This is a genomic window from Halobacteria archaeon AArc-dxtr1, assembly GCA_025517425.1.
GTDB lineage: Archaea > Halobacteriota > Halobacteria > Halobacteriales > Natrialbaceae > Halostagnicola.
In genome coordinates, this window is record JAOPJY010000001.1 from 227,331 (window position 1) to 282,503 (window position 55,173).

61 protein-coding genes and 1 tRNA gene (2 of these 62 running past the window's edge) are annotated in these 55,173 nt (G+C 65.9%); 36 read left to right on the forward strand and 26 right to left on the reverse strand.

Annotated elements, in window-relative coordinates; translation table 11 throughout:
- Positions 1-210, reverse strand: partial view of a biotin transporter BioY gene (locus OB905_01150; protein MCU4924593.1) — the beginning only. 375 nt of this gene lie to the left of the window's left edge; the window shows 210 of its 585 coding nt (coding positions 1-210); its start codon is at positions 208-210; its stop codon lies beyond the left edge, outside the window.
- Positions 211-267: 57 nt separating this feature from the next.
- Here OB905_01150 and OB905_01155 point away from each other — a divergent pair, with 57 nt between their 5' ends.
- From OB905_01155 to OB905_01170, 4 genes are all read left to right on the forward strand, one after another.
- Positions 268-1,035: a carbon-nitrogen hydrolase family protein gene (locus OB905_01155; protein ID MCU4924594.1), complete on the forward strand. Its 768-nt coding sequence runs from the start codon at positions 268-270 to the stop codon at positions 1,033-1,035.
- A gap of 103 nt (positions 1,036-1,138) precedes the next feature.
- Positions 1,139-1,747, forward strand: coding sequence for a DUF1508 domain-containing protein (locus OB905_01160; protein ID MCU4924595.1), 609 nt, complete (start codon positions 1,139-1,141; stop codon positions 1,745-1,747).
- Between the two features lie 66 nt (positions 1,748-1,813).
- Positions 1,814-2,449 (forward strand): SDR family oxidoreductase, encoded by a 636-nt coding sequence (locus tag OB905_01165; protein ID MCU4924596.1) that lies wholly within the window; start codon positions 1,814-1,816, stop codon positions 2,447-2,449.
- A 113-nt stretch (positions 2,450-2,562) separates the two neighbouring features.
- Positions 2,563-3,243 (forward strand): hypothetical protein, encoded by a 681-nt coding sequence (locus OB905_01170; GenBank protein ID MCU4924597.1) that lies wholly within the window; start codon positions 2,563-2,565, stop codon positions 3,241-3,243.
- 85 nt (positions 3,244-3,328) lie between these two features.
- Here OB905_01170 and OB905_01175 read toward each other — a convergent pair whose 3' ends face one another.
- On the reverse strand, positions 3,329-3,895 hold the full coding sequence (locus OB905_01175; protein ID MCU4924598.1) for a hypothetical protein: 567 nt from the start codon (positions 3,893-3,895) through the stop codon (positions 3,329-3,331).
- Complete coding sequence (locus tag OB905_01180; protein ID MCU4924599.1) at positions 3,895-4,803, reverse strand: RsmB/NOP family class I SAM-dependent RNA methyltransferase; 909 nt, start codon at positions 4,801-4,803, stop codon at positions 3,895-3,897. The genes OB905_01175 and OB905_01180 overlap by 1 nt, the downstream gene beginning before the upstream one ends.
- 119 nt (positions 4,804-4,922) lie before the next feature.
- Here OB905_01180 and OB905_01185 point away from each other — a divergent pair, with 119 nt between their 5' ends.
- The 8 genes from OB905_01185 to OB905_01220 all read left to right on the forward strand — a co-directional run bounded on the left by OB905_01185 (position 4,923) and on the right by OB905_01220 (position 13,421).
- Positions 4,923-5,372 (forward strand): hypothetical protein, encoded by a 450-nt coding sequence (locus OB905_01185; GenBank protein MCU4924600.1) that lies wholly within the window; start codon positions 4,923-4,925, stop codon positions 5,370-5,372.
- Positions 5,373-5,432: 60 nt separating this feature from the next.
- Positions 5,433-6,275: an aldo/keto reductase gene (locus OB905_01190; GenBank protein ID MCU4924601.1), complete on the forward strand. Its 843-nt coding sequence runs from the start codon at positions 5,433-5,435 to the stop codon at positions 6,273-6,275.
- A gap of 102 nt (positions 6,276-6,377) precedes the next feature.
- Complete coding sequence (locus OB905_01195; protein MCU4924602.1) at positions 6,378-7,124, forward strand: hypothetical protein; 747 nt, start codon at positions 6,378-6,380, stop codon at positions 7,122-7,124.
- 100 nt (positions 7,125-7,224) lie between these two features.
- Positions 7,225-8,307: a M48 family metalloprotease gene (locus OB905_01200; protein MCU4924603.1), complete on the forward strand. Its 1,083-nt coding sequence runs from the start codon at positions 7,225-7,227 to the stop codon at positions 8,305-8,307.
- Positions 8,304-9,929 (forward strand): DUF4129 domain-containing protein, encoded by a 1,626-nt coding sequence (locus tag OB905_01205; protein MCU4924604.1) that lies wholly within the window; start codon positions 8,304-8,306, stop codon positions 9,927-9,929. Before OB905_01200 ends, OB905_01205 begins: the two co-directional genes overlap by 4 nt.
- On the forward strand, positions 9,926-10,666 hold the full coding sequence (locus OB905_01210) for a hypothetical protein (GenBank protein MCU4924605.1): 741 nt from the start codon (positions 9,926-9,928) through the stop codon (positions 10,664-10,666). The genes OB905_01205 and OB905_01210 overlap by 4 nt, the downstream gene beginning before the upstream one ends.
- On the forward strand, positions 10,663-12,045 hold the full coding sequence (locus OB905_01215; GenBank protein ID MCU4924606.1) for a DUF58 domain-containing protein: 1,383 nt from the start codon (positions 10,663-10,665) through the stop codon (positions 12,043-12,045). Before OB905_01210 ends, OB905_01215 begins: the two co-directional genes overlap by 4 nt.
- Positions 12,042-13,421 carry a hypothetical protein gene (locus tag OB905_01220; protein MCU4924607.1) on the forward strand — a complete coding sequence of 460 codons (1,380 nt, stop codon included), beginning with the start codon at positions 12,042-12,044 and terminating at the stop codon, positions 13,419-13,421. The genes OB905_01215 and OB905_01220 overlap by 4 nt, the downstream gene beginning before the upstream one ends.
- A 51-nt stretch (positions 13,422-13,472) precedes the next feature.
- On the opposite strand, the gene OB905_01225 is transcribed toward OB905_01220, so the two are convergent.
- The 3 genes from OB905_01225 to OB905_01235 form a co-directional block, all read right to left on the reverse strand.
- Complete coding sequence (locus OB905_01225; GenBank protein MCU4924608.1) at positions 13,473-14,441, reverse strand: MoxR family ATPase; 969 nt, start codon at positions 14,439-14,441, stop codon at positions 13,473-13,475.
- A gap of 97 nt (positions 14,442-14,538) precedes the next feature.
- On the reverse strand, positions 14,539-15,510 hold the full coding sequence (locus OB905_01230) for a phosphoadenosine phosphosulfate reductase family protein (GenBank protein MCU4924609.1): 972 nt from the start codon (positions 15,508-15,510) through the stop codon (positions 14,539-14,541).
- A 184-nt stretch (positions 15,511-15,694) separates the two neighbouring features.
- Positions 15,695-16,801 (reverse strand): hypothetical protein, encoded by a 1,107-nt coding sequence (locus OB905_01235; GenBank protein ID MCU4924610.1) that lies wholly within the window; start codon positions 16,799-16,801, stop codon positions 15,695-15,697.
- Positions 16,802-17,024: 223 nt separating this feature from the next.
- Between OB905_01235 and OB905_01240 the strand changes: the two genes are divergently transcribed.
- Positions 17,025-18,236, forward strand: coding sequence for an MFS transporter (locus OB905_01240; GenBank protein MCU4924611.1), 1,212 nt, complete (start codon positions 17,025-17,027; stop codon positions 18,234-18,236).
- A 68-nt stretch (positions 18,237-18,304) separates the two neighbouring features.
- On the opposite strand, the gene OB905_01245 is transcribed toward OB905_01240, so the two are convergent.
- From OB905_01245 to OB905_01280, 8 genes are all read right to left on the reverse strand, one after another.
- A complete protein-coding gene (locus OB905_01245; GenBank protein MCU4924612.1) occupies positions 18,305-19,075 on the reverse strand; it encodes a methyltransferase domain-containing protein in 771 nt (256 codons plus the stop codon).
- Between the two features lie 10 nt (positions 19,076-19,085).
- Entirely contained in the window at positions 19,086-19,496 is a 411-nt protein-coding gene (locus OB905_01250) for a carboxymuconolactone decarboxylase family protein (protein MCU4924613.1), read from the reverse strand.
- A 158-nt stretch (positions 19,497-19,654) separates the two neighbouring features.
- Positions 19,655-20,461: a MarR family transcriptional regulator gene (locus tag OB905_01255; GenBank protein ID MCU4924614.1), complete on the reverse strand. Its 807-nt coding sequence runs from the start codon at positions 20,459-20,461 to the stop codon at positions 19,655-19,657.
- Between the two features lie 129 nt (positions 20,462-20,590).
- Positions 20,591-21,175, reverse strand: coding sequence for a hypothetical protein (locus tag OB905_01260; GenBank protein ID MCU4924615.1), 585 nt, complete (start codon positions 21,173-21,175; stop codon positions 20,591-20,593).
- 156 nt (positions 21,176-21,331) lie between these two features.
- Entirely contained in the window at positions 21,332-21,676 is a 345-nt protein-coding gene (locus OB905_01265; protein ID MCU4924616.1) for a glutaredoxin, read from the reverse strand.
- Between the two features lie 81 nt (positions 21,677-21,757).
- A complete protein-coding gene (locus OB905_01270) occupies positions 21,758-22,225 on the reverse strand; it encodes a YeeE/YedE family protein (protein ID MCU4924617.1) in 468 nt (155 codons plus the stop codon).
- An 88-nt stretch (positions 22,226-22,313) separates the two neighbouring features.
- Positions 22,314-22,871: a YeeE/YedE thiosulfate transporter family protein gene (locus OB905_01275; GenBank protein MCU4924618.1), complete on the reverse strand. Its 558-nt coding sequence runs from the start codon at positions 22,869-22,871 to the stop codon at positions 22,314-22,316.
- 73 nt (positions 22,872-22,944) lie between these two features.
- On the reverse strand, positions 22,945-23,742 hold the full coding sequence (locus OB905_01280) for a succinylglutamate desuccinylase/aspartoacylase family protein (protein ID MCU4924619.1): 798 nt from the start codon (positions 23,740-23,742) through the stop codon (positions 22,945-22,947).
- Positions 23,743-23,853: 111 nt separating this feature from the next.
- Between OB905_01280 and OB905_01285 the strand changes: the two genes are divergently transcribed.
- The 9 genes from OB905_01285 to OB905_01325 all read left to right on the forward strand — a co-directional run bounded on the left by OB905_01285 (position 23,854) and on the right by OB905_01325 (position 29,883).
- The gene (locus tag OB905_01285; GenBank protein MCU4924620.1) at positions 23,854-24,339 is read left to right on the forward strand and encodes a DUF309 domain-containing protein; all 486 of its coding nucleotides are present in this window, start codon (positions 23,854-23,856) and stop codon (positions 24,337-24,339) included.
- Positions 24,340-24,410: 71 nt separating this feature from the next.
- A tRNA-Leu gene (locus OB905_01290) sits at positions 24,411-24,493 on the forward strand.
- 284 nt (positions 24,494-24,777) lie between these two features.
- Positions 24,778-25,065, forward strand: a complete 288-nt coding sequence (locus OB905_01295) for a PadR family transcriptional regulator (GenBank protein MCU4924621.1) — start codon at positions 24,778-24,780, stop codon at positions 25,063-25,065.
- Between the two features lie 150 nt (positions 25,066-25,215).
- Positions 25,216-25,518 carry a hypothetical protein gene (locus OB905_01300; GenBank protein ID MCU4924622.1) on the forward strand — a complete coding sequence of 101 codons (303 nt, stop codon included), beginning with the start codon at positions 25,216-25,218 and terminating at the stop codon, positions 25,516-25,518.
- A 153-nt stretch (positions 25,519-25,671) separates the two neighbouring features.
- On the forward strand, positions 25,672-25,920 hold the full coding sequence (locus OB905_01305) for a hypothetical protein (GenBank protein ID MCU4924623.1): 249 nt from the start codon (positions 25,672-25,674) through the stop codon (positions 25,918-25,920).
- A gap of 83 nt (positions 25,921-26,003) precedes the next feature.
- Positions 26,004-27,104 (forward strand): DUF63 family protein, encoded by a 1,101-nt coding sequence (locus tag OB905_01310; GenBank protein MCU4924624.1) that lies wholly within the window; start codon positions 26,004-26,006, stop codon positions 27,102-27,104.
- An 86-nt stretch (positions 27,105-27,190) separates the two neighbouring features.
- Positions 27,191-28,069 carry an NOP58 family protein gene (locus OB905_01315; protein ID MCU4924625.1) on the forward strand — a complete coding sequence of 293 codons (879 nt, stop codon included), beginning with the start codon at positions 27,191-27,193 and terminating at the stop codon, positions 28,067-28,069.
- Complete coding sequence (locus tag OB905_01320; GenBank protein ID MCU4924626.1) at positions 28,062-28,700, forward strand: fibrillarin-like rRNA/tRNA 2'-O-methyltransferase; 639 nt, start codon at positions 28,062-28,064, stop codon at positions 28,698-28,700. Before OB905_01315 ends, OB905_01320 begins: the two co-directional genes overlap by 8 nt.
- 100 nt (positions 28,701-28,800) lie before the next feature.
- The gene (locus OB905_01325; protein MCU4924627.1) at positions 28,801-29,883 is read left to right on the forward strand and encodes a glutamate--cysteine ligase; all 1,083 of its coding nucleotides are present in this window, start codon (positions 28,801-28,803) and stop codon (positions 29,881-29,883) included.
- Between the two features lie 51 nt (positions 29,884-29,934).
- Here the strand turns inward: OB905_01325 and OB905_01330 are convergent, their stop codons facing one another.
- Positions 29,935-31,131 carry a M24 family metallopeptidase gene (locus tag OB905_01330; GenBank protein ID MCU4924628.1) on the reverse strand — a complete coding sequence of 399 codons (1,197 nt, stop codon included), beginning with the start codon at positions 31,129-31,131 and terminating at the stop codon, positions 29,935-29,937.
- A 147-nt stretch (positions 31,132-31,278) separates the two neighbouring features.
- Here OB905_01330 and OB905_01335 point away from each other — a divergent pair, with 147 nt between their 5' ends.
- Positions 31,279-32,160, forward strand: a complete 882-nt coding sequence (locus OB905_01335; protein MCU4924629.1) for a cytochrome oxidase assembly protein — start codon at positions 31,279-31,281, stop codon at positions 32,158-32,160.
- Between the two features lie 27 nt (positions 32,161-32,187).
- Here the strand turns inward: OB905_01335 and OB905_01340 are convergent, their stop codons facing one another.
- Positions 32,188-32,679, reverse strand: coding sequence for a metal-dependent hydrolase (locus OB905_01340; GenBank protein ID MCU4924630.1), 492 nt, complete (start codon positions 32,677-32,679; stop codon positions 32,188-32,190).
- A 326-nt stretch (positions 32,680-33,005) separates the two neighbouring features.
- Between OB905_01340 and OB905_01345 the strand changes: the two genes are divergently transcribed.
- The 3 genes from OB905_01345 to OB905_01355 all read left to right on the forward strand — a co-directional run bounded on the left by OB905_01345 (position 33,006) and on the right by OB905_01355 (position 35,106).
- Complete coding sequence (locus tag OB905_01345; protein ID MCU4924631.1) at positions 33,006-33,671, forward strand: helix-turn-helix domain-containing protein; 666 nt, start codon at positions 33,006-33,008, stop codon at positions 33,669-33,671.
- A 113-nt stretch (positions 33,672-33,784) separates the two neighbouring features.
- A complete protein-coding gene (locus OB905_01350) occupies positions 33,785-34,369 on the forward strand; it encodes a polymer-forming cytoskeletal protein (GenBank protein ID MCU4924632.1) in 585 nt (194 codons plus the stop codon).
- Between the two features lie 104 nt (positions 34,370-34,473).
- Positions 34,474-35,106, forward strand: a complete 633-nt coding sequence (locus tag OB905_01355; protein MCU4924633.1) for a uracil-DNA glycosylase — start codon at positions 34,474-34,476, stop codon at positions 35,104-35,106.
- Here OB905_01355 and dinB read toward each other — a convergent pair whose 3' ends face one another.
- Complete coding sequence (dinB, locus tag OB905_01360) at positions 35,107-36,465, reverse strand: DNA polymerase IV (GenBank protein ID MCU4924634.1); 1,359 nt, start codon at positions 36,463-36,465, stop codon at positions 35,107-35,109.
- 131 nt (positions 36,466-36,596) lie between these two features.
- Between dinB and OB905_01365 the strand changes: the two genes are divergently transcribed.
- A complete protein-coding gene (locus OB905_01365; GenBank protein ID MCU4924635.1) occupies positions 36,597-37,820 on the forward strand; it encodes a class 1 isoprenoid biosynthesis enzyme in 1,224 nt (407 codons plus the stop codon).
- Positions 37,821-37,958: 138 nt separating this feature from the next.
- Positions 37,959-38,789 (forward strand): creatininase family protein, encoded by an 831-nt coding sequence (locus tag OB905_01370; GenBank protein ID MCU4924636.1) that lies wholly within the window; start codon positions 37,959-37,961, stop codon positions 38,787-38,789.
- Positions 38,790-38,843: 54 nt separating this feature from the next.
- On the opposite strand, the gene OB905_01375 is transcribed toward OB905_01370, so the two are convergent.
- The 3 genes from OB905_01375 to OB905_01385 all read right to left on the reverse strand — a co-directional run bounded on the left by OB905_01375 (position 38,844) and on the right by OB905_01385 (position 41,295).
- Positions 38,844-39,863 (reverse strand): NAD(P)/FAD-dependent oxidoreductase, encoded by a 1,020-nt coding sequence (locus OB905_01375; GenBank protein ID MCU4924637.1) that lies wholly within the window; start codon positions 39,861-39,863, stop codon positions 38,844-38,846.
- A 68-nt stretch (positions 39,864-39,931) separates the two neighbouring features.
- Positions 39,932-40,261, reverse strand: a complete 330-nt coding sequence (locus OB905_01380) for a transcription factor S (GenBank protein ID MCU4924638.1) — start codon at positions 40,259-40,261, stop codon at positions 39,932-39,934.
- A gap of 68 nt (positions 40,262-40,329) precedes the next feature.
- Positions 40,330-41,295, reverse strand: coding sequence for a GHMP kinase (locus OB905_01385; protein ID MCU4924639.1), 966 nt, complete (start codon positions 41,293-41,295; stop codon positions 40,330-40,332).
- 175 nt (positions 41,296-41,470) lie between these two features.
- Here OB905_01385 and ilvD point away from each other — a divergent pair, with 175 nt between their 5' ends.
- Entirely contained in the window at positions 41,471-43,210 is a 1,740-nt protein-coding gene (gene ilvD / locus OB905_01390) for a dihydroxy-acid dehydratase (GenBank protein MCU4924640.1), read from the forward strand.
- 122 nt (positions 43,211-43,332) lie between these two features.
- On the forward strand, positions 43,333-43,488 hold the full coding sequence (locus OB905_01395; protein MCU4924641.1) for a hypothetical protein: 156 nt from the start codon (positions 43,333-43,335) through the stop codon (positions 43,486-43,488).
- Between the two features lie 115 nt (positions 43,489-43,603).
- Here the strand turns inward: OB905_01395 and OB905_01400 are convergent, their stop codons facing one another.
- From OB905_01400 to OB905_01410, 3 genes are all read right to left on the reverse strand, one after another.
- Complete coding sequence (locus OB905_01400; GenBank protein ID MCU4924642.1) at positions 43,604-44,899, reverse strand: cell surface protein; 1,296 nt, start codon at positions 44,897-44,899, stop codon at positions 43,604-43,606.
- 306 nt (positions 44,900-45,205) lie between these two features.
- Positions 45,206-45,637: an FAD synthase gene (locus OB905_01405; protein MCU4924643.1), complete on the reverse strand. Its 432-nt coding sequence runs from the start codon at positions 45,635-45,637 to the stop codon at positions 45,206-45,208.
- A complete protein-coding gene (locus OB905_01410; protein MCU4924644.1) occupies positions 45,634-46,128 on the reverse strand; it encodes a Mov34/MPN/PAD-1 family protein in 495 nt (164 codons plus the stop codon). The genes OB905_01405 and OB905_01410 overlap by 4 nt, the downstream gene beginning before the upstream one ends.
- A 140-nt stretch (positions 46,129-46,268) precedes the next feature.
- On the opposite strand from OB905_01410, the gene OB905_01415 reads away from it, so the two are divergent.
- Both OB905_01415 and OB905_01420 read left to right on the forward strand, forming a co-directional pair.
- Positions 46,269-48,173 (forward strand): OB-fold nucleic acid binding domain-containing protein, encoded by a 1,905-nt coding sequence (locus OB905_01415; GenBank protein MCU4924645.1) that lies wholly within the window; start codon positions 46,269-46,271, stop codon positions 48,171-48,173.
- A 104-nt stretch (positions 48,174-48,277) separates the two neighbouring features.
- Complete coding sequence (locus tag OB905_01420; protein MCU4924646.1) at positions 48,278-49,099, forward strand: hypothetical protein; 822 nt, start codon at positions 48,278-48,280, stop codon at positions 49,097-49,099.
- A gap of 137 nt (positions 49,100-49,236) precedes the next feature.
- Here the strand turns inward: OB905_01420 and OB905_01425 are convergent, their stop codons facing one another.
- Entirely contained in the window at positions 49,237-49,560 is a 324-nt protein-coding gene (locus tag OB905_01425; protein ID MCU4924647.1) for a hypothetical protein, read from the reverse strand.
- A gap of 178 nt (positions 49,561-49,738) precedes the next feature.
- Here OB905_01425 and OB905_01430 point away from each other — a divergent pair, with 178 nt between their 5' ends.
- Positions 49,739-50,689, forward strand: coding sequence for an A/G-specific adenine glycosylase (locus OB905_01430; GenBank protein MCU4924648.1), 951 nt, complete (start codon positions 49,739-49,741; stop codon positions 50,687-50,689).
- A 76-nt stretch (positions 50,690-50,765) separates the two neighbouring features.
- Entirely contained in the window at positions 50,766-51,356 is a 591-nt protein-coding gene (locus tag OB905_01435) for an NAD(P)H-dependent oxidoreductase (GenBank protein ID MCU4924649.1), read from the forward strand.
- Here the strand turns inward: OB905_01435 and OB905_01440 are convergent.
- Entirely contained in the window at positions 51,353-51,997 is a 645-nt protein-coding gene (locus OB905_01440) for a hypothetical protein (GenBank protein ID MCU4924650.1), read from the reverse strand. The two genes, OB905_01435 and OB905_01440, sit on opposite strands and share 4 nt — an antisense overlap.
- Before the next feature lie 336 nt (positions 51,998-52,333).
- Here OB905_01440 and OB905_01445 point away from each other — a divergent pair, with 336 nt between their 5' ends.
- Positions 52,334-52,936: a hypothetical protein gene (locus OB905_01445; protein ID MCU4924651.1), complete on the forward strand. Its 603-nt coding sequence runs from the start codon at positions 52,334-52,336 to the stop codon at positions 52,934-52,936.
- A gap of 108 nt (positions 52,937-53,044) precedes the next feature.
- The gene (locus tag OB905_01450) at positions 53,045-54,094 is read left to right on the forward strand and encodes a site-specific DNA-methyltransferase (GenBank protein MCU4924652.1); all 1,050 of its coding nucleotides are present in this window, start codon (positions 53,045-53,047) and stop codon (positions 54,092-54,094) included.
- Between the two features lie 74 nt (positions 54,095-54,168).
- Here the strand turns inward: OB905_01450 and OB905_01455 are convergent, their stop codons facing one another.
- Positions 54,169-55,173, reverse strand: partial view of a DUF1080 domain-containing protein gene (locus tag OB905_01455; GenBank protein ID MCU4924653.1) — the 3' portion only. The gene runs 627 nt beyond the window's last position; only the last 1,005 of its 1,632 coding nucleotides appear in the window; its start codon lies beyond the right edge, outside the window; its stop codon occupies positions 54,169-54,171.

Sequence of the window (55,173 nt, forward strand, 5' to 3'; positions counted from 1 at the left end):
GACCATCGCACCGGCACCCCACACCGGGCCGAGCAATATTCCAGCGAGGAAGACACCGAGCACCTGCAGCGTGACCGGCGCTGGCGACAGCGGATACGGGAACGAGACGAACGCGAACGCACCCATGAGCGCGGCAAACAGCGCCATTCGCGTGATGTTTACGATGCGATCCGGCTGGATTACGTCGACCGATTCGGTCCGCGTTTCCATACTGGGACGATTCCGTAAACCCGTAAAATCTATTCGGTTTACGAAACTCTCTCACGTATGGAACCGACTGTGGCGGTGTGCCAGCTGGAACTCACCGATCTGGCGACCGAGGCCAATCTCACACGCGTCCGGAAGTGCGTCGACTCCCTCGAGGACGACGTCGACCTCGCGGTGTTTCCCGAGTACACGCTCACTGGCTTCGTCGCCGACGAACCGCTCGAAACCACCGCACTCGCCCGAGAGAGTGCACCCATCAACAGCCTCCGATCGATCGCCGACCACCGGAATCTGGCGCTCGTCGTCGGCTTCGTTGAGGCCGCTGGCGACGAGTTCTACAACGCGACTGCGTACATCGGCCCGGATGGCGAACTGACTGTCTACAGAAAACGTCATCTCTGGGGAACTGAACGGAGCGTGCTTACTCCCGGCAGCGACCTGGTCACCGTCGAGACGCCGATCGGAACGGCCGGGTTGTTGACGTGCTACGATCTCAACTTCGTCGCCGACAGCGCGTCGCTCGCGTGCGAGGACGTTACGGCGCTGGTGGTCGTCGGGGCGTGGCCTGCTGCCTACAGCGAAAACTGGCGTCTCCTGCTTCGCGCTCGCGCACTCGATGGCGTTCGGTGGGCGATCGGGGCGAACCGAACGGGAACGAGCGAGACGGGTGACTCTCGCTCGAAGCGATACGGTGGCCGGTCGCTGATCGCCCGCCCCGACGGCGGAATCCACCACGCGCTCGATCGACAGGAACGGACGTTCATCACCGATCTCGATCCCACGATTCTCACCGCACAGCGCGAACTCACCGGCGTGTTTGACGAGTGACCTGGTTGTGGGTCAGATAGCTGCTTGCGGCCAGCGCCGTCTAGCCCAAAAACGGTTGCAGATGAGCGTACGAACTTTATCCTCGGCCGTTGATCGTTCACCGATGGTTGACGAACACGAGTTCGACGTTCGGGTGCCCCGCGAGGACGTGGCGGCCGCGCTCCGCCAGCTGGCAGCGGGCGTCGTCGACGGGCGAGTCCGACTGACAGCCGACGAGGGCGACGTGGAGGTAGCGATCCCCGAGGAGATCGGGTTGGAAGTCGAGTTCGAGGGCGACGACGACGAGCAGGAACTCGAGATCGAGTTGGAGTGGCCGACCGCGATCGTCGAGGAGCAAGACGCTGCCGACTCCGACGAGGCGCTCGCGGTGGACGACTCGGTAGAGGGGGCTGTCGAGGACGCTGCACCCCCAACGGACGACGAACACGCACAGTCGGCGGATGCCGACGACGCGACGGGGAACGCCGCCCTCGGCGATCCGGATGAGCCGGCGGTCGTCGCCCCACCGGAGAAGGCGCCGGCGCCCGCCGCCCGGTTCGAGGTGTTCCGGGACCGTGCCGGCGAGTGGCGCTGGCGCCTGGTCCACCGAAACGGGAACATCATCGCCACCAGCGGCGAGGGGTACACCCGCGAGCGCGGTGCCCGAAACGGACTCCGGAGCGTGATGCGCAACGCGCCGCTGGCGGAGATCGTCGACGCGCCGGACACCTGAGGGAGTCCCGCCGTTCGACCTGCAGTCGCCCGCAGCTTTTCAGGCTCGCCGCCGTACCCAACACCCATGCGCGTACTCGTCGCGGGAGCGCACGGCGGAGTCGGACAGCACGTCACACGGATCGCCGCCGAGGGCGGTCACGCAGTCGACGGGATGATCCGCGACGACTCGCAGGCGTCCCGGATCGAGGAGCTCGGCGGAGAGCCGGTGGTCGCGGATCTGACTGAGGAGGTCGACCACGCAGTTCGCGGCCAGGATGCGATCGTCTTCGCCGCCGGCTCCGGCGGGGAGGACGTCTGGGGCGTCGACCGCGACGGCGCGATCCGGTTGATGGAACAGGCCGAAGAGCACGGCGTCGACCGGTTCGTCATGCTGAGTTCGATCAACGCAGACACGCCGGAGGAAAGCCCCGAGGCGCTCCAGGAGTACCTGCAGGCGAAAGCCGAGGCCGACGAACACCTCCGAAAGACCGACCTGACGTACACGATCGTCCGGCCGACCACCCTCTCCGACGAGCCCGGGACAGGACAGATCGCGACCGCTGCCGACCTCGATCGAGGCGACGAGGTGCCGCGGGAGGACGTTGCCGCGGCGCTGGTCACCGCCCTCGAGATCGAGGCGACCCACGGGACGTCGTTCGACCTGACTGCTGGAAACGAGCCGATCGAGGAGGCGCTCGAGGATCCGTTGACCGGGGGCTGACGGCCGTGATCTCGTGAACTGCCGCTCACTACAGTTGCGAACTGACCAATAGGTATAATCAGAATTTGCACTTGGAGTAGAGTTTTAACCAACTTCAGGAATGTTCCTAGCCTATGGATCGAAGAGACCTCCTCACGATAGGGTGCGCTGGCGCGGCTTTTAGCATCAGTGGGTGTATTGATCAGATAGAAGACGAGCTACGTGAGGACGAGTTCGCGAACGAAGTCGAAGCGACGCAAGTTGACTACGAGTCGGACGCCGAGCAACTCGAGTTCGAAGAGCGATCATTTGGCTACTGCACCCCTGGTCAGATGGTCGTTCCGGGCGGGATCTGCTCGGACGATCCGGTCCCCCTCACTCGAACGGAATCAAGCGATGACTTCGCCCGCCCCTCCATTCGAGTGTACGGGATTGTGTTTAATTCTCAGGAAGATGTCGAGCAACTTATTGATGGGCAGCGGTTCGATGAGGGCCGGGCTGAGGAGGATGACATAGACGGCGACGACATTGAGTTCGTGGACGAGACTGACTTCACCGACGAATCGCTTCTGGTGATCCAAGCCGAGTTCCCGACTACGGCCTCTCTCTCGATTGACTTCGTCGGAGTGAGTGACGATACTACAACATATGTCACGACTCACTCAACGATGGCGTACGGAGAGGAAGTGACCTACGAGCGGCGGCTGCTTCGGATCACGCGGCCGTCACTTCCCGAGACCATTGTTGTCGGCCAAAGCCTCAGGCCCGAAGATGAAGACCAACCGGGCCACACAATCTATACGAACGAGGAATAATATCTCAAATCGCGGTTACTGTTCCACCTGTATTGACCGCCGCGAGACTCCCTCTTTCCAGAAGTTTCGACAACGCAGCAGTCGATCACAACGTCCGCTGGCGCCCCTTCGGCACCATCGAGCGCAGTTCGCCGTGGACGTAGAGGCCGATGCCGAGCGGTTCGATGTCTTCGGCAATGTCGTGGGCGGCGATCAGATAGCCCCAGTCGCCGTCCCACTTTAGCTCCTGGTCCTCGCCGGCGGCGAACCGCTGGGCCTGCTCGCGGGTGAGCTCGATCACACACGAGTCAGCTGCCCGACCGAACCGCTGGGCGAAGTCGGTCGTGGGCTTCCAGTGTTCCTGGCGGGTCCGCAGGCAGGTCATTCCTATCGCTTCGATCTCGATTGGCGTGGGGAGTTCGGCGGCGCAGATCCAGATCTTGCCAGCGCCTTTCTCCCAGAAGGTGTGCTCTGCGAACGTCTCGGGCCCGATGGCGAACCGGTCCTCGAAGTACTCGAGGACCTCCTGGCGGCTAACCCGACCCTCGACGGTCCGGTCTGTGGGCGTCTCGGGGAGGCGGGCGAAGCGCTGACCGTCATTTTGTTCGAGGGGGAGGGATTCGTCGCCGGTCCCCGTTCCGTCGGTTGCGTTCGGCTCCCGTCCGTCCGCCATCAGGCGGTCACCTCCAGCTTCGCGACGAAGAAGCCGCCGGTATCGTTGTGGTGGGGGTAGATCCGGGCCGCCTTCTCGAGGCTCGGATCGAACGTTTCGCCGCCCCACTCCGCGAGCCCGGGTGCGTGCTCGAGCCCGAGATCGAAGTCGACGACGCGGCAGTCTTCCTCGTCCAGTGCGTGCTGGACCACGGCTTCGTTCTCTTCCGGGGCGAACGTACACGTCGAGTAGACGACGGTGCCGCCCTCGCGGGTGGCCTGGATCGCCCGCCGCAGAATGCCTTTCTGGATGCCGGCGACCGAAGAGATGTGGCCCTCGGACCAGTTGTCGAGCGCGTCGGGGTTCTTCCGGATCGTCCCCTCGCAGGAGCAGGGGGCGTCGACGAGTGTGCGGTCGAAGGCATCAAAGTCGAACGGATTGAGCGAGAACGTCCGCGCGTCGCGGTTCGTCACCGCGAGGCTCGTCGCCCCCAGGCGCTCGGCGTTGAAGCGCAGTGCCGAGAGCCGGCCCAGATTGTTGTCGTTGGCGACGACGAGGCCGCGGTCGTCCATCAGCGCCGCGAGCTGGGTCGCCTTCCCGCCGGGGGCGGCACAGCAGTCCCAGACGCGCTCGCCCGGCTGCGGGTCGAGGACCACGGGCGGCACGGCAGAGACCTCCTCCTGGCCGTGGGTAAAGCCGTGAAACGAGGCCCACGTCGAGCCGGGAGAGTCAGTATCGAGTGTCAGCACGCGGGGGTTCCAGTCGGCCTGTTCGTAGCCGACGCCGCCCTCCTCGAGCGTTGCCATCGCGCGCTCGGCGGTCGCCTTGATCGTGTTCACGCGGACGGCCGACCCGAGCGGGCGCTCGCAGGCCGCGAGAAACGCCTCGAAGTCGTCGACGATCGGCCGATACCGCTCGAGTGGCTCCATTGCCCGCCAGTTCGGCCGGTCGCGGTTTGTGCGTTTCGAAGCGCTACCCATCCGCTGTAGGTTGTCAACGGATTGATTGGTTGATGAATATTTTTGTTCTTGCCCGTGTAGTGGCATGTATGACCATGGCACGGTTCGAGAACGGACAGCGTGTCATCGACCGATGGGACGAGGTCTTCAGAGCCCTCTCCGCAGAGCCTCGTCGACAGCTCGTTGTCTCCCTGCTGGATCGTCCCGACGGTGATCCGGCACCGCTGCCAGAATGCGCGGTCAATCCGAACGTACCCATCGACGCAGAACAGCTCCGACAGGAGCTATACCACCGTCACCTTCCGTTGCTCGCCGAGATGAAGTTCGTCGAGTGGCGCGACGACCCCTTCGAGGCCGTCCGTGGCTCCCGATTCGACGAGGTAGCAGTCGTCTTTCGTTCCCTCTACGCAGACGCAGTGGAGCTCCCCGACTCGCTGGTCGTCGGCTGCCAGCGACTCGAACGTGAACGCCAGCACGACGATCGCAAGCATGGCCACCGCCAGCAGGGCGATCACGAGGTCACCGCTGAGGAGGACTGATGTGACTCAGGAGTCGAGTCGACCAAAACGCCTATTCGACGGCTGGCCGTCGGTCGCCCCATGGAACGCGACACTGCGACGGCGATTGACGCAGCGGCCTGTCCGCTGGCGAACGGGATGCCGATGCTCGGGCTCGGAACGTGGAAGAACACGGACCCCGAGCAGTGTGCCGAAAGCGTCCGTTTCGCCCTCGAGTCGGGCTATCGCCACATCGACACCGCCCAGATCTACGAGAACGAGGCCGCTGTCGGCGACGGGATCGCCGCCGCCGACGTCGACCGGGAGGACATCTTCTTGGCGACGAAGATCTGGACCTCAAATCTCGCACCCGAGGACGTCCTCGAGACGGCCCGTGAGAGCCTGAACCGACTCGGCGTCGAGTACGTCGACCTTCTGTACGTCCACTGGCCGACCGGCGCCTACGATCCCCAGGAGACGCTCGCGGCGTTCGACCAGCTCTACGACGAGGGACTGATCGAGGCAGTCGGCGTCAGCAACTTCGAACCCGAACAGCTCGACGTCGCTGTGGAGACGTGCGACGCGCCGATCCTCGCGAACCAGGTCGAGTTGCATCCGCTACTTCCCCAGGAAGAGCTTCGCGAGGCGTGTGCCGCCCACGACGTCGAGGTCGTCGCCTACTCGCCGCTTGCCCACGGTGAGCTCTTCGGCGAACCGACGATCGGTGAGATCGCAGACAAACACGGTGTCTCGGAAGCGCAGGTCGCTCTGGCCTGGCTCCGCGAGAAGGGGATCACCGCGATTCCGAAAGCCACCAGTTCCGAGCACATTGCGGACAACTGGGCCTCGCTCTCGCTCGACCTCGAGTCCGAGGACGTTGCCGCCATCGACGCTATCGACGAGATCGACCGATTCAACGATCCGGCGATGGCTCCCTGGAACTGACCTCCCGATATCGGCTGCGGGGTAACTCGACGCGAGATCGGTCCCGAATCGGGACCGTCACGAGAGGGAAAGCTTACGGTTTCCGAGCAGATTGGAATCGATATGTCTACCCGCGCACGCAACCGCGACGGTGATGGTCTCGTCGGCGCGGTGAAAGTCGACTTACAGCGCTTACACGGGGCGTGGATGGAACTCGTCTTCCCCCGCCAGCGCGGCCGCGGTCACTCTGTCATGGGCAAGTGGAAGCCGGAGTCCCTCCCCCAGCGTATCGCGTTTCTGGCGTGGAGTCTCCTGGGAGCTGTCGGACTGCTCGCAGTCTACCCACTCGCCGTCTTCGGGCTCGCAACGCGATTCTACGCGGCGAAACTCGACTCCACCCGAACCCGTCTGGGCGTCGTCGGCGTCACCGGTATCGCCATCCTCGTCTGGGGATCGCTGACCGTCCTCGCACACGTACAACTGTCCTTCGACGGGTTCCTCGCCGTCGCCGCAGCAAGCCTCGTCGCCGTCGTCGCGACCGCCCTCGCTGCCGTCTTCTCGAAGGTCGGGGGGAGAGTCGTCTCCGTCCTGCTCGCGTACCCCTTCGCGATGACTGCGCTCTTTCTCCCGCCGGTCGTCGCGGCGCTCGTGACGCCGTCGCTCGAGGGTGTCGTCCTCGATCCGAGCTACTCGCTCGCGATCTGGATCTTAGACAACGTGTTGTTCGTCGCGGGCGCAAACGAGTTCCTCCGGACGAACTTCGAGCTCGCCGGACCCGCCTACGCGGCGATGTGGGTCGGCATCTCGTTCCCGCTTGGCTGGTTCCTCGGCGTCCTCATCGCGCTGGCCAACGTCGTCCGCCCGCAGTAAGCCGGGCGGATCGCACGACACTGTTACCACCGTCCAACCCCCTCCTCCCAGATTACAAAATCTTTTGACAGTAGCTGCGAAAGACGGACTAACGCACTCTATGGCCCTCCCGCTCCGCATCGGTGCCGTCCTCGCGGTCATCCTCGCTGTGAACGCCCTGTTCGTGCTCGTCCTGCTGTGGGCGTACGGCGTCTTCCTGCCGGCCGTCGTCGCCGGGAGCGTCGTCTTCGTCCAGCACGGCGAGTTCGGGGCAGACGTCCTCCGCCTGCCGGTCTCCCTGTCGACGGCGCTCGCCCTCGTCGCGGCCTTCCTCCTCGCGCAGGTGTACTACGGCTACCGGCGCGTGCTCTCGGGAACGCGCGGGGGCGGCGACCGGGATCACGACGTCTCCCGCGTCGTTCGCCGGCTGGCCGCGACCGTCGACGTCCCCGAGCCCGACGTTCGCGTCGTCGACTCGGACGTACCGAGCTGTTACACCGTCGGCCGGGTCACTGACGCGACGATCGTCCTGACGACCGGATTGATCGAGCGCCTCGACGCCGGCGAGCTCGAGGCCGTTCTCGCCCACGAGCTCGCCCACATCGCAAACCGCGACGTGACGCTGATGACCATCACGACGCTGTTCGTCGAGATCGCAGACCGCGCCTACCGCGGTGCGCGTCTCGCCCGTCGGGCCGTGTTCGACCGCGACACGGTGTCGACCGAGGGGCGCCTCGCGGTCCGCTGGTTTCTCCCGCTGGTCGCGCTGACGTACGTCTTCGTCGCACCGCTGCTCTGGGCGTTTCCGACGATCGCGAACTGGGCGACCCGAACCCTCTCTCACGCCCGCGAGTTCGCCGCTGACGACGCGGCCGCACGGATCACCGGCGATCCCCTCGCGCTCGCGACGGCGCTGCTGGCGCTCGAGGCGGAGTCACCGACGCCCGAGACGGACCTCCGGGCGGCCACGATCCGCGCCCTCTGTGTCGCCCCGGTCGAGCCGGTCAGCGGCGACGAGGCGGTGTCGGTACCCGACCCGAGAGCGGCGCCCGCGGAGTCGGATCGACGCGAGCGAGTCGCGGCCTGGCTCGCGGGCGAGACGCCGGCGACCACTCCCGATAGCGGCTCCGACACGCACCCGCCCGTCGACGCCCGGATCCGCCGGCTGCAGGCGATCGCCGCCGAACTGGAGGGGCGGCCGTGACCGACGGCCGACGGATCGCGGTCGCTCTCGGCTGCGTCGTCTGTCTCCTGCTCGTCGCGACCGCGCTCCCCGCGGCCGATCCGCGGATCCCCTCGCCGGGCAGTTCCGAGGGCGACCCCGCGGCCGGCGAGTGGGACGCCATCGACGCGACGCCGGCGTGGGACCTCGAACCGACCGACGACGAGCGCGAGGCGGAGAGTGACGACGATCGGATGATCTCCGTCGACGGTCCCGTCGAGGCGGGCGGCGAGGTGCTGGTCACCGTCGACTCCGCTAGCAGCTTCTTCGAGAGCCTGGCTGTCGAGGTGAACGACGAACCCGCCGGAGAGACCGACCAGGGGAACCTCCAGGTCGACGTTCCCTACGCCGAGGAGATGACCGTCCGCGTTCCCGAAGAGAACCTCTCGCGGACGTTCGACGTCGAGACTGACGCGACGATCGAGACCGGCGACGGCGCCGCCCCGAACGCCGAGTTCGACCTCTCCGCGACGGTCGGCTCGACGCCGCTGTCGGGCGCGGCGGTCTCGCTCGATGGCGAGCCGGTCACGAGGACCGACGACGAGGGCGACGCGACGGTGACGCTTCCGGAGAGAACCGGACCAGCCGACCTCCGCGTCGAGCGGGGACCGGTCGAGGAGACGCACACCGTCGAGATTGCCGAGCCGACCGTCGCGTTCGTCTCGCCGCTACTGTTCCCGGGCTCGCCGGCTCCGGTCCAGGTGTCGGCCGACGGGGCCGGCGTTGCGGACGCGACGGTTTCGGTCGAGGGCGGCGGCTCCGCGACGACCGACGATGACGGGCGGGCGTACGTGTGGCTCCCGATCGACGACGAGGCGACGGTCACGGCGACGGTCGGCGAGGAACCCGCGACGGCCACCGCCGGCAACCTCTACCTCAGGCTCGCGGCGCTGGTCGTGTTCGTTCCGGGGATCGGCTACGGGCTGGCTGTAACGTACGTCCGACTCGCCGCCCGTCGCGAGGGGCGTCGGGGTGTGTTCGACGGTCGGACGCTCGCGCTTGCGGGGCTCCTCGCCGGGCTGTCGGACGCCGTCAGGGGGACGCTCCGGAGGCCGACGCTCCCTGCCTCGCCGTCCGAACTGCTCGGGCGCTTTTGGATCTCCTCTCTGCCACGGCTTGCGGTTCCCCGCCCCACATTCCGGCCGCCGCGCATCGGATCGCTCCTCCCGTCGATCGGGGCCGCGATGGGATCGCTGTCCGTGCTCGCCTCGCTCCGCGGGACGACCGAGCGCTCCGACGATCTGCCCGGCCGGAGCTGGTCCGCGGCCGACGACGAGGACGACGAACCGGTCGACGGCGACGGATCCGCGGCGCCGTCGACCGAGCCGCTGACCCCGCACGGCCCCCGCGCCGAGATCCGCGCGGCCTGGCACGCGTTTCTCGACCGCCTCGGAGTCACAGACCGCGAGACGATGACGCCGGGGCAGGCGGCCAGGCGGGCGACCGCCGACGGCTTCCCGGGCGACCGCGTCGAACGGCTGGTCGCGATCTTCCGGGACGTCGAGTACGGCGGCCGGGATCCCTCCGTCGAGCAGGCCGCACAGGCCCACGAGACGGCGTCCGAACTGGCTGACGCGGATGAGGACGAGGAGGGATCGCCGTGAGCTACCCCGGCGCGGGCGCGTGGCGTCGACTGGTCGGCCGACTCGACCGGATCGACCGCGAACGGTTCGCTACCGCGGTGATCGTCGCAGGCGTCACCGTCGCGGCCGTCACCGCGCTGCTGGCAGGCTTCCTTCCCGCCGGCAACGCGTTCGCCGGTCTGCTGTATCCACTCGCGGTGCTCTTGCCGCTGTTCGGGGTCGCTCTCGCCGCCCTCGCGATCTGGTCGGTGTGGGGCGGCGCTCGATCGGCCGATCCGCCGCTGTTCGAGGGCGAACCCCCCGAAATCGGACACACTCGAACGGAGTCTCGGATCGGCCACGACGCCGAGCGCCTGCTCGGCAGTGGCGCCGCCGAGTGGTACCGCTGCTCGGCCGACGACGCGACCGAGGCGCTCTCCGAGCGACTCGTCGAGGCCGCTATCAGAACGCTCTCGGTCCGACGCGGGCTCGACCGAGCCGCGGCCCGCGAGGCGGTTCGGTCCGGAACCTGGACCGACGACCCCGTCGCCGCGGCGTTTCTCGCGGCCGACCGCCGACAGCCGTCTGGAGAGCGCCTGCGCGCCGCGATCGATCCCGGTGCGGCTTACGGCCGACGCCTACGCCGAACGCTCGACGCGATCGCCGCGATCGACGGTCGATCGTCTCCCGCCGCGACGGACAATGCGGGCGCGATCCGGAACGAGGGCGAAGACCCCGACCAATCCGCCGCGGACGCCGAGCCGGAGGTGCGCGCATGAGCGGGCACGACGCCGACGACGGCGGTGAGCGCGGCCAGGATCCCGTCACCGAGCGCACCGCCGGTGCCGAGTGGACGGACAGCACTGCCGAGTGGTCGGTCGCCGCCGCGGTGGGGCTCGCGGGCGTCGGACTCGCGGCGGGAAGCCAGCTGCTCGTCATCGCGGCGACGATCCCGCTGTGGTACGCCGTCGCCGCCGCCCTCGGCGACCGCGAGCCGGCGGCGGTCCGCATCGAGCGCGAGGTTGCCGTGGGAGACCCGGCGAACTCGGCCGATCGGTGGACCGCGGACGAACTCGCGACCGACCCCGGCGACACCGTGGCGGTCCGGACGACCGTCACGAACGCCGGCTCGGAGCCGATCGTCGATCTCCGCGTCGTCGACGGCGTCCCCGACGAGCTGCCCGTGGTCTCGGGGACGCCCCGAGCGTGCGTCGCGCTCGAGCCTCTCGAGACGGCGACGATCGAGTACGAGCTGGCGCTTCGTCGCGGTGAGCACGCCTTCGACGAGGCACGGGTTCGGGCACGCGATACGACCGGGACGGTGGCGGAGACGGTGTCGGTTCCCGCCGACGGCGCGGATACGATCAGCTGCGCACCGCCCGTTGGGACGGTGGGGCTCGCGGGCGCCACGAACGACTACGCGGGCGAGGTTCCGACCGACGAGGGCGGCAGCGGCGTCGAGTTCTACGCCGTCCGCGACTACGATCCGGGTGATCCGGTGAGCGCGATCGACTGGCGCCGATACGGTCGCACGCGCGACCTCGCAACCGTCGAGTACCGCGCCGAGCGCTCGACTCGGATCGTCTGTCTCGTCGACGCGCGTCCGAGCCAGTTCGGCGCCGCGACGACCGCCGATCCCCCGGCAGCCGAGCTCTCGGCCGGCGCCGCCGAGCGAACGATCGACTCGCTCGTCGACTCGGGCCATCCGACCGGCTTCGTCGGCATCTATGACGGGGATCTCGAGGTCGTCCCGCCGGGAACCGACCCGGCGACGCGAGAGCGGGTGGCCAGGGCGCTCGAGACGACGCTCGAACCGGGCCGGCGCATCCAACTGTACACCCGCTCGTGGCCCAACGGGCTCGCGCCGGAGGTCGCCGAGACGCTGCCCGGCGAGGCCCAGGTGTTCCTCTTCTCCGCGTTCGTCGACGACGAGCCGGTCTCTCTCGTGGCTGGGCTTCGGGCACGAGGGTACGCCGTCCGCGTCGTCTCGCCGGACGTCACCGTCGGCGAGGATCCCGCGACGCGGCTCGAGGCGCTCGACCGAGATGCGCGCCTGGCCCGCGCCCGGGCAGCCGGCGCCCGCGTCGTCGACTGGGATCTGGCGCGCCCGCTCGGAATCGTCCTGCGCGACGCGGTTGGAGAGGTGAGGAGCCGATGAGCGCTGCCCGGGTCCGGCTCCCACCGACGACGGGGTGGGCGCTCGCACTCGCCGCTGTCGTCGGCGTCCCCGCGATCAGCGCGGTCTCGCCACTCGCTTCCGTCGGCGCTGGCTGTGGCGTCGTGCTTGCGCTCGCGCTCACCGGGTTCGGCGGCTCTACCCGACGTATCGCGGCATCCGCGGCGCTGCTGGCGTTTTCCGCCACCGTCGCAGTTGCAGTCGTCGGAGCGGGCGGGCTCACCCTCGCCAGCGCCCTCGCGGCGGTCGGCGTCGCTCTTGGGATCGCGGCCGGCCTCGCCCCCGCCACTCGGCGAAAGCCGAGCTCGATCCGTCGGTCGGGAACGGCCGCCCTGTTCGCGGCCGCTGGCGCCGCCGCTCTCGCCGTCATCGCGTTCGGATCTGCGGAGCCCGAAGGGGTCGTGCGTGCGATCGGTGCCGGCCTGTGGTTCACCAGTGGTCTGACTGGATTCGCGCTCGCGATCGGCGCCGCCGCCCTCGCCGCGGGGGTCGCAATCGCCGTCCTCCCGCCGGCTGCGTTCGCGACACCGACTGAATACGGCGCCTACGTCCGTACCCGGCGCGCGTTGCTCTCGTGGCTCGCCGTCGCCGCCGTCGTCGCGATCCTCGCCGCCGGGATGCTCGCGGCCGGCGCTCGCGTCCTCACTCCGGTGGATCCCCTCGTGGCCGCGCTCGTCGATGGGCCCGTGCCGCGCGCTGCGAGCGCGATCGTGACGGTCGCGGGCGCGTTCGTCGCGGCGCTTGCGCTACCTGTTCGCCACTCGTGGGCCACTACGCGCTCCCGTGAGAACGCCGTGGTTCCGATCGTCGCCGGCGCGGTCTGTGGCGTGTTACTCGCGTTTCCGGCCACGCTCGCCGCCACCGGCGGCCGGATCGCCCTCGTCGGCTCGCTGTTCGGCGTGACGGCCGCCGCGCTCGCCGCCGCCGGGCTGCTCGCCGTGGCGTGGTCGGCGCCGCTTGCCTCGCGTGCCGATGCCGCAGTCGCGCTCTCGATCGTGGTCGCGCTCGGGAGCGGGGGCGTCATCATCGGGGCGAGCGTCGACGGCCCCCTCAGCGCTGAGACGGCTCGGCTCTCGGTGGCCGCGCTCGTCTCCCTCGGAGCCGCGCTCTTCGCGTACGACGTCGGCCGGTACGGGCGGGTGCTCTCCCGGGAGGTCGGTGCCGAGGGGGCCGCCCGCGAGCCCCAGTACGCGCGGATCGTCTGGAGCGGTCTGATCGCGGCGGTCGGCGTCCTCGTCGCAGTCGTCGGCCTCGTCGCAGCGGCGCTGCTCGCGCCCGCGCTGTCGGTGCCGGCGACGGCAGCCGTCTTTGCGGGGCTCAGCGCGACCGTCGCCGCGGCCTGGCTCTTCCGTCGCTGAGAGGACGCTCTCGCATCGCCCACGGGTGCTCGCTCGCGTTTCACACAGTCGTTACTGCGTGACGGTCTCGGGGTCCATCGCCGGGACCTCGACGTTGGAGAGCACCGACTCGATCACGGCCCGCCTGGAGACGCCGTCGACGCTCGCCTCGGGCGTCAGGACGAGCCTGTGTGCGAGTGCGGGCGGTGCGATCGCCGCGACGTCGTCGGGGACCACGTAGGTCCGCCCCTCGAGCACCGCGCGGGCGCGGCTGGCCTCGAACAGTCGCTGGACGCCCCGCGGCGAGACGCCGACGTCGACGCGGCCGTCCGTCCGGGTGGCGCGACAGAGCTCGCCGATGTAGTCGCGGACTGGCCCCTCGACGGTGACGTCTTCCGGGGCTCGCTGGAGGGCGAGGACGGTCTCGCGGTCGACGACCGGTTCCACCGTCGGGTCCGGCCGATCGCGGTCGGCTCGGCGATCGATCAGCTCGCGCGTCCCCTCGGGGTCGGGGTAGCCGAGCGAGGTCTTCACCATGAAGCGGTCGCGCTGGGCCTCGGGGAGCTCGAACGTCCCCTCCTGCTCGACGGGGTTTTGCGTCGCGATGACGAGGAACGGGTCCGGAAGCTCGTGGGTCTCGCCGTCGACGGTCACCTGCCCCTCCTCCATCGCCTCGAGCAGGGCGGACTGGGTCTTCGGCGGGGCGCGGTTGATCTCGTCTGCGAGCACGACGTTCGCGAACACCGGGCCGGGCGTGAAGTGGAACTCGCTGGTCTCCTCCTCGAAGACGTACGAGCCGGTGACGTCCGCGGGCATGAGATCGGGCGTAAACTGGATGCGCGAGAAGCCGAGTCCGAGGGTGGTCGCGATCGAGCGGGCGGTGAGGGTCTTTCCGGTGCCGGGGACGTCCTCGAGCAGCACGTGTCCACGGGCGAGTACGCCGACGGCAATCTCCTCCAAGACGGTCCGATCCGCGACGACGGCCGAACGGATTTCGTCGATAACGGCCGCGACCGTCTCCGCGGTGTCGGTAACTGACATGTACTGTAGCTGTCTTAGTGTTGACTTATAGGTGGCGCATAAGCCGCGAAAAATGGTCGAACGAGCCGACGATCCGGTGGTAGTGGTCAGCCGAGTGTTACATGTAGCCGAGGTCGCGCAGGCGCTCCATCAGGTCCTCTTTGTCCTGGGCGCGGCCCGCGCGCTCGGTCGTTCCCTCTAAGTCCTGCAGCCAGGCGGGGTTGTCCTCGGTCTTCTCGGTGCTGATCTCGCTACCCAGCGATCGGAAGCCCTCCCAGTACTTCGGCGAGACGGGGGTCTCGAACGGCTCCAGATCGCCCGGCAGGTCGTCGGCGCTTTCTGGGACGTAGCCGTCGTCGGGGAACTCGTCGACGGTGTCTGGCACCACGAAGTGCCAGAACGCCTCCCAGACTGCGGCCTCGTCGAACTGCAGGATGGGTTGAACACGGTCGTGGGGCGGGAAGAGGTCGGGGTCGTGCCGGGGCGAGAAGAACGTCTCGTCGGCTCGGGCCTCCTGTTCGTCCCAGCGGACGCCGGAGATCACGCCGTCGACGTCGTGTTGCTCTAGGGCGTCGTTTAGCGCCACCGTTTTCAGCAGGTGATTGCCCGCGTAGGTGTCGAGCAGGAAGGGGAAGGTGTCATCCTCGTACTCCAAGATGTTCTCGACGTGGTGTTGGTTGTGCTCGGAGAGATCCTCGACGGGGATGTCGTCGCCGGGTTCGAGACCCTTCTGCTCGACGTACTCGCCGATGTCCTCGTTTCGCGCGTAGATGACCTCGAGATCCCACTCGTCGGCCCAGTGGTCGACGAAGTCGTGGATCTGGTCGAAGTGCTGGTAGTGATCGATGAAGATTGCCGGAGGAACCTCCAGATCGTACCGGTCTGCGACCTCCTTGACGAAGTACAGCACGAGCGTCGAGTCCTTGCCACCGGTCCACATCACGGCGGGATTCTCGTACTGCTCGAGCCCCTGGCGGGTGACCTCGATGGCCTTCTCGATTTTGTCCTGAATGTGTGGATACTCCTCGGGTGTCTGACCATCGCCGTCGTCGTAGTCGACGCCGATGTACTCGGGGAATGTCTGGCTCATCGTCTGTAATTAGATATAATTACCACGGTTAAACGCTTTCCGGGACCGGAAACCTCTGACGGGATGTCGGATCGGCGGCAGCACTGCTGTGTCTTGCGTTTTCATGGGAGTTGGTGACGCACGCTTCGACCGACTCGGGCATCTGTGAACTGCTTGCGTCCGCCGGATGGCTGCTCCGCCAGCGTCATCGTTGCACCGCCACCGTCTCCCGTTGCGCTTCCTCCTCGGGACTGGCGTCGTGCTCCCCGGCCGATGGCTCGTCGGCGAAGGTGAGCGCGACGTGGTGGAGCAGATCTGCCAGGTTCACCATGTCCGCGACGTACTCGTCCCGGCGGCGCTCCCAGCGTTCGTCCGTCGCGTCGTCAGCGAGCAACTCTCGCGAGCGCTCTAACACCGCGTCGAACTCACTCAGGTTACAGATCAGGTCTGCGTCCTCGAGTTCGAGGAAGTTGCCCATATCGTCCTCGCCGACAAACGAGTTCGACCGCACTGCAGGGGTCCCGAGCAGCGCGGCCTCCGTCACCATCGTCTGGGTGTCTGCGACCAGCAGCGACGCCTCCGCGAGCGCGTCGTGCAGCCGCGCGGGGTGGAGATCGAACGACCGTACCGGCAGCTCGTCCATCTCGAGTTCGCCGCCTTCGTCGGAGACGAAGACGGTCGCGTGGTCGGCGAGTTCGGTGAGCAGCTGTCGGCGCTGGGCGACGGAAAATCCCTTCCGGCCGACGTCGTGGTGGCCGTTGAACGCATTTAACCGGACGATCGCGTACTCCTCGTCCGGGCCGACGCCCAAGGCTTCCCGGATGTCGGGGTCTGGCGAGAACACGTCGGGGTGGAGGTATGCAGACTCTTTGAACCCGTTGAAGCGGTACTGCTTTGGACCCAGGTCCGTCCGGAACGCCTCTGGCGTGAAAAACGCCTGTACGAACGGTCGGGAAACGACGTGGTCGAGCGACGTTTCCGAGTCGAGTACGGCGATCGACGGCGCGCCGGTTGCGACGCCCGTCGCCGCCGCGTACGGACCGATCCCGAATATCACGTCCGGGTCGAACCGGCGGGCGCTGCGGCCGATCCGCGCGAGATGCCGGGGGAGTTCCCAGGCCAGCGAGGCCCAGTCACCGCCGCGATGGCCGTAGATCTCGTAGGGTAACTCGTGGTACTCGAGCAGCGCCTCGGTACACTCGTCTTGGCGTGCGAGGACGAGTACGTCGTGGCCCTCCGCTTGAAGCCGCGTTACCGTGTGTTTGAACAGGTGTACGTGCGCCGGCGTGTTCGTAAAGAAGAGACACTTCATCTGGACGCACCTCGTGGGGTCATTTCATCTTGGCACTCGAAGCGAACCCATTTTGTTATGGGAACGGTATCGCCGATCTGCACCGACTCACCCGCCATAGCGGCCGCCTGAGGCGGTCGAGTCGCGAAGAAACGGTTCCCTATCGACCCTCACAGATTGCGGAGAATCTCCCCGGAATACGTAGCTGTATGCTACTCTCCTGTCGACGGTCACTACCGTCTGGATGAACGACAACGATCGCTCTATCCTCTCGATTACGATGGTCGGCCACGGGATGGTCCACGCCTACGAGCTGTCGATCCCGATCTTCGTTACGATCTGGATGTCGGAACTCGGGCTGGATCCGGCGGTCATCGGTGTCGTCGTCGCCGCGGGCTATGCCTGCTACGGCATCGGCGCGCTCCCTGGCGGCATCGCAACCGACGCCTACGGTTCTCGCGGGCCGATGGTCGGCTGCCTGCTCGGGATGGGGATCGCCTTCTTGCTGCTCGGACTCTCGAGTGGGCTCCTGGGAATCACGCTCGCACTGTTGTTGTGGGGAGTTGCAGCGAGCGTCTACCACCCTGCCGGGCTGCGCCTGATCAGCACCGGCGTCACCGAGCGCGGCGCCGGCTTCGCCTGGCACGGCATCGCTGGCAACGCGGGTATCGCGCTCGGACCCCTACTCACTGCGCTGCTGTTGCTCGCGTTCGACTGGCGCCTCGTCGCGGCGCTGATGGCCATCCCCGCGCTCGCGGCCGCGGTCTACACCGCCGCTGTCTCCGTCGACGAGACGGCCGTCGTCGACGAGGCACCCTCGACCGACGGCTCCTCCACGGCCTTCGATTTCCTCCGGGACTCCCGGATCCTCTTCGCCGGCGGCTTTCTCGTCGTCTTCCCGATTGTCGTCCTGGAAGGCTTCTTCTACCGCGGCGTGCTGACCTTCTTGCCGGACGTGCTCGCCGACTACCCCGCCCTCAGCTCGATGACGATCGCCGAGTTGGCCGTCGAACCCGCTCAGTACGTCTACGCCGGCTTTCTCGGCGTCGGGATGGCGGGCCAGTACGTCGGCGGTCAGGTAAGCGATCGCTACGAGCCGGCTCGGGCCCTCGTCGTCGCCTTCCTCGCGCTGGCCCTGCTCAGCGTGTTGTTCGTTCCCGTCGCCTCGGTCGGCCTGCTGGCCTTACTCGCGATCAGCGCGGCGCTCAGCTTCGTCCTCTTCGGGGAACAGCCGCTTTTGCAGGCCGTCGTCGCCAACCACTCCCGATCCGACGTCCGCGGACTCTCCTATGGCTACATGTTCCTCGGTGCGTTCGGCGTCGGGGCGCTGGGTGCCGCGGCCAGCGGCGCCATCTTGGCCTACGCGACCCAGCAGGTGCTGTTTCTCCTGCTGGCGCTCGTGCCGACCGCCGCGGCCGTCGTCTCGGCCTTGCTGGCGGCGCGGAAGAATCGGTAGTTGGTCGAATCGGCACGCCGGAACCGTCGGTCGACGCCGCAACCGGGCCGGGGCGGCCGCGCCCGCCTTCAGTCCTTGCGGGCGCGTACCGAGATGCTCCGCACGCCGTACTTTACGCACGCGTTCTGGGCTCGTTCCGAGATAAACTCGTACTCCGTGTTCTCTTTCATCTCGACGGCGGCGAGGCCGGGCGTCTCGATCACGTCGGCGTAGTCGTCTATCTGCATAGCACCGCCGATGCAGGCCGCCCAGAGATCCGTGTTCTCTTTGATACGGTCGGGAAGTTGCTCGTCGCTGACGATGTCCGAGATCGCCACCCGCCCGCCGGGAACGAGCACCCGCCGCACCTCCTCGAAGACCCGCCCTTTCGCCGCCGAGAGGTTGATCACGCCGTTCGAGATCACGACGTCGAACGACTCGTCTTCGAACGGAAGCTCCTCGACGTACCCCTTCTCGAAGCTAACGGCGTCAATCCCCGCCTCGTCCCGGAGCTGGCGTGCCTTCTCGAGTTGCTCGTCGGTCATGTCGAGGCCCGTTACGCTCCCGCTATCGCCGACGTGGAGCGCAGCGACGAACGCGTCGGTTCCCGAGCCGCTGCCCAGGTCCAGCACACGCTCGCCCGGCTGTAGATCGGCGAGATCGAAGTGATATCCCACGCCGGCAAACGAGTCGAGCGCCGCCTGTGGAACCTGATCGAGGTCCGCCGACGGGTAGCCGAGTCGCTCCGCCAGCGGGCGTCCCATCTCGAAGTGGTACTCCTCGTCAGGTGCCGCGGCGACGTCCCGGTAGACGCGCTTTACCTTCCGTTCGAGTTCGCGCTCGTCGAGTTTCGTAGCCACGATTGATCCCTCAGTCCCCCGCGGCCGCCCCTTTCTGGATGTGGGCGGCGATCTGCTCGACTTCGTCTTTGAAGACGTCGATATCGTAGTCCTGGGCCTGAATGAGGGCGCTGTATCGCGGCGTGTAGCTCGCGAGGAAAGACAGCTCCGAGAGCTCCTCCTCGGTCGCGCCGTGGAGCTGTGCGGCGCCCTTGTGGAAGTGTCTGCAGAACTCACAGCCGATCGCGGCCGCGACCGCGAGACCGACGAGTTCGCGAGTCTTTGGGTCGATCGCGCTCTCTCCGAATAGGAAGCGCTTGAGATTCGGCCACTCGTTGACCAGCGCCTCCTCGGGAAGCGCCTCCATGTAGCCCGGAACCATTCCGAACGTTTCTTCGATGTCTGTCACCGTCTCGCCGTACGAATCGTGGTGGATTGCCATGGTTCTCTCAGCCGGTGACGCGGTCGCCTCCGGTACCGGACGGTACGTGCGTCCGGTGCATGTAGTCATCCAGTGATATTCGGTCGCCCGGTGACGCGCTTGCAGGGGGTGACTGACGGTCGTCGACTGCACGGCTTACCGGAAGGAACCCGGAGCGGTCACTCGACGAGGTCGCCGGAGAGCGGTCGCGACTCGATCCGCCGGGCTCGGTACACCGCCACCGCCCACTCGCGCGCCGCCGGCGCGTCCGTGTCGACGAACACTTTCACCGTTCCGGTGTCGCGGTCGTGCCCGCTGATTCCGATCCGGTCGTCGAAGATGCTGATCCCGTACGATGGCAGGTCGTCGTGGACGCGAACGGAGAGGTTTCCGCTCTCGAGGGCGACGGCGCAGTGATCGGGGTACGTCGAGAGGATGTAGGCGGCGTCGTTGGGCGGATCGATGATCTCGGTGTCCATCCCGTCTAGAATGTGCCGCCGGAGCTCGTCTTTGCACGGCTCGAGCAGTGCCAGATCCGAGCCGACGAACCGGAGGCGCTTGGTTTCCTCGAGCAGCGCCACGAACCGGTTGACCGGCCGGTAGGGTTCCTCGGCCGCCGCGGCCGTCACCGTCGCCTCGGCCACCATCTCGACGGTGAACCCGTCGGCGACCGGCGGGAGCCACCGCCAGATTTCGCGCAGCCGCTGCTCGGTTTCGAAGCGGTCGAGCAACTCCTGCATCCCTGCGGCGACGAACGCACCGAGCGGCGTCGCCTCGTACCGGTCGCCTCGCCGTCGAATCCAGCGGCGCCGCTCGAACTCGCGCAGCGTACGCCCAATCGTCGACGCCGACGCACCGGTCAGCGATCGCAACTCGGCCCGAGTCCGCGGCTGGTCGGCCAGCGCTCCGAGCCCGACGACGCGGTGGTCTGACCGCGCGAGATAGTCGATGTCGCCCAGCGGCGACTCGCTGGTGCTCGATAGCATGGTATACCTACACACACGACCGGTATATTTCTAGCGTGTCCTCACAGCGCCCCGACATCCGACACTAACGACCGACGGGGAATCGTCACTCGGAACGTGCTGCTTTCGACAACCGTCGCTCCGGTCGACTCAGTCGCTGATGAACTTGTTGTCTCGCCAGTTGACGCCGTTCTGGGCTGCCTTCCGGTCACCCGGCCCTTCGACGACCTCGACGTCGGCGGGACGGACCTCTCCGTCGACGATCCGGGTCGCCTCTAACTCCCCGTCGTGCTCGGAGATCGCCGTCAGTGTTCCCTTCTCGGCCACCTGTGCGATGTCTCCGAGGACACGAAACATCTCGTACTGCAACAGCGAGTTCTGGAGGACCGTCTCGCGATCGCCTTTGAACGCGGCGAACTCGACGAGCTCGGATTCGATCTCTTCTTCGTCCTCTTCGTCCCAACTGAATGACTTCTGTCGGCGCTCGTCGGGATCTTCCTCGTACACTCGATTTTCGACCACGCTCGCTTTGAGCTGTGCCGCCGGCGTGTACTTGCTCACCGACTGATCCTCGGCGACGGCTTTGAGGATGAGCGTGTTGTTCCGACGTGTGAGTTCGACGTCGGTCACGCCGTCGGGGTAGCTGGCGGTGTCTAAGTGGTCGCGAAGGTCTTCGAGTGGCAGTTCGAGCGTCGAATGAAGTCGATAAACGCGTCTGGAATCCTCTGTTGACATAGTGGGGGAAGGTGCACCGGAGCGGTGTTAGGTCCATATACGGGTGCGGCCCATATATGACCTGCTGTTGTCTGCGATCGATACGTGGCTGTAGGAATCCCGAATCGGTCGTCCGGTAGCTTTCGACCGCCGGACTGTGACGTGGCTCGCCACTGCTTAGGCCGTTTCGAGCGTCTCGCCGAGTTCGCCGCGCTCGTCGAGTTCCGCGAGCACGTCCGAGCCGCCGACGAACTCGCCGTCGACGAACGTCTGTGGGATCGTCTCCCAGCCGCTGTGTTCCGACAGCGCCGCGCGGTACTCGTCGAGCGACTCGAGGACGTCGACGGTTTCGAACTCGTCGCGGTGCTCGGCGATGAGACCGAGTGCGCGTCGGGAGTACCCACACTGGGGCATGAGTTCGGTTCCCTTCATGAAGAGGACGACCTCGTTGTCCGCAATCGTCTCGGCGACGAACTCGTCGACCTCGTCCTGATCGAGGCCCTGATTCGGTGGGAAGTCCATACCTACCGGTACGAGCGTGTTCGGGATAGGCCTTGCGTCATCGCGACGCGCTCGTCTCTCTTGGCAGGCGCGCTGATCGCCTCAGTCGGCAGCCGCTGTTGCGGTGTCACTACCGGCGCGCTGGCTGCGCCAGAACCCCTGGGCGTAGGCGCCGACGAACATGCCAGCGATGCCATAGAGGATGAAGACGTTGCCGACGCCTAGGCTGGCGTAGGCCGCACCCGGGCAGATTCCCGACAGGCCCCAGCCGACGCCGAAGATGCCGCCGCCGAGGACGACGTTCCGGTCGAGTGCCTTCAGCCGTCGACCGTACGCGGTTCCCGTCAGCGGCGCGTCCGAGCGCAACAGCCCGACGCCGAAAAAGGTGATCCCAGTCACGACTGCCGCGCCGAACATCACGAACATGAGCCCGAAGTCCTCGAGCTGGAGGAAGTTCAGGACGATCTCGGGCTGGGCCATGTGGCTAAAGCCGAGCCCGAACCCGAAGATTAGCCCGCCGGCAAACACCAGCGGGAGGAACAGCGGGTGTTGCTCGTGTTCGGCGCTCATCGCTTCCACCTCCGTCGGTGTTCGCGGCTCGCGGGACACAACGTGCTCCGCTCGCAGTCCCGAGATTCTCGCCCGAGAATCTCGCTCATTACGGACTCACCCCCAGTGCCTGTACGATCTGGGCGACGCCGATCGCGACGAACAGGAAGGTCGCGACGCCAACGAACGACGCACTCGAGGCAGAGCCGACGCCGCAGACGCCGTGACCCGAGGTACAACCCTTGCCGACTCGAGTCCCGATGCCGATCAGGATGCCCCCGAGGAAGAGCCGCCAGGGCTGGACCTCGGTCAACCAGAGCGTGACGCCGCCGACCTCCCGTAGCTCGCCGGTCGTCGCGGGCTGGTGGAGGCCACTCGAAAGCAGCCCGGACTGGAAGGTCAGCGCGTAGACGGCCGCACCGGCGACGATTCCGAGCGTGAACACGACCCGCCAGTCGCGGGAGGCGTGGTACTGCTCGAACCGGGAGAGTTCGGAGACGTACGAGAGCGTCGATTCGAGGAACGTGCTCGCGCCGGCGGCGATCCCAGTACCGAGGTAGACCACTGCGACGCCGAGACCGACCAACAGCCCGCCAATCGCGTAGTGGGCAATCCCGTTGGGGAACGGATCGGCGAGGATTGCCGGTGAGAGTCCGACTTCGATCATTAGCTCACACTACGCATCCCAGCGTATGAATCCTCCACCAGCGGGGAAATTTGTCCGTATCTCGGTCCGGTTGTCAGTCGGCTTCTGTTGGAGGAGAGAGTACGTCGAGCTTCTCGGCTGCGTAGCCGAAGACGTCCCGGTAGCCGTTCGGTGACATGAGAACAGGGTAAAAGGCCTCCTCGGCCACCTGCTTCTCGCCGTCGGCGGCCGCAAATGGGGCGCCCGCCTCGACGCGCTCGAAGTTCTCGACGAACACCTCGTAGGTCTCGGCCTGCTGCTTTCTGATACAGTCGACGAGTCGGTAGACGGGCAACTCTCGGTAGATCGCATCGCCAGGAAGCGCGCCAACTGCGGTCAGAAACGCCCTGGCGAGGCTGTAGGCGTTCTCCGCGGCCGTCTCCGTTCCCTGGAGACCGCACTCGACTTCGATCGTGTCGACTTTGGTGAACAGGCGCCCCTCGCTGAACGCGCCGGTCTCGACGAGCGCGGCGATCGGCAGCTGTGGGCAGATCTCCCGGGCGTGGTCGGTAACTCCGTTGACGATCGCGAAGGGCTCGGCGTGGCTCTGCGTGGAGTGAATCGAGAACGTCAGACAGTCCTTGAGTTCCTGTGTGAGTTCGTAGGCGAGACGACCCTCGTGAGTTTTGGCCTCCGGATCGCCGGGGAAGGCCCGATTCAGATCCTCGTCGACGAACCGTACCTGCCGCTCTAGGGCGTGCTCGTTCGCAACGACGAGCTTGACCGGTCGATCGACCGCCGGCCGTTGATCCAGCAGCCGTTCGATAGCGCGAACGCCGCCGGGTTCGTCGCCGTGGACGCCCGCGAGCACCGCAAATTCCGGTTCGCCAGAACCGAGCTGTGCGACTCTCATTGCCAACTGTAGGTCCGTGGGCCTGAAATGCGATTCGGTCTGCTGTGTGACTCGGTGGCGAGATACGCATCCGCCGATGGAGCTACAGGACCACAGCCCGAATCAAATCCCGTGAGCGACCACACTCGGGACGAGAGCGTGGCGCCGCCGCGGGCCGGCACTCCGACGGGCTGGGAGCCCGCGGCCGAGCGCTGGACTCACGACACGCTCCGCCAGGCGACCGTCCACGGCGTCCGGCTGTACAACGACGGGGCCTACCACGAAGCCCACGACTGCTTCGAGGCGGAGTGGTACAACTACGGCCGCGGTACTTCCGAAAGCGCCTTTCTTCACGGAATGGTCCAGGTTGCTGCCGGCGCGTACAAACACGCGGATTTCGACGACGCCGACGGGATGCGATCGCTGTTTCGGACCGCAGAGCGGTACCTCTCTGGGCTGCCTCGGGACTTCTACGGCGTCGACCTTCGGGACGTCAAACGGACGCTCCGGACGGCTCGCGAGGAGCCGACGATTCTTCGCGAGTGGGAGATCACGCTCGACGACGACCAGCCGAGGGCGCGGCCGGTAGACTACGATTACGCGGCCGAACTCGAGTGAGACACAGGGGTCGGGGAACGGCGGCAAAATCGCAGAGTATTCAAATAGGACCTCCCTACTCGACCTTGCGTGCGAGGGTAGCCAAGCGGCCAACGGCGGCGGACTCAAGATCCGCTCTCGTAGGAGTTCGTGGGTTCGATTCCCTCCCCTCGCATTGCAGCGAGGCGCACTGACGCGCCGAGCGAAAATGCACGGAGGGATCGAATCAGGGAGCAGTTCACTGCGACCGTGGTTCGATTCCCTCCCCTCGCACTGACAATCAGTGCGGCAAGAGCAATCTTGCCCTCGCAACACTTCCGACCAGCTCTCGATCAGACAGCGACTGCTGGCGAAATCGAGACGCAGCCGGCACCCACGTAAGCTGTAGCATCCTGTTACTCGCATGCATGCGCCTGCAACAGACGACTAACAATGGTACCCGTTCCCGTGAAGCGGGATATGAGCCTATTCGACCTCACCGGGTTCCAGCGCGATCTGCTCGTCGTCATCGCGGGGCTGGACCACCCGTCGGGCCAGACGATCAAAGAGCGTATCGAAGACGATGCGTCGATGGAGATCAATCACGGGCGTCTCTATCCCAATCTCGACGCACTCGTCAACCAGGAGTTCGTCGAAAAAGGAGAACTCGACCGCCGGACGAACTACTACGAACTCGCCGAAAAGGGAGAACGGGCGCTTTCCGAACGTCAGGAGTGGGAGCGATCGTATCTCGAAGACGCTCTCTGAGCCTCCACCCGTCACGTACGGCCTCGCTATCGTGTCCCAGTCCGTCGGTGAGCGTCGATTCTCGGAACGGTCACGTTTTGCTGTATGTTCACTAGAGGTACCAATTCACCGACAAGAAAGCTTATACCGGGCTACTCTGGTTATCGAGGCATGGCTCAGCAGTCCACAGACGAACCCTTGCACAACTTGATAACGATCGTCGGCCGCGGCGTCCCCTCAAACTTCGAGATCGCCGTCGACGGTCGCATCGAAATGGTTGCCGACGACCCTGCTGCCGAGGCGACGATCGTTTCGCGCGGTGTCGCCGAAGGAACGATCGACGTCGGCGTCCAGCGGTTTCGCTTCTCGGGTGAGATGGCCAACGTCCACCTCGTCGACTGGAACGGGACTCCGGCACCGGAGTCTCCTTCGACCCCACACGTCCACGTCGATTACGGTGTCTCCGATCTGTGAGGCCGAACGCCGTCGTTTCAGGCTCCCCTCCACAGAGCCGGAGGCAAGTGGCACCCAACACCACATGTGCCGTGCGACCAAGGACCACGAGATATTACTATTGACTATTCTAACTTCGAAAATTATTAGTTGGGGAGTGTTGCGGTACGAACAATGACACAGACGGTCGCAGCTGATGGCGACGGCGTCCACGAACAGATTATTACCGCCGTCGCGGCTATCGAACAGGTTGATCCGATTGATCTCCCGCCGTTGTTCGACGCGATCGATCCCGATGCACTCGAGGCGCTGTTCGCGTCGACCGGAATCGGTGGCGACCGCATTGGGACCATCGAGTTCCCGTATGCCGGCCACACTGTCTCCGTGGTGTTCGAGGATTCGGTCGTCGTTACGGTTGATTGACTGTCGACGTGTCTGCTCTCCCCGTCTGTCGGGTTCTGTGAGAAATCGGAAACGGTAAGCGCCCTCCGTTCCCGGTGTCGTCCATGGACGACCTCTTCGAACGGGTCGGCCCCGAACGTCTCTGGGTCGCCACCGCTTCGATTCTCGCTGTCGGTATCGCCCTCGCCGCGGTGTTGTTCCCACAGCGCGTGTACGTCGACATCATTTGGCACTATTTCTGGGGTCCGGTCGTTGCCGACGCCCACGGCTGGAGCTGCGTCGCCTGGGCCGACGGCGCCCAGATCGACGCGGGAACGAACTGTACCAATGCGGGTCCGGGTGACGGACCGACCGCGACGCCGGGATACACCTGGCAGTCGTACGCGGGATACATCCCCACGCTGCTCCTGTTAGTCACCGGGATCATCCTGCTGATCCGTCGCCTCGATATCGACCGCTACCGCGCCGGCTTCTACGGACTGTTCCCGTTCTTCCTCTTCGGCGGTGCACTGCGCGTCGTCGAGGACGCAAACGTCGCCGTCTACCGCGAGACGGGCGACCTCGCGATCGAGCTTCCGCTGTCGGGATTCCTGATCAGCCCGTTAATTTACGTTACCGTCTTCCTGATCGCGTTACCGGCGCTTCTCGTGTCCATTTGGCTCGATCGCAACGATTACGTGAGAGGATACGAGTATCCGCTCGCCGGAATCGGAACGGTGCTGTTGGTGCTGACGGTCGGTTTACTCGCCTGGATGACGACCGACGTCGGCCACGGTTGGTTCCCGCTTATCGGCGTCGTCACGCTCGTCGGCGCGACTGTGATTGCCTTCGGTGCCTACTGGCTCATCGATCAGATTGCACCCAGCATCAATCGCGGAACACAGTACATGGGAATCGTCGTCATCTGGGCGCATTCCGTTGACGGCATCGCCAACCTGATCGGGCTGAGCTACGCAACCGACTTCGGCTGGCCACAGAACATGGCTGGTAAACACCCAATCAACATCGCGATCGTCGACTTCTTCGGCAACGCCTGGCCGTTTCTCGCACTCAAGATCGCCGCGGCCATCTTTGTCGTCTGGATCTTCAACGAGGAGGTCTTCGAGGAGACGCCCCGGTACGCCTACCTCCTCATGGTGACGGTGGTCGCTGTGGGGCTCGGGCCGGGTACCCGAGACATGCTCAGAGCGGTCTTCGGCGTCTAAGTCACCCTTTTCGACATTTCACAGCGTCGTGAGCCCGTTCGTTCCCGAACGGGGGCTTTAATCCCGCAGCCCGGAAACGGACGGGCATGACCGACACATCGGGCTGGTTCGACGCCGAGAGATCGACCGAACCAACCGACGAGAACCTCGCGGCGGCGGTTCGTGACGGCTCCGCGAGCGAGCCCGCCACGTGGCCCGAGCGCGCCGTCGACGCCGGCTTCGCCGCCGACGAGGAGGCGTACTACGACCGCCTTCATCAGGTGACGACGGCCGCGACACGCGAGGCCGTCGCCGAGCGCGAGCAGGCTGACGACCGCCAGCTCGTCCACGCCGTCCGGGCGATGGACGACTGTCAGCGGACGGCCAACGAACTCGCCGAGCGCGTCGCCGAGTGGGCTGGCACCGTCGACGCGGAGGCCGGAAGCGGCGTCAGCTACGCCCGCGAACTGGTCGCCGGCGAACCCACGCCGGAGACAGCGGCAGTCGCCTCTCTGGCCGGCCGTGTGGCCGATCTCGCCGACGAGGCCGACAAGTTGCGCGAGTACGTCGAGCGCGAGGCGCCTGCGGTCGCGCCGAATCTCGCCGCGCTCGCCGGTCCCGTCCTCGCGGCGCGGCTGCTCTCGCTGGCCGGGGGGCTGGAGGCGCTCGCAAAGAAACCAAGCGGCACGGTGCAGGTGCTGGGCGCCGAGGAGGCGCTGTTCGCACATCTCCGGGGCCACGCTCCCTCGCCGAAACACGGTATCATCTACACCCACGATGCGGTCCGCGGAACGCGTCCCGATGACCGAGGATCTGCGGCGCGGGCCCTCGCCGGCAAGCTCTCGATCGCTGCTCGGGTGGATCACTACTCCGGCGAGCGAAAGCCTGAACTCGACGCCGAACTCGAAGCGCGCCTCGCCACGATTCAGGCGCGAGCCGACGGCGAGAACGACGTCGACGCCCACGGTGGTGAAATCGATGAGTGAGCCCGCCCTCCCGACGGGCGTCGAACGCCGCCAGATCGACGGCGAGGACCGGCTTGCCACCTGCGGCGAGCCGGTATACGGAGAGCCGACCGACGGCGAGTGGCGCGCCTGGGACCCCCACCGGTCGAAGCTCGGCGCGATGCTCGCCCTCGAGATGGACACCGGACTCACCGGCGGCGAGACGGTGCTCTATCTTGGAGCTGCAAGCGGTACGACAGTGAGCCACGTCGCTGACTTCGCCGGCCCGACCTACGCCGTGGAGTTCGCTCCTCGCCCCGCACGGGACCTGCTCTCGGCCGTCGAGTCCCGACCGCGGCTGTTCCCGCTGCTCAAAGACGCCCGGAAGCCCGAGACGTACGCCCACGTCGTCGAGGCCGACGTCGACACCCTGATTCAGGACGTCGCGACGCGGGGACAGGCGCGCGTCGCAGTCGAGAACCGGCGCTTCCTGGCCGACGACGGACGACTGCTGCTGGCGATCAAGGCCAGAAGCGAGGACGCGACCCGAGAGCCCGAGACCGTCTTCGAGGGCGTGATCGCAGTGCTCGAGGAGGGCTACGAGATCGTGGAGCGTCGATCGCTCGAACCGTACCACGCGGACCACCTGGCCGTGGTCGCGCGGCCGAAGTAGGAGGCGGCCGTCGCACGATCAATGGAACGATCGGCACGGTGTAGTCCCTCTCGCGGTGAGTCCAAACCGTATTTACTTCCCCGGCCGAAAGCCTGCGTCAATGGAACGCGGGTCGCCGGAATCGTTTACGCGGATGGGGACGCTCGGGATCGAAGAGGAGTACTTCGTCGTCGACGAGCGCGGTCGACCGGTAAGTGGCACCGACGAACTCGTCTATGAGGCCGAGCCACCGGCGATCCTCGAAGAGCGCCTCGATCACGAGCTGTTCAAGTTCGTCATCGAGAGCCAGACCCCGTTGATCGAGCAGTTCTCCGACGCCCGCGAGACGTTTCTCGACGTGCGCCAGGCGCTGATCGAGCACGCCGAAATGAACGGCTTCCGGATCGCCGCTGCCGGACTCCACCCGCTTGCTGACTGGCGCGAACTCGAACACGCCGATAAGCCACGCTACCGCTCGCAGCTCGAGCGGATCCAGTACCCCCAGCACCGAAACACGACCGCGGGCGTTCACGTCCATGTCGGCGTCGACGACGCTGACAAGGCCGTCTGGATTGCAAACGAGTTGCGCTGGCACATGCCACTCTTGCTCGCGCTGTCTGCGAACTCGCCGTACTGGTGTGGGTTCGACACCGGACTCCAGTCCGCCCGCGCGAAGATCTTCGAGGCGCTTCCGAACACCGGGATGCCGACACACTTCGCAGATTACGAGGCGTTCGACCGCTTCGAGCGCCTGATGGTCGAGACCGGCTCCATTCGTGACCGCGGGGAGCTGTGGTACGACGTGCGCCCGCACACGGAACACGGTACCGTCGAGATCCGGACGCCGGACGGACAGGCCGATCCTGACGTCGTGCTCGCGTTCGTCGAGTACGCCCACGCGCTCGTGGAAGCGCTCGCAGACGACTACGAGGACGGCGCGGACGGAACGCGGATTCGCCGAGAGCTGCTCGACGAGAACAAGTGGCGTGCGATCCGACACGGACAGAACGCGACGCTTATCGACCGCGATCTCGAGGGGACCGTCGAAATCGGCGAGCTCGTCGACCGGGAATGTGACCGACTCGGGATCGACGGCATTCGGGAGGTTTACGACCGCGAGAGCGGCGCGAGCCGGCAGCGCCGGCTTCGCGAGGAAGCCGGCGACGACGCGCTCTGTGAATCGTTGTTCTTGCAGGCGCGCTGAGCTGCCACGTCGCCTCTCAGTCTCGAAGACGCCGATTCGTCCACGGCACGCCTACCCGTCCAGTTCGAGAACCGCCGGCCGCTCGAGTGTTACTGCATCCACGTCGAGATCAGCCCCCGATTCCGAGCCATCGGTGACCGCCTGCGCTTCGATCGTCGGCCAGGTACCACCCTCGACGGCCGTCAGCACCTCGAATCCGTCCTCGGTGACGAGCACCGTATCCTCGCTTTTTGCGCCCTGTACCGTCGGATTCCAGGAGTAGGCCATCGGCGCGTAAACGGGCGCGTCGAGCGTCGGGGTCGCGATCCACTCCCGTCCGGCGAAGCCCGCGGCGCCGCCCTGGTGGTGGTGTTTCCACTCGCCGTCCCAGCCGACGCCGTCGTAGCCACCCTGGATCGCCGCGAAGACGTCGCCCGCGGTTCCGGCGGGTTCGCCTCCGCCGTCGCCGGATCTGTCTTCGACGCCGCCGTCAGTTTCCACGTCAGCAGTGTGGGGCCTCGCGGCGGCCTGCGTGGCAGCCAGCGCCGTCGTCTCGACGCGGGCGGCAGCTCGGTGGCGCTCCGTGAGCCACTCGGGTGGATCGAACGCGACCGTCCGGCTACAGCTGGCGTGGAGGCCGTGGCGTTCGACGGTCACCGAAATGAGCGCGTAATCGCCGAGTTCCACCGACTTCGGCGTGTAGTGGCGGTGACGACTCACCCGGTCGCTGCCGCCGACTAAAATCACGGGTGCCTCGATCCCGCGGGCCGAAAAGGCGACGCGCAGCGCCGAGGCGACTTCGTGCTCGGTGTCGTCGGGCTTGAGCTGGCGACAGACCGATTCGACGGCTGTCGCGGTCTCTTCGCCGAGTTTCCGGTATCGCTCGCGGTCCCGTTCGGTCAGCGGCTGGCGCAGCGGCGTCGGATCGACGCGCTCCCAGCCAGGGACCTCGACGTCCGCGGCGGCCGGTCCGTCGACGCGCTCGGCGAGGGTTTCCTCGAGCGTCGACGCATACCAGGGGAACGTCTCGACGTCGAACTCCGCAATATCTGGCAGCTCCTCTTCGACGAGCCGATCGACTTCGATCGTATCGGTCAGCAGCGTCACGGTCTCCCCGTCGTAGCCGACCGCGCCCACGCCGCGGTCGGTGCTCCGGTCGACGACGTTCGAGCCCCCGGTCAGCCACGCGAAGGAGTTCGGGCGGGCGAACCACACTGACTCGAGGTCGCGGGCGGCCAGGTACGCGGATAGCCGATCGAGTTTTTCCATGCGAGGCGATCGGATGGAGTCGTCTTGAATCTCACGAAGGGGGCTCGACACGGCCACATCGACGCGTCTCTGCCAACCGATTCCCGATCGGCGGGAGCGACTCGGGCGACATAAGTACGGTCAATCCTAAGCCCGATCTGAACGCCCGTGTCGTCTTCATCAACCACCGCTTCGAGGCTGCGCTCGCTAATCGACCGCTTTGGCTTCCCGCACCTGCTGGCGACGACGCTCGCCTTCGTCGGCGCAACGATACTCCTCGGCGTGGCGGCGAAGGCGACGGGAGGCGGACTCGGCTGCGAGGCCAACTGGCCCCAGTGTGACGCCGGGCCGTACAATCTGTTACCGGCGGGGCTCCCGAGTTTTTACGAGTGGATCCACCGTTTCGTCGCGATGTTCGCCGGCTTCGCGATCATTGGAACCGCAATCGCTTCCCTTCGCAACGCCGCGATCGACCGCCGCGTCACCGGGCTGATCGCTCTTGGCGCCGTCCTCACGCCGATTCAGGTCTATCTCGGCCGCGAGACGGTCCTCCAGTACCAGATCGAGATCCTCTCGTTGCACTTCTGGACGGCCGTGCTCATCTTCGTCCTCTTCGTCGTCGCCACGGTCCTCGTCTGGGCGCCCCGACTCGGCACCCGCCACGTCATCTACGCGCTCGGTATCGGCGCCCTCACGCTGCCGTTACACGCCGCGCTCAGTCCGCTGTTCCTGACGAATATCACGTCCTACGATCCGAGCGTGCAGGTTGCCCAGTACGCGACCACGCTGTTGTTGCTCTCCAGTGGTATCGTCGCCGCAATGGTCGGCCGCCGACGGATCGCGACGCCGGCGATCCAGGCGGTCCTGTTCTCGACGCCCGTGCTCGCGTTCACGACGTCCTTTTTCGGTCGTCAGTACACGAGCACCTTTAACTGGGTCTTCGAACCCCTCTACGTGCTCTCTGCGCTCGCCCTGCTCGCTGCCCTCCTCGGCGCCATCGTCCTGATCAGGCGGGAGACGACCGATCGCTCCGCCGCCTTAGATCGGTAGCTCATCCACGTGTTTCTCCAACGCAATTCAGCCCGTAGCCGCAACGATCACCGTTCCGACGGCTGTCACCGCCAGTCCCAGACCCAACAGCGCGTAGTTTGCAAGTGGATTCTTCGCCGCGACGAGGTCGGCGGTGTAGTGACGGTCCGAAACTGGCCAGAGCGGGCGGATTCCCATCGGCGTGACCGCGTCCGCGAGCAGGTGGGAGCCGACGCCGATCGCGCCAACGACGAACGCGAATCCGACTCGCTCCGAGCCAACCGCAGCTCCAGTTACGTCACCAATGGCCGCCATTCCGGCCGCGAACGAGACGGCGACGAGAAGCACGAACGCGAGGCTGTGGGTCGGGCCCCGGTGGGCGACGAACGGAAGCCGGTGGTCGACGTCGGGGAGCGTCGACACCGAGACGCAGGCCATGGCACCGAGCAGTGCAGCGGTCTCGAACCCTGCCATCCCAACCGCGACACCGACCGGCGCGTACGCGAGCAAGGCGGCGCCGTAATGTCCCTGCTGATACATTGGTCGACGTTCGTCCCCGACCGATAAATTCGGTCCGATCTCATCTCCTATAATAACTGACTTCGGTATCGAAGCCACCTGCTTTTGCTGGTCTAACCACTGTGTTACACTGAAGCAATGGTTCGAGACCACCGAGGATCGACGTCGGCGCGACCCGCCGGCTCGCACGCGTCAGTCGGTTCACACACGCCGGCCAGTTCGGGCAGACCAGTCGACTCGTGCGTGCACGTCCGGCTGTGGCGTCTGGCCGGTTCGTATGCGTCGTCCGGCTGTAACCGGTCGCGCTCCGGAACCGCTGCGCGCTTTGCCGGCGCTCCGTGGGTGTGATGAGCGTCATCGCCACCGTCTGGGTGCCCGACGAGACCTTCTCGCTCGGGTCGTCGCTTACCGAGACTGGTGCGTCCCTCGCCGTCGAACCGACCGTTTCGACCGGCGGATCAGCGGTTCCCTACCTCTGGGCCCAGACCGCCGACCCGGACCGCCTCGTCGCGGATCTCGAAGCCGATGCGACCGTCGCGAGCGCGACGGTCGTCGATCGGGGTGACGGCTACGTTCTCGTCAAATTCGCGTGGGCCGAGCCGGTAAACGGCTTTCTCGGCGCGATTCGACGCAGTGACGCGCTCGTGATGAACGCAGTCCGAGGCGGAGACGGCTGGCAATTTCAGCTCCGCTTTCCGAGCTACGATGCGATCTCCGCCTTCTACGCAGAGTGTCGTGAACACGAGCTCTCGATCGACGTCAGACAGCTTTCCGAAACCGTCGCCCCCGGTGAGGGAGAGCGGTTCGGACTTACCGAGCCCCAGCGCGAACTCGTCGTCGCCGCCTACGAGGCCGGCTACTTCGACGTTCCGCGGCAGACGACGCTCGTTGAACTGGGCGAGCAGTCGGGCATCTCAGACGTCGCTGCCTCCCAGCGCCTTCGGCGCGGACTGCAGTCACTCGTCGGCTCGACAGTTGCGCTCGGAGCCGCCGACGCAGACGAAGAATCGTAGCTCACGGGCAATCAACTGGCTAGCTCTGGTGAGGTGACCGACGCCAAACCGTGGGTTTTCACGCAGTGAACTGAGCAACAGGACTCAGGTCCGTCTGGAGTGAGCTATCGGCAATGACACTCGATCCCACGAGGCGACAGTTCGTTTGCGTCTCGAGTGGAGTCCTTGCCGCGGGTCTCGCAGGCTGTCTCACGGAGGCCCAAACCACCCACTCGACTACCCAACGGAACGAGTCTGACGCGATAGGCGGATCAGTTGATTCGGGACAAACCGAATCGGGACCGATCGACGACAGATCGGCTGCAACTATCGTCGACGACCGCGACGAGAACGTTCGTTCGGATGGTGACGTCGTGGTCACCGCCGACGGTGGGCTCGACGGAAACCTTCGTGCCGACGGCTCAGTGGTCCTCGAGAGCGGCGCTGCAGTCGATGGGAACGTCACCGCTGCTGACCACGCACTGCTCGACGGTGGTACCGAAATCGACGGCAATCTCGAGGTCGGAGGCGACGTGTTACTCAACAGAGATGCAGCCGTCGACGGGGCGAGCGTCGATGGAAATCTCTCTGCGGGCGATACCGTTCGTCTCGGGACAAACACCGAGATCGACGGAAACGTCTCCGCTACCAGCGTACAACGCGCCTCGAGTGCCACTGTTGCCGGAAACGTGACTGGAGACACGACGAGAATTGAGTGAGAGAGCAATCGAGCGCCGTTCGTTGGTGTTGTAACGCTCTCGCATCGCCGCGTCGACTATGCCGAACCGCGCGAATTATGAGCACCCATCGTCTCCAATCAGCTGTGAAGAACGTCACCGAGCGGACAAGCAATCCTTTCGGCATGCGCCCACCATACGAACGGCAAGGTGAGGGCGCCCGTCCGGCCGCATTCGGCTACGGCGACGCCAACGCTGACTTCCACCTGATCGGCGACCACCCCGGCGTCCACGGCGGCGAGATGACGGGCGTTCCGTTTACCGAAACCGAATCGGGCCGGGCCGTCCAGGCCGTCGCCCGCGAGCTCGGCTTCGTTCGCGGCGCTGCCGACGAACCCGAGCTGGAGAACCTCTTTGCGAGCTACATCCATATGTGCACACTCGCGGACGGTCGGAGCCCGACCGCCGAGGAGTACGCCGATCTCGAGCCGTACTTCGACGCGGAGCTGCGGGCAATCAACGCACACATTCTGATCCCGGTCGGCCAGCGCGCGACCGATCACGTCCTCCGCGAGTATACGACCCGGCGCGGACGGCTCGACCTCGATATGGCCACACTCCACGGCCGCGAGATCCGCGGGCGCGGATTCCTGGTCGTCCCGATGCGCGATCCTGCGGAGTGGGAGCCAGGCGACGAGGACCGGATCGTTCCGGCGCTTGCAGCCGTCAAGGCACGAGACTACCGCCAGACGAAGGGAATTCCGACGCTGGTCGGCTGATCACGACTCGAAGTCAGCGAGCGACGTCTGACCGCAGCCGTTCAGTTTTCGGTTATCTTCTGCCGGCTCACGATCATCCTCGGTCGGCTCGGCGTCGTCTCCCGCCGCGTTCCGGACGTCTCCATCTCCACCCGCACCGACGTCTCGACTCGACTCGGCCGACGAACTCCCGGTTCCGTGCTCCCATCCGTCGAGGCGGGCCTGGTCGTCGCCGGTGAACTCGAGGTTGGCAACCCGAACGCCGAGCTTGCGAACCGGTTCGGTTTCGAACTCGGCGAAGAGATCCCGGGCGATCTGTGCGACCAGCTCGGGTTCGTCGACAGGCCCAGGGAGCGAGCGCTCGCGAGTGTTGACCTCGAACGGCGGCGTGACGGCCTTGATTCCGACCGTCCGATAGAGCGCCCCCTCTCGGTGTGCGCGATCGGCCACCGCCGCCGCCAGCGTCTCGAGACGCTCGTACTTCGGTTCCGACTCCGCGACGGGCTCGGCGAACGCTGACTCCCGCGAGAAGCTCTTTGGCTCGCCGCGGGGCTCGACGCGCCGATCATCCTCCCCGCGAGCGCGCTCGTACAGCGTCCGGCCGCGCTCGCCGAACCGCTCGAAGAGCGGTCCCGGATCGGCTGTGGCGACGTCACCTGCGGTTTCGAGCTCCATCGATCGAAGCTCGCGAGCCGTGACGGGGCCGACGCCGTGAAGCAGATCGACGGAGAGCGGCGCGAGGAACTCCCGGATTTCGTCGGGCTGGACGACGGTCAGCCCATCGGGCTTCTCGAAATCGCTCGCGATCTTGGCTGCGCTCATCGTCGGCGCGACGCCCACGCTGACTGTCACGCCGACCTCGCGGGCGATCCGCTCTTTGATGTGTCTGGCCAGACCCTCGGCGACCGTCCAGGCGGTGCGGTCGGTAACGTCGAGGTACGCCTCGTCGATGCTCACCTCCCGGACGACGTCGGCGCAGTCGTGGAGGATCTCCCGGACGTCGGCGGCGACCGACTCGTAGTACTCCATATCGACGGGCCGGTAGTGACCGGTTTCCTCTCGGCTGAGTTCGGGATCGTAGTCCGCTGCATCCGGCGTCAGTGCGGCGCGACGAGGCAACCGCTCGAGTGCGGTCGAGATCGCTTGGGCGCTCTCGACGCCGAACTCGCGGGCTTCGTAGCTCGCCGTGGCGACGGCGCCGACGGTCTCTCCGGGCTCGTAGCCCATCCCGACGACGAGGGGTTCGCCCGCGAGGTCGGGCTCGCGAAGGCGCTCGCAGGCGGCGTAAAAACAGTCGGCGTCGACGTGGCAGACGATCCGATCTTCGGCCTCCGCGTCCTGCTCGACGCCGGGCAGCCGCGGCCGTGACCCGTCGCTCATCGCTTGCTCAGGTGGTTTGTCCGCTCGGACGTCAACGTTGCGCTCGCAGTCCCAGCGCAGGTTGCACATGTGTGAGACACACCGAACGCGGATCCGTCACGCTCATCTGACACGACGATCATTGTCGGCACGTGCCTATCCCGCTTCAGGATCGAACGGCCGACCTCTCGCTCTCCCCCGAGACGGAACGAGACGTCGCGCGGTACCTCGATCAGGGTGGGATGCTCGGCGTCCTCGCGTACACGTTCGTGGCGCTCAGCTCCGCCTCGGACGGCGACGTCCAGGATCCAGCGGGTGTCGATCACGTCCTCGATTCGGGCGACCGAGAACTCGCCGCGAACGTCGCGACCCAGCTGACCCTCCTGTTCGTCGCCAGCAGCCTCCACGACGACGCGATCGACGAGCACGACAGCGCGAAGCGCTTTCGCAACGAGCGCGTCACCGTGGGGGATCTGTTGCTCGCAGACGTCCTGGAACTTGCCGGGGAGCTCCCCGCCGACGCGGACGTCGGTGCGACGGCGGCGAGCGTTCGCGAGATCGCCCGCGGCCAGCTCGCCGAAGAGGCCGTCGATCCCACAGTGGCCTCACGCGAACTCGCCATCGAGCGCGTCGAGCAACGCGGTTCCGTCTGGGGGTCGCTGGTCGCGAGCCTCGTCGATGCCGGCGGCGATCACCCGGTCGCCCAACTCGACCGAATCGAGTCGATTACCGCCGACTTGCTGTTCGTGTATACGATCTTCGACGACGTGGCTGACCTCTCCGAAGATGTGCGAAACGGCGTCTCGAGCGTGCCGCTGCTGTTGCTCGCAGATAGCGAGGCGGACCGAGCAGTCGAGCTGGAGCGCCCGCCCGGATCGGATGGGGATTCCCACGCGGCCGCTGTCACGCGCACGGTTCTGGACTCCGACGTTCCCGAACAACTCCGCGAACTGGTTGCGAGTCGCGAGGCGGCGATCGAGACCACTGCCGAGGCGTTCTACGAGGCTGGCGAGTACACGCCGCGGGCAGTCGCGCCGGCGGTCGACGAGGCTCTCGAGTGGTACTGCGAGTCCGCCTGTACGACGCCACCTTCGGCGACGGTCTCTCCGGCGGTTCGCGACGACGTTCGCGCGCAGCTGTCGGCAGATCCGGAGACGCGGTGTGCGTTCGTCGAGTCGATGCTCCGGGAGTCGCCGCTTCCGACAGCGATCTTCCCCGACGCGGCGACGATCGTCGACTCGCTTCCGCCGGAGCCCCTCGGCGATCTGACGGTACGACTCGTCCACGTCGACGCGCTGGCCCGGGAGACGATGCCGACGGATCTCGACGCGGCGCTGGAATCGCTGCGCCGGCGGGTGGAATCCGACAACAGCTGATCACCGATTCGCTGGAGCGACCGCCGAATCTCCACGGTATACCCCTACTGGCTTGCGAGCGCCGCCCGGGTACCTAGCTTCATTATTCGGTAGGTACAATCTCCGCGAGAACCGTGGTACCGCGGTTCGTACTCACCAATGACGAACGACGAGCAACTTTCGCGCGAGATGGAGCGCATGACCGACACGGAAGTAGCGGCGTACTTCGAGAACGCGGAGCCAGCCACCGCGCTGGTTCCGGTCGGCTCGATGGAACAACACGGCCCACACCTCTGTCTGGGGACTGACGCACTCATCCCCGAGGAAGTGAGTCGGCGGATCGCCCCCGACCTCGACGCGCTCGTCGCCCCGCGGGTAAACTACGGCGTCTCCGACGACCACGTCGGCTTTTCCGGCGTCGCCTACCTGACCCAGGAGACGCTGATCGACGTCCTCCACGACGTCGCCTACTCGCTGTGTGAAGCCGGCTTCGACGACGTCGTTTTCCTGAACGGACACTACACGAACGAGGCTCCGATCAAGGTGGCCTGCAACAAGGTGATGCGCGAACTGCCCGCGGACAAGCACGTCTATGGCTTCCCCTACTGGATGGCGCTTGGTTTCGAGGAGATGGCGGAGTACCTCTCCTTCGAAGAGGGCTGGCACGCCAACGTCGGCGAGACAGCGGCCGTGCTCGCGATCGACGAGGAGTTGGTCGACATGGACGAGGCCGTCGCAGAGTACCCAGAGATGTCGATGGACGTCCCGAACCCGGCGACGCTGATGGATTCGACCTTCTTCGGCCCGTCGACGATGTTCCGCGCGCTGGAGACCGGCGTCTGGGGCGACCCGACCGAAGCCACCGCAGAACGCGGCGAAGAGTACTACGAAATGATCACCGACGCGGTCGCCACGCTGATCACGACGTTCCAGACGGAACGCGAGAAGACGTACATGCGGGATCGACCGACCGAAGAAGAGCTGTTCTGACGCGGCGATGAGCTGGGCGTCGCCTGGTGCGAAGGCGACACGTAACCCCCTCAGTCAGTCGCCCTCAGCAGACGAGTGGGCCGCTGCCCGCCGACGGAGTTCTGCAGAGATAGCCGGTACGTCCGCGGCCTCGACTGCTCCCTCGGCATCGATCTCCTCGATCGATTTCGGGAACGTTCGGAGTTCGCGGTGGATGGCGATGCCGGTTTTTGCGCCCTCGCCCATCGCGATCGGAATCTGGTTAGAGCCGGGCGTGAGGTCGCCGACGGCGTACAGCCCGTCGACCGACGTCCTCCCGTGTTCGTCGGCGGCGACGGTGCCGTCGTCCTCGAGTTCGGCGCCCAGCGAGGCCGCGAGGTCGCTGTTGTACTCGGCGCCACACATCGCGAACCCGCCGGCGTACTCGCGAGTGGTGCCATCCTCGAAGGTCATCGACTCAAGCCAGCCGTCCTCGCCGTTTTGGACGCCGGTCACCGCCTCGCTCACGACCTTGACGGGATGATTCGCGAGCTGCTCGTCGGTCTCTTCGCTCCACGTCGGCTCCTCCCCCTGAAGCAGGAGGTCGACCTGGTCGGTGAAGTTGAGCATGATCATCGCGACAGTCGCGGCGCTCTCGCCCTGCCCCATCACGTAGACCGGCTCGTCGACGAACATGTACGCGTCACAGTACAGGCAGTAGTGGAGTCCTCGCCCGGTCCGGGGCAGCGGCGGCTCCGGGCGCCCGTCCGAGAAGCCGGTCGCGATCACGACGCGATCGGCGCGGATCGTCCCGTCGTCGGTCTCGAGTGTGAACCCATCCTCGTCCCGACCGATGTCGGTCACGAACGTCCGGCGGTAGTCAGCGCCGTAGGACTGGACCTGCTCGCGTGCGGTTTCGAGGAATTCCTTCCCGGAGACGGTCTCGGGGATGCCGATCACGTTGTGAGTATCCTGCATCATCGCGGCGCGGCCGCCCCCGCGATCGAAGACCGCCGTCTCGTGGCCGAGCCGGGTCGTATACAGCGCTGCCGTCAGGCCGGCTGGACCGCCGCCCACGACGGCCACCTCGTACCGGTCACTGGCTATCTCTGTCATCACCTCTCGTTGGGTTCCGAGCCCTAAACGTCGTTCGGCGATCGCGGGATCGATCGCACGTGGCCCGTTCAGTTGTACTCACGCCACCGATATCCGCACTCGGTGCACTTGAAAAACCGCGTCGGCGGCTCGTCGGCAGAAGCCGTCTGCTTGATCGTGTACCACGCCTCTTCGGTCCCACACTCCTCACAGCGGACGTCCGTAGCGATCGGCTTCCCCTCGAAGTTCGCCTCCTCGCTGGATTCGATCACGTCGTCGTCGGTCTGGGTCTCCGTCGAGACGAACGCCGACTCGGCCTCTCGGTCGCGTTCCGTCTCACCGCCGCAGTCGTCGTTCGCACAGACCATACGCTCGCCCTCGGCTCGCATCATCGAGCCGCAGTCGTCGCAAAATTGCATGCCCGCCGGTACGGCGTCGGGACGCAAAAATCTTCGAGCTTCGTCGCAGTCCCGGCGCCTCTCCTGATTCAGTCCTCGATTCGCGCGCCCGCCCGAGACGGTTCGGCGACGAACACCTCTCCCTCGAGGCCACGCTCCTCGAGGGCCAGGCGAGCGGCCTCGCGGGCCTCCTCGGCGTGGCGCTCGTCGGTGACGCCGTAGACGACGGGTCCCCACGACGACTGGCCGACGCCGGTGAGGACAGGGCTTGTCTCGAGTGTTGCGACCAGTTCGCCGGCGGGCGGTCGGTAAACGCCGCCCTGGGCGTCGGCGTACCACGCGCCGTTCTTGCGGCCGATCGCCGCTACCGCGTCCCCGAAGGGCTCGAGGTCGCCTTCCGTCGCGGCCGGCAGCAGCTGCCCGGTCACGATCCGGGCGATTTCGTCGGCGACGCCCGGATCGGCGCGCTCGACAACCGATCGGATACTCTCGTCCTCACCGTCGCCGCTGCGGCCCGGATCAGCCGCGGGAATCGTCACGACGAACCGCCAGTCGGTCGGCAGTTCGTGTCGGGCGACGACCGGGGGGACCGTCCAGTCGCCCTCCGCGGGTGGATCGGTCGTGAATCGGCCGGTCGGGTGGCCCGCGTCGACGACGAAGCCTCCCGCCTCGAAGGTCGCGACGCCGACGCCGCTGCGTCCACCCCGGCCCATGGCGGGTGCACGCTCACGAACTCGCGGTTCGAGGTCGTAGGTCGCGGCCGTCGCGGCCAGCACCGACAGTGCGAGTTGGGTGCCACTTCCCAGGCCGACGTGGCGCGGGAACCGCGCTTCGACGTCGACCCTGACTCCCGGTACGTCGAGGATGTCGGTGGCACGACGAGCATACGAGGTTGCGAGCGCCCCGCTTCCGGTCACCTCGGTGTCGGGCTCGGCGCTGACCGTGATGCGGGGCGCTGCGAGTCCCACACCGATACCGCCGTAGAGGCGGTCACGGGCCAGCGAGAGATTCTGAAAGCCGACGTGGAGCCGGGCGCCGGCGCTGACGGTCGCCATGCCTCTCGGTTTTGGAGCCGTCGGCAAGGGGGTTTCGACGGTGGCAAGGGGTGTCGGTTTGCGGTGCCGGACGGATCCGTTTCGGGCCAGACTGTTCGGTGGAATGTCGACGACTGTGATCCCGGCGTGCGGGAGAGAAAGGGTGACTTATCACCCCTCACGCACAGGTGAGCGTATGAGCAGCGACCCGTTCGACCACGGCAAGGACGACCGACTGCAGAGCCGGGACGTGACCGAGGGCGCCGAGAAGGCGCCCCACCGGGCGATGTTCCGTGCGATGGGCTTCGACGACGAGGACTTCGGCGCGCCGATGATCGGCGTGCCAAACCCCGCCGCCGACATCACGCCCTGTAACGTCCACTTAGACGACGTCGCCGATGCGGCGATCGAGGGCGTCGACGAGACCGGGGGTATGCCGATCGAGTTCGGGACGATCACCATCTCCGACGCGATTTCCATGGGGACGGAGGGAATGAAGGCGTCGCTGATCTCCCGCGAAGTGATCGCCGACAGTGTCGAACTCGTCAGCTTCGGCGAGCGCATGGACGGCCTCGTCACCGTCGCGGGCTGCGACAAGAACCTTCCCGGAATGTTGATGGCTTCGATCCGCACCGATCTCCCCTCCGTCTTCCTCTATGGCGGCTCGATCATGCCCGGCCAGCACGACGGCCGGGACGTCACCATCGTCCAGGTCTTCGAGGGTGTCGGCACCTACGCGACCGGCGAGATGGACGCCGACGAACTCGACGAGCTCGAACGAAACGCCTGCCCCGGCGCGGGCTCCTGTGGCGGCATGTTCACCGCGAACACGATGGCCTCGATCTCCGAGGCCCTCGGGATGGCGCCGCTTGGCAGCGCCTCCGCGCCGGCCGAGGACGACGAGCGCTACGCGGTCGCCCACCGCGCCGGCGAGCTCGCCGTCGAGGTCGTCGAGGAGGATCGTCGCCCCTCCGACATCCTCTCGCGAAAGTCCTTCGAGAACGCGATCGCCCTCCAAACCGCTATCGGCGGCTCGACCAACGGCGTCCTCCACCTGCTTGCCCTCGCCCGCGAGGCCGGCGTCGATCTCGAGATCGGTGACTTCGACGAAATCTCCCAGCGGACGCCGAAGATCGCGGACATGCAACCCGGCGGCGACAGCGTGATGAACGACCTCCACGAGTTAGGCGGCGTTCCGGTCGTCATCCGCCGCCTGCTCGAGGCCGACCTCTTCCACGGCGACGCGATGACTGTGACGGGGCGGACGATCGAGGAGGAGTTGGCCGAACTCGAGGCAGCAGGGGACCTCCCGGGAGACGACGAAATCGAGGCCGACTTCCTCTATCCGGTCAACGACCCCAAGGAGGAGGAGGGCGCGATCCGCATTCTGACGGGCAACCTCGCGCCCGACGGCGCGGTCCTCAAGGTGACCGCCGAGGACGACGACATCGTCCACGAGGGTCCCGTCCGCGTCTTCGAGGAGGAAGAAAACGCCATGGCCTACGTCCAGAGCGGGGAGGTCGACACCGGCGACGTCCTCGTCGTCCGCGGTGAGGGGCCCCGAGGCGGCCCCGGAATGCGTGAGATGCTCGGCGTCACGAGCGCGGTCGCCGGGCAGGGCCACGCCGAGGACGTCGCCCTGATCACCGACGGCCGGTTCTCGGGTGGCTCGCGCGGGCTCGTGATCGGCCACGTCGCCCCCGAAGCCTTCGTCGGCGGCACCATCGGTCTGCTCGAGGACGGCGACGAGATCCGGATCGACGTCGACGCGCGCACCCTCGAAGTCGACCTGAGCGAGGACGAACTGGCCGAGCGCCAGGAGGCGTGGGAGCAACCCGAGCCGAACTACGACGGCGGCGTGCTGGCGAAGTACTGTCGCGACTTCGATTCGGCGTCGAACGGGGCCGTGACCAATCCTGGCCTCACGCGCGACTGAAGCGGCTGCGGTGACGGCGCCGGTCGGTTATTGGTCTCTTTTTTGCTCGAGACGGAGTGTCGTGCTTTCGATATCGTGCACCGGAGTTTCGGAGTCAGTTCCCGGAGAGTGAGTAGAGCGATATGAAAAAATACTGTCTCGAGTGCGGGTGGCGGGCCAGTACCGCCAATGGTGTCACCGAACGCGAGGTCTCACAGCAGGCGATCGATCACTTCGTCGAAACCGGTCACACAATCGATTCCTTACCGCTCCCGCCGCCGCTGGTCGCGAAAAACTGATTCGGGTGTATCGGCGACGCTCTGAGCTGGAACCGCTCCAAACACCGCCAGTGCCGGTGCTGGTTGGTGGCTGCTGAAAAGTGGATTCAGTTCGCGGTCCGCATACGCAGACTCCTTAGAACGGCGGCGAGTTCGGAATCTCGCTCTCGTAGTCGCCGACGACGCAGACGCCGATTCCGTGGAAGTCAGGCGACGATACGTCTTCGTCCTCGATCTCGTCGGCGTCGTAGTCGTCGATCGGGTCGGGCTCGATCGTCGCGACGATCTCACGGCTCTCGATGTCGAGCACCGAGAAGCCGGGCGTCACGCCGGTCGCGGCGTGGGGGTCGCCCGAGACCGGTTCGGGGCCACGGAGGCTCACGAACATGTACTCGCCGTCCGGCGAGGCCCACATGATGTCGGGCGCGTCACGGTCGGCGTTCTCGTCGGACTGGTTCTCACCGTAGGCGTCGATCTCCTCGATGACCTCGTCCGTCTCGGGGTCGACGATCACGCCATCGTTCGTCTCGCGGTTGAGCACCCACAGCTCCTCACCGTCGGGGGTGAACCAGAAGCCGTGTGCGTCGATGCCTTCGGTGCTTTCGCCGTCGACGACGACCTCGTCTGCGTCGGTGTCGTAGACGTAGTAGGCACCGACACCATCCTCACCGGTTGGCTCGCCGTCGTCGGTCGGCGTCGGGAGACCGGCGGTCAGGTAGAACTTGTCCTCGTCGGGGTGGGGCATCGTGCCACAGTTGGTCGGCAGCTCGTCGCCGGAGTAGGCGCGGTCGACCGTGAACTCGTCGTGGTCGACGATGACGAGCGCGCCGTCGTGGTAGCTCGGGCCGAGCGTGTGCAGCGTGCGGCCGTTGCCGTCCCACTGGTGGCAGATCGGGGAGCCGGCCTCGATGCCGGCGTCCTGAACCGTCTCGTCCTCGAGCACGTCGATCGAGTCGACCTGCTCGAACTCCTCGTCGTCCAGGTCGGCCTCGACGCGGGCGATCTCGCCCTCGCCGATGACGTCGACGTGGATGTAGTCGTCATCGGGGGAGAAGGCAGCCATGTGCGAGCCCGCGCCGGTCTCGATGTTGCCGACGAGCTCGTGGTCTTCGGTGCGGAAGACGAGCGTGCGCGCGCCAGCCGTACAGGCGATGGCGGCGTACTCGTAGTCCGAGCTGTAGTCGATCATGTGCGGGACGACGCCCGAGTCTGGGACGCCCTCGAGGTCGTTGAGATCGAGCGTCTCGACGTTCTCGAACTCGTCGTCACCATTGGGCTCGTAGATGTGGATGTTGTCCATCCCCTGGTCGAGTGCCCAGATTTCGTAGGCGTCGTCGTCACCGCTCAGATCCGATACGCAGCCTGCAAGTGCGAGGGCACCGGCACCGGCAGCCCCGCCGAGAAACGCGCGTCGCGTTCGTGTTGTTGGCATGAACGGAATTGGCCGCTCCACACTCAAAAGGCTGCGGATTTCAGCGCCTCTACCTGGCAATTTTGGGACTTTGAGGCAGGTAGGGGAAACAATGTCCGCTTCTTTGACTGCTCGTGAAACCGCTCTTTGTCTTCAGTCCTTCTCTGTCGAATGTCCGCCGGTGACCTTCCAAGAAACCGGCAATAATTCCTTCTTTCTAGTTCCCGAATTTCCCGCCCATTGAGCACCATCCGTACTGCAGCCTCGTGGCTATCGATTCGATCGGTCGTGTCGGTATCCTGTGATATCGACTCCGTCGGTCGGTCCTTACTCTCGTTGCTCGAGAATGCGATCGACGATCAACCGCGTCGAGAGGAGTTCCTCGTCGGATCGGGGCTCGCGGGGCTCGGCCCGCTCGACGGCGCAGTCGATCCCTCGTCGGTTGAGTTCCGCTTCGATCGCCGCATCGTCGTGGTGTTGATCGTGGCCGAGCGCGATGACGTCCGGTTGAATCCGCTCGATCGGCTCGAAAATGTCTTCCTCGTGGCCCAGAATCGCCTCGTCGACGACGGCGAGGGCCTCGACGACCTCGCGGCGCTGACTGGCCGGACAGATCGGCGCCGCCTTGTGCTCGACGTTGGTTCTGCGGGCGACGATGACCACGAGGCGGTCGCCCATCGAGGCGGCCTGTTCCAGGTAGTGGACGTGGCCGGGATGGAGGATGTCGAACGTCCCCTGGGCGACGACGGTTCGTGTCATCGGAGATCCTCGTCGATATCGGCCTGGGTAAAGTCGAAGAACTCGTCGGTGTCGGGCAGGGAGACGTCGATCACGTTGAGCTGTGTTGGCTGTCCCTGGGAGTCAAACGCCTGCCAGTCGCCTCGTCGGTACGGTGCGCCGATGATGATGTGGACGCTCCCGCGTCCGAACGTCTCCAAGTCGGCGCTACTCGGGCTGATCACGCCGTTCGGATGGGAGTGGATGCTTCCCAACGCCTTCACGTCGTTCGGAATCTGGCTCGTTCTGACGGTTGCACTGACGCTGTTGGCCTCGGTTCCAGGCACGACCAGCACGTCCGTGATGACGAGTCCGTCCGTCTCGAGCCCGAGTCGGCTCGCCTCAGTTCCTCGGAGAAACCCCATGTACTCGTTGGGGTGAGTCGCCTCCGAGGACTCGAGTGCGAACTCGAGGGTCTCCTCGGCGATACCGAGAATCTCACTCGAGCGAAACAACGCGTCAAACAGCCCCATATCCCCCCTCGGAGCTTCCGGTTGCTAAACGTTCCGAAACCCGCGCTTGTCGAGTGTAGCCCTCTCACCGTCTCGGCCGCCGAACTTCCGACAGCGGTCTTGACAAGGGTTATACGCGACCGTCGCAAATACCCGCCACAATGACAGCAGAGTCCGCCGGGGATTCCGGCGCAGACGACGGAGGTTCCGTCGTGTACGATCTCGCTCCCGACTGTACCGCCGATGACGTCGAGCCTGACACTCCCTATCTCGCCGAAATTAACGGTGTCGTCGAATACGGTGTCTTCGTCGATCTCTCCGACTCCGTCTCCGGTCTCGTTCACGAATCGGTTCTCGAGGGCACGTACGGCGTCGGCGACGAACTCGTCGTCACGCTCGAGGACGTCCGCGACAACGGCGATCTCGCCTTCGAGCCCGCCGACATCGACCCCGAGACCGTCGAGGCCGTCGCCCACGATTACACGCTGACCGGAACCGACCGCCTCTCGGCGACCGTCGGCGAGCAGATCCACCTCGAAGGCGTCGTCGTCCAGGTCAAACAGACCGGCGGCCCGACGATCTTCCACGTAGCCGACGAGCAGGGTGTCGTCCCCTGTGCGGCCTTCGAGGAGGCCGGTGTCCGTGCCTACCCCTCCGTCGAGGTTGGCAACGTCGTCCGCGTCACCGGGACGCCCGAGCGCCGCGAGGGAGCAGTCCAGATCGAAGTCGACGGACTGTCCGCACTCGACGGCGACGACGAACGCGACGCCCGCGAGCGCCTCGAGACCGCACTCTCGGAGCGCGCCCGTCCAAACGAAATCGAGCCGCTGATCGACTGGCCGGCCTTCGAGAAGCTCCATGATGATCTAGAGGAGGTTGCCACGCTCCTCCGGCGGGCCGTCCTCGAGGGACGCCCCATCCGGGTACGTCACCACGCAGACGGTGACGGTATGTGTGCGGCCGTCCCGGTCCAGATCGCCCTAGAGCGGTTCATCGCCGAGGTCCACGCGGACGCGGATGCGCCGCGACACCTCATCAAGCGTCTGCCCGCAAAGGCCCCCTTCTACGAGATGGAAGACGCCACGCGAGACCTGAACTTCGCGCTCGAAGACCGCGAGCGCCACGGCCAGCAGCTCCCGCTCCTGTTGATGCTCGACAACGGCTCGACGGCCGAGGACGTTCCGGCCTACGAGACGCTGGCTCACTACGACATCCCGATCGTCGCCATCGATCACCACCACCCCGACCCCGAGGCCGTCGGTGGCCTCTTGGACGCTCACGTCAACCCCTACCTCCACGACGAGGACTACCGGATCACGACCGGGATGTGCTGTGTCGAACTCGCGCGGATGATCGATCCGACGCTGACGAACGAGCTTCGCCACGTCCCTGCTGTCGCTGGCCTCGCGGACCGCTCGAAGGCCGATGCGATGACTGACTACCTCACACTCGCCGCCGAGGAGGGGTACGACGAAGCGCGCCTCAAAGACGTGAGCGAGGCGCTCGACTACGCGGCCTACTGGCTGCGCTACGACGCCGGCGACCGCCTGATTCGTGATCTCCTCAACGTCGACTGCGAGGACGAGGACCGACACCGAGAACTCGTCTCCTTCTTCGCCTCCCGCGCTCGAGAGGAGGTCGACGAGCAACTCGAGGCGGCAACGCCCCACGTCGAACACGAGACGCTCGAAAACGGTGCGCATCTCTACCGCATCGACGTCGAGAACTACGCCCACCGCTTTACGTATCCCGCCCCCGGAAAGACGACGGGCGAGATCCACGACCGCAAGATCGAAGAGACGGGCGATCCAGTAATCACGGTCGGCTACGGCCCTGACTTCGCCGTCCTTCGAAGCGACGGCGTCCGGCTCGACATTCCCGACATGGTCTCGGAACTGCAGGCCGAACTCCCGGAGGCGGGCGTCTCCGGGGGCGGCCACCTCGTCGTCGGCTCGATCAAGTTCCTGACGGGTAACCGCGAGGCGGTCGTCGACGCCTTAGTCGAGAAGATGGCCGACGCGGCTATCGACGAAGAGCTGTCGACGGCAGCGCCGATCGACGACTGAGACCGGCTCTGGAAGCGCTTTCGCGATGTGGTCGACCCGTTCGTTGTTTCTAACTGGAGTTCTGTCTAGACGTTTTATCATCTCTCGCTGAGAACTTTCTCGACATGACTTTCCAAGTCGGCACTGTCCTCTCTAAGACGGGGGAGCGGCTACTCACACCGATCGGCGCGATAGTGGTTCTAGGGTTGACGCTCGTCGGAATCGTCCAGACCATCGCGACGCAGGCCGTCGTGCAGGGATTTCTCGAGTGGATGCTGACCCAGTTGGACGATCCGACGATCCGAGAGGAGTTTTCGGCCGACGAACTCGCCGAACTGGAGGGACAACTCGAGTCGGCTATCGCAGACATCTCTCTGACGTTCGGTCTCTCGGCCGGACAGGGTGTTCTTCTGTGGGTACTCGGATTCGTGCTCTCGCTCGTCGTCGTCGTCGTCGCTATCAACGCCTTCGGTCACGGGCGTGACAGCCCAGCGCTCGGAGAGATCGACGGGTTCGGATGGAAACTGCTCAACCTGTTCGTCGGCTGGATCGTGTTCGGCGTCCTCTTCGTCATCGGGATACTGTTCTTCATCGTTCCGGGACTGGTGGTCGCGTTCGTGTTCGTGTTTTTCGCCGCCGCGGTCGTACTTGATGGCGACTCGTTCCTCTCTGCGTTCGCGTCGTCGTTCGGTGTGGTCCGTGAGAACCTGCTCGGGACGGCTGGCGTGATCGTACTCTGTCTCGGCGCCTTCATCGGTCTGGGAATCGTCGGCAACGTGTTCGGGGCCGTTCTGCCGAGTACCGCGGCGCTCGTCGTCGACGACGTGCTCACCGCGGCCGCACAGGGATTCGCGATCGCCCTCGTCACGGTCGCCTACGTCGCGGCGACCGGTGACGGTGCCGAGTCGGACGAGGCCCCCTCGTCCCCCGACGTCGCCTTCAAGTAGTCTCCTGAGGAGTGCTGATACGGGCTGTCGTATCCGTCTCCCGATACGTTCGGACGGCAGAGACCGGGTGGGCGGTACACGAGCCCGTCTGCAGTGAGTCGACCGGTCCCACGTCGTGGTCCTCTGTGAACGTGCGTTCAGAACTGGTATCGCCGCTCGTCGTCCATCGTCGGATACTGATTCGCCCCCGACATCTCCTCGTAGCTCATCCCCGAAAGATATTCGTCGTAGGTCACGTCGAAGCCCGAGCGCAGGTGGAAATCGAGCGCGCCGGTGTCGACGGTCGACTGAAAGAGCATGTGGATTGCCCGACGGACGAGTTCGTCGGTCTCGTCGGGACCGAGCGCGGTTTCGAGCAGTGCGAGTTCGTTTCTGGTCTCTCGGTCGAGCGTCACGGACAGCTCGTCGCCAAGCGCTGCGTAGCGCTCTGTCGTTTCGTCGGTCAGCTCGTCTAGGCTCATAGCGGTGATCACTCGAGCCCGGCGTTTATGGGTTTCGTGGTCGCTTCGGTCGGCAGACGACGCCGGTGGCTCCAGACTGCGACGCCGGGACGCTACTGCCGACTGTCACCGCGGGACCACCACTCATAAAGCGTCGCCATCCCAACCCCCGCCGATGACCGACGTGGACGGGGACGGAATGGATGGGGTCGAGGATGGTACCCTCCGGGACGAGAGCGAGTCCGAGTGGTCTCTGCCCGACGATCTGAACGCGGTGCGCGAGGCGCTGATCGCGTGGTACGAGGCCGACCACCGGGAGTTTCCCTGGCGACAAACCGACGATCCCTACGCCATTCTCGTCTGTGAGGTGATGAGCCAGCAGACCCAACTCGACCGCGTCGAGGAGGCCTGGGGTGCGTTCCTCGAGCGGTGGCCGACGACCGCCGAGCTGGCGGCGGCCGACCGGGCCGACGTCGTCGGCTTCTGGACCGATCACAGCCTGGGGTACAACAATCGGGCGAAGTACCTCCACGAGGCCGCCACACAGGTGGAAGTCGAGTACGATGGGTCTTTCCCGGAAACGCCGTCGGAACTGCAGGAGCTGATGGGCGTCGGTCCCTACACCGCTAACGCCGTCGCAAGCTTCGCGTTCAACGCCGGCGACGCCGTCGTCGACACCAACGTCGAGCGCGTCTGCTACCGCGCGTTCGACGTGCCCGACGACGACGCGGCGTTCGAGCGCGCCGCGAACGAGCTTCTGCCGACCGGCGAGTCGCGGGTCTGGAACAACGCGATCATGGAGCTGGGCGGCGTCGTCTGTGGGACACGTCCGCGCTGTGAGGAGGCGGGCTGCCCGTGGCGCGAGTGGTGTGGTGCCTACGCGACGGGCGACTTTACCGCACCGGACGTGCCGACCCAGCCGAAATTCGAGGGCAGTCGGCGCCAGTTTCGGGGTCGGGTGATCGCTACTTTACGCGAGTACGACGAACTCGAAATCGACACGCTCGGCCACCGGATCCGGGTCGACTACGCGCCGGACGGTGAGCACGGACGGGAGTGGCTCGGTGGCATCCTCCGTGATCTCGAGTCGGACGGACTCCTCTCTCTCACAGACGGCGAGGACGGGCTGGTCGCCAGCCTTCGGCGCTGATCTTCGCCGCTGGTTACCCGACCGCGTTCCTGCCCTCGTCGCCGCCTATTTGATAGCTCCCGCCGTTGTGGCCGTCATGAGCCCCAGCACGACGCACGTCGTTGGTCTCTGTGGTAGCTTACGCGAGGAGAGTTACACCCGGATAGCACTCTCTCGGACGCTTGCGGCCGCAGCCGACGCCGGCGCGACGACCGACCTCGTCGATCTCCGAGCGCTCGAGTTGCCGGTGTACGACGCCGACGTCGATGTCGAGGACGCCGGCGACGCCACAGAGTTGACCCAGCGCGTCCGCGAAGCCGACGCGATCATCCTGGGATCGCCGGTCTATCACGGCTCCTACGCCTCGCCGCTGAAGACCGCCCTCGACTACTGCGGATTCGACGAGTTCGCCGGCAAGACGGTCGGCCTGCTTGCGGTTGCGGGCGGCTCGTTTCCCATCACCGCCGCCGAGCACATGCGATCGGTCTGTCGATCGCTGAACGCCTGGGTGATTCCTCACGAGGCCGCAGTCCCACGGTCGAGCGAGGCGTTCGAGGACGGCTCGTTCGTCGACGAGTCGCTCGAGGATCGCGTGGCGACGCTTGGCATCCGGGCGGTGCAGTACGCCCGCATCGATCCAGATCCCGAGACATTCGAGAGCGAGCAGAACGTTGGTGCCGACGACTAGGGGACCGTTCGCCGAAATCGACATCGGTGGGCGGCGAACGCGACGAGAACGAATCCGGCGCCAGCGAGGTGAATCGCCTCGAGTTCGAGGGTAAACGTTTCCGGATCGAGGCCGAGGGGCGTAACCAGTACAGCCCACTCGACGAACCAGACCGACGAGAGCAACATCGAGGCGGCCAGCGCGAGCAGCGTTGCCGGGAGGAGCATCGGCAACACACCGCCTCGCTTGGTCTGAATGCCGACAATTCGTGGCTCGAGCCAAAACTGGGCGGTCAGCCCAGCGACGAGGATCAGCCCCGCGACCACGACTCCCGCAGCACCCCCGATCGACTCGGCAACGAAAAGCCAACTCACCCAGCCTGCGGCCAGAAACACCGCCAGAGCGACGCGGCCGGGCTGTAGCAGTTCGTCCACAGCGCCGACGAAGATGCCGAAGACACCGGTTCGAAGCACGCAGCCCACGACCAGGATTCCGAGGCCAACCAGCGCCGTCGACGGCGTTCGCGTACTGAGCACGAGCAGCAGAAACCAACTGTAGACGGCCACAGACTCGAGTATCGCCGCTGTGCTTGCGGCGACCGTTCCGACCAGTCGCCGGTGTGTCGTTTGGCCGAGCACCGTCGACTGTCGGATAACGCGCATATCATCCCCCTCATCGAGCCCCTGTTTCGTTATACAAGTGTTTATTGAGCGCAACGAGATCAGCGTCGTCGCAATCCTGCCCGTCGCGTGGCCTGCGTATACTACCCCAACGGCCGATTCCTCGATCCCCGCGTGGTGACGGCACAGCGCCGTGATTGCGGCGCCGCTCGGGGACGGCGCCGCTGACCCCCACCCTGTTACTCTCGTCTCCCGATCCGGTAGGCAGATCCTTCCCGAATTGTCCAGGTCGGTAGGCGCCGGATACGCGACAACTCGGGCACAAAATGACTCGAAACGTTGCACAGAACTATTTATTGGAACGTGGTCGGTGGGTGCATGCCCGATAGGGAACAGCGCGAGGAGTCGATTTCGGCCCTCGTCGTGAAGGAAGCCGTCGAGAGAGGCATGGAAACTGGATTCCGCGACCAGATCGTCGAGGCCGTCGACGAAGCCGACGGTGGCGGGTCGACCCCCACGACGAAGGTCTCACTGGCGAGTGCTCTCGTAGGACTCGGTGTCGCGATCGGTTATCTGCTCGGACGCGGTGACCTCCCCTCCGAGGATCTTCCGCTTGAGGAGATCGAGACCCCGGAGGCCGTCGAGGAAGCCACGACAGACGACACAGCCGAAGCGTCGGACGAGGACGACACCGAATCCGAAACGGACGCCGAATCGGGGCGCTCGAAAGTAATTCCGGCACTAGTCTTGCTCGCCGGCGCCGCTGCCGGGTTCGAGTTCCTGCGGCGGCGAATGGGCGGTGACGAGGAGTGGGAGCCGATCGAGGAGTTCGAACCGGCAACTGACGCGACCTTCGGTGACGAGGAGTCGGCGGATGACGAACAAGCAGAGACGTCCGACGACAAGGACGAGGCCGACTCCGACGAGGAAGCGTCCTCGGACGACGACTCCGGCGAGGCAGCCACGACGGACGAAGAGTAATCGACGGCTGTCGCTTACAGGCCGGTCGCGTGCGCTCGGACGGAGCGTGCTCGCTGTCCGCGCTGTCGGACGAAGAGCATAAGGTGGCGACGCCGACAGTCTCTGGCAATGGAGACGACCCACCACGTCCACGTCGGGGACTCCCGGACGCTTTCTGCCGTCGACGACGACTCGATCGAGCTCGTCGTCACGTCGCCACCGTACCCGATGATCGAGATGTGGGACGACCTCTTTTCGACGCTCGACCCAGCCGTCGGGGACGCGCTCGACGCCGAGGAGGGATCGCTCGCGTTCGAAGCGATGCACGCCCAGCTCGATCGCGTCTGGGACGAACTCGAGCGCGTCCTCGTCGACGGCGGTATCGCCTGTATCAACGTCGCGGACGCGACCCGGACGCTCGATGGGAGCTTTCGCGTCTATCCGAACCACGCCCGGATCATCGAAGCGTTCGAGGACCGAGGATTCGATCCGCTTCCGGACATCCTCTGGCGCAAGCCGGCCAACAGCGCCGCGAAGTTCATGGGTAGCGGGATGATCCCGCCGAACGCGTACGTCACGCTCGAACACGAGTATCTGCTCGTCTTCCGGAAGGGCGGCGATCGGCGCCGGTTCGAGCCCGGTGCCACTCGCCGCTACGAATCCGCCTACTTCTGGGAAGAGCGAAATCGATGGTTCTCCGACGTCTGGACTGAAGTCAGGGGCGAACTGCAGTCGTTAGAATCCGTCGACGAGGAGCTTCGCGATCGGTCGGGAGCGTATCCACTCGAGATACCCTACCGGCTGATCTGTATGTACTCTGCCTACGGCGACACCGTTCTCGACCCTTTCTGGGGAACCGGAACGACGACGCTCGCGGCGATGTGCGCCGGGCGAAACTCGGTCGGCTACGAACTTGAGGAGGGACTCTTAGAGCACTTTGCGGATCGACTCTCGGCGGTCGATAGGCTCGCGCGCGAGATCGGACGGGCACGCCTCGAACGCCACCGGGAGTTCGCCGCCGAACGGGAGACGGCCGGCGAGTCGCTTCCCTACGACGCAGACCACTATGACATCCCGGTGATGACGAAGATGGAGACAGAGATTCGGTTGCGAGCCATCGAGGCCGTAGCCGAGACTGCAGACGGATACCGGGTCGAACACGCTCCGCTCTCGTTCTGACGTTTTGCTCTCCGAACCTGCCGGAGTCCGACGCGTCGCTATCGGACGAAAAATAAAAAACCGCTCGTAACTGCTCAGTGGATCAGCGAGCGAGCCCAGGTGTTGCGGAAGTGGACGTCGCTGCCGTCCTCGGGTGGCTCGGCCAGCCGGATCTCCATATCTCCGTGATCTGCGTCGACGTTCGCCTCGTCGATGAGGAGTCGCGCCTGGACGATGACGCCGTTGACGAAAACGGTCGCCTGCGCGTCCTGGTCGTCGCCGGGCCCCTGGAAGATGACATCCATGGACTGCCACTCACCGGATTCGGTGACGGCGTCCCAGTCGGGGCCGACCTGGTCGGTGTAGGCGCCGGCCCACTCTTCTGCCTCGACGGGGTTGTCGTCGGTGTCTACGATCTGGATCTCGTAGTCGCCGATCTGGAGGCCGCTGTTGCTTCGCCACGGTCCCATCGCGTCGGCGTCGGCGTCGGCCTGCCACTCGACGTGGACCTGGCAGTCGCCGTACTCCTCGCCGCTCTCCCAGTCGCCGTCGCCGGCAGCGAGCGTCTCCTCGCCGTCGATCAGCACGTCGGCGTCTTCGGGCGCGGCGCCGGACTCTGTGCCTGGCTCGATCTGATCGGGCTGGTCGGGGTGGTCCGGATCCCACGAGTCCTCGTGGCCGTCGTACTCGTCTCGCTCTTCCCAGACGCCCCGCGTGCTCTCGTAGTAGGGCAGGTCGTCGTCTCCGTCCTCGACGGGCGACTCGGGCAGGTCGCGGAACCAGATGTTCCGGAAGTGACACTCGTCGTAGTCGGCGCCGTGGTCTTGCAGGCGCAGTGGCGCCTCATCCAGGAAGTTCCCGTCGTCGTCCATCGGATGGGGGTTCGTGTCGTTGTCGAACTCGTCTTCGAACACGTCGACCCACCAGTTCGGACCTGGCACGTCGTAGTGATTGACGACAGCCACGCCGTTCCAGAACACCGTCAGCTGTGGGTAGCGTTCCAGTTCGTTGTCCTCGTTGAAACGCGGGTTCCGCCAGATGATGTCGAAGGCGTTCCACTCGCCTGGTGGGTTGGCCGGAAGCACTTTCGGCACAGCACC

Excerpts from the sequence above, each read along its gene's own strand:
- OB905_01320 (MCU4924626.1), top strand. The coding sequence starts at position 28,062 with ATGAGTGAGCCCGCCCTCCCGACGGGCGTCGAACGCCGCCAGATCGAC.
- OB905_01185 (MCU4924600.1), top strand. The coding sequence starts at position 4,923 with ATGACCATGGCACGGTTCGAGAACGGACAGCGTGTCATCGACCGATGG.
- OB905_01300 (MCU4924622.1), top strand. The coding sequence starts at position 25,216 with ATGGCTCAGCAGTCCACAGACGAACCCTTGCACAACTTGATAACGATC.
- OB905_01220 (MCU4924607.1), top strand. The coding sequence starts at position 12,042 with ATGAGCGCTGCCCGGGTCCGGCTCCCACCGACGACGGGGTGGGCGCTC.
- ilvD (MCU4924640.1), top strand. The coding sequence starts at position 41,471 with ATGAGCAGCGACCCGTTCGACCACGGCAAGGACGACCGACTGCAGAGC.
- OB905_01410 (MCU4924644.1), bottom strand. The coding sequence starts at position 46,128 with ATGGGGCTGTTTGACGCGTTGTTTCGCTCGAGTGAGATTCTCGGTATC.
- OB905_01310 (MCU4924624.1), top strand. The coding sequence starts at position 26,004 with ATGGACGACCTCTTCGAACGGGTCGGCCCCGAACGTCTCTGGGTCGCC.
- OB905_01450 (MCU4924652.1), top strand. The coding sequence starts at position 53,045 with ATGGAGACGACCCACCACGTCCACGTCGGGGACTCCCGGACGCTTTCT.
- OB905_01275 (MCU4924618.1), bottom strand. The coding sequence starts at position 22,871 with ATGATCGAAGTCGGACTCTCACCGGCAATCCTCGCCGATCCGTTCCCC.
- OB905_01250 (MCU4924613.1), bottom strand. The coding sequence starts at position 19,496 with ATGGCAATCCACCACGATTCGTACGGCGAGACGGTGACAGACATCGAA.
- OB905_01175 (MCU4924598.1), bottom strand. The coding sequence starts at position 3,895 with ATGGCGGACGGACGGGAGCCGAACGCAACCGACGGAACGGGGACCGGC.
- OB905_01240 (MCU4924611.1), top strand. The coding sequence starts at position 17,025 with ATGAACGACAACGATCGCTCTATCCTCTCGATTACGATGGTCGGCCAC.
- dinB (MCU4924634.1), bottom strand. The coding sequence starts at position 36,465 with ATGAGCGACGGGTCACGGCCGCGGCTGCCCGGCGTCGAGCAGGACGCG.
- OB905_01170 (MCU4924597.1), top strand. The coding sequence starts at position 2,563 with ATGGATCGAAGAGACCTCCTCACGATAGGGTGCGCTGGCGCGGCTTTT.
- OB905_01435 (MCU4924649.1), top strand. The coding sequence starts at position 50,766 with ATGAGCCCCAGCACGACGCACGTCGTTGGTCTCTGTGGTAGCTTACGC.
- OB905_01420 (MCU4924646.1), top strand. The coding sequence starts at position 48,278 with ATGACTTTCCAAGTCGGCACTGTCCTCTCTAAGACGGGGGAGCGGCTA.
- OB905_01350 (MCU4924632.1), top strand. The coding sequence starts at position 33,785 with ATGACACTCGATCCCACGAGGCGACAGTTCGTTTGCGTCTCGAGTGGA.
- OB905_01345 (MCU4924631.1), top strand. The coding sequence starts at position 33,006 with ATGAGCGTCATCGCCACCGTCTGGGTGCCCGACGAGACCTTCTCGCTC.
- OB905_01340 (MCU4924630.1), bottom strand. The coding sequence starts at position 32,679 with ATGTATCAGCAGGGACATTACGGCGCCGCCTTGCTCGCGTACGCGCCG.
- OB905_01400 (MCU4924642.1), bottom strand. The coding sequence starts at position 44,899 with ATGCCAACAACACGAACGCGACGCGCGTTTCTCGGCGGGGCTGCCGGT.
- OB905_01260 (MCU4924615.1), bottom strand. The coding sequence starts at position 21,175 with ATGTCAACAGAGGATTCCAGACGCGTTTATCGACTTCATTCGACGCTC.
- OB905_01255 (MCU4924614.1), bottom strand. The coding sequence starts at position 20,461 with ATGCTATCGAGCACCAGCGAGTCGCCGCTGGGCGACATCGACTATCTC.
- OB905_01370 (MCU4924636.1), top strand. The coding sequence starts at position 37,959 with ATGACGAACGACGAGCAACTTTCGCGCGAGATGGAGCGCATGACCGAC.
- OB905_01375 (MCU4924637.1), bottom strand. The coding sequence starts at position 39,863 with ATGACAGAGATAGCCAGTGACCGGTACGAGGTGGCCGTCGTGGGCGGC.
- OB905_01445 (MCU4924651.1), top strand. The coding sequence starts at position 52,334 with ATGCCCGATAGGGAACAGCGCGAGGAGTCGATTTCGGCCCTCGTCGTG.
- OB905_01190 (MCU4924601.1), top strand. The coding sequence starts at position 5,433 with ATGGAACGCGACACTGCGACGGCGATTGACGCAGCGGCCTGTCCGCTG.
- OB905_01380 (MCU4924638.1), bottom strand. The coding sequence starts at position 40,261 with ATGCAATTTTGCGACGACTGCGGCTCGATGATGCGAGCCGAGGGCGAG.
- OB905_01315 (MCU4924625.1), top strand. The coding sequence starts at position 27,191 with ATGACCGACACATCGGGCTGGTTCGACGCCGAGAGATCGACCGAACCA.
- OB905_01155 (MCU4924594.1), top strand. The coding sequence starts at position 268 with ATGGAACCGACTGTGGCGGTGTGCCAGCTGGAACTCACCGATCTGGCG.
- OB905_01160 (MCU4924595.1), top strand. The coding sequence starts at position 1,139 with ATGGTTGACGAACACGAGTTCGACGTTCGGGTGCCCCGCGAGGACGTG.
- OB905_01180 (MCU4924599.1), bottom strand. The coding sequence starts at position 4,803 with ATGGAGCCACTCGAGCGGTATCGGCCGATCGTCGACGACTTCGAGGCG.
- OB905_01230 (MCU4924609.1), bottom strand. The coding sequence starts at position 15,510 with ATGAGCCAGACATTCCCCGAGTACATCGGCGTCGACTACGACGACGGC.
- OB905_01385 (MCU4924639.1), bottom strand. The coding sequence starts at position 41,295 with ATGGCGACCGTCAGCGCCGGCGCCCGGCTCCACGTCGGCTTTCAGAAT.
- OB905_01225 (MCU4924608.1), bottom strand. The coding sequence starts at position 14,441 with ATGTCAGTTACCGACACCGCGGAGACGGTCGCGGCCGTTATCGACGAA.
- OB905_01325 (MCU4924627.1), top strand. The coding sequence starts at position 28,801 with ATGGAACGCGGGTCGCCGGAATCGTTTACGCGGATGGGGACGCTCGGG.
- OB905_01195 (MCU4924602.1), top strand. The coding sequence starts at position 6,378 with ATGTCTACCCGCGCACGCAACCGCGACGGTGATGGTCTCGTCGGCGCG.
- OB905_01270 (MCU4924617.1), bottom strand. The coding sequence starts at position 22,225 with ATGAGCGCCGAACACGAGCAACACCCGCTGTTCCTCCCGCTGGTGTTT.
- OB905_01305 (MCU4924623.1), top strand. The coding sequence starts at position 25,672 with ATGACACAGACGGTCGCAGCTGATGGCGACGGCGTCCACGAACAGATT.
- OB905_01280 (MCU4924619.1), bottom strand. The coding sequence starts at position 23,742 with ATGAGAGTCGCACAGCTCGGTTCTGGCGAACCGGAATTTGCGGTGCTC.
- OB905_01405 (MCU4924643.1), bottom strand. The coding sequence starts at position 45,637 with ATGACACGAACCGTCGTCGCCCAGGGGACGTTCGACATCCTCCATCCC.
- OB905_01330 (MCU4924628.1), bottom strand. The coding sequence starts at position 31,131 with ATGGAAAAACTCGATCGGCTATCCGCGTACCTGGCCGCCCGCGACCTC.
- OB905_01215 (MCU4924606.1), top strand. The coding sequence starts at position 10,663 with ATGAGCGGGCACGACGCCGACGACGGCGGTGAGCGCGGCCAGGATCCC.
- OB905_01235 (MCU4924610.1), bottom strand. The coding sequence starts at position 16,801 with ATGAAGTGTCTCTTCTTTACGAACACGCCGGCGCACGTACACCTGTTC.
- OB905_01200 (MCU4924603.1), top strand. The coding sequence starts at position 7,225 with ATGGCCCTCCCGCTCCGCATCGGTGCCGTCCTCGCGGTCATCCTCGCT.
- OB905_01415 (MCU4924645.1), top strand. The coding sequence starts at position 46,269 with ATGACAGCAGAGTCCGCCGGGGATTCCGGCGCAGACGACGGAGGTTCC.
- OB905_01440 (MCU4924650.1), bottom strand. The coding sequence starts at position 51,997 with ATGCGCGTTATCCGACAGTCGACGGTGCTCGGCCAAACGACACACCGG.
- OB905_01395 (MCU4924641.1), top strand. The coding sequence starts at position 43,333 with ATGAAAAAATACTGTCTCGAGTGCGGGTGGCGGGCCAGTACCGCCAAT.
- OB905_01265 (MCU4924616.1), bottom strand. The coding sequence starts at position 21,676 with ATGGACTTCCCACCGAATCAGGGCCTCGATCAGGACGAGGTCGACGAG.
- OB905_01430 (MCU4924648.1), top strand. The coding sequence starts at position 49,739 with ATGGATGGGGTCGAGGATGGTACCCTCCGGGACGAGAGCGAGTCCGAG.
- OB905_01425 (MCU4924647.1), bottom strand. The coding sequence starts at position 49,560 with ATGAGCCTAGACGAGCTGACCGACGAAACGACAGAGCGCTACGCAGCG.
- OB905_01295 (MCU4924621.1), top strand. The coding sequence starts at position 24,778 with ATGAGCCTATTCGACCTCACCGGGTTCCAGCGCGATCTGCTCGTCGTC.
- OB905_01165 (MCU4924596.1), top strand. The coding sequence starts at position 1,814 with ATGCGCGTACTCGTCGCGGGAGCGCACGGCGGAGTCGGACAGCACGTC.